Here is a 57,253-nt window from a genome sequence, read left to right as displayed (position 1 = left end):
GGTGCGGACCTGAACCCTTTTATCCAGCTCTCCGGCGCTGATTTCATCCATCGCCGCCGTCAAATTCCTCAATGGCTCATACATAGCCCTCGTGGCAAAATAGGCGGGAATCAGTGACATGCCCAGAAACAGAAATAAAAATGCCAGCAAAAAATATTTCAGCTGATTCAGGTCGCTCAATACGACACTCTTCTCCGCCGTAATAAAAAAACTGCAGCCCGTGAATGCCGTTTTATAGCTGATGCCTATGACCGCCGGGTTACTTTTATTATAAATGCCGTTCTGCTGGATATCGGGGAAATTGCTGTTCCTGTAAATTTTGCCCATGGATTCGGCATTCTTCGTAGAGACAATGACATTTTTCTTATTGAGGAGGACCGCGTCTGAAGATCTGCCGTCATTTAAAATATCCAGATACTTATAATAGACAGCCCTCTCTTCAACATTACACATGACAAATCCAAGGACACTTCCGTCGTCTTTTATGACGGGCTCAATAAAAGACAGCACTTTATTCTGTTTTCTCACCGGATCTTTGATAATAACCGGATGGTCTTCCAGAGAAACCTCTGCAATATGCTTTAATACAGAGTCCTCTACTTTCTTTACATAAACCGGATAATCTTCCGATGTAACAATGACTTTCTGTTCCGGAAGAACCAGACAGACTGATCCGATATCACTGTTTCGTTTCTTGAATCCTCCCAGCATACCGGACATCTTCTCCAGCTGTCCTGCATCCTCTGTTCTCAGATAGCTTTCTGCCTGCCGGGAAAGCCCTTCTGCGTTGGATGCCTGTACCGTAATGTAATAAATCTCTTTCATGGCATCATCGAAAGCATTCCCTACCTGCTCAATGCGGCCATAGAGATTTGTCCCGTAATTGTCCTCAATCATCTGAGTAGATTTCAAATAAAATATCAGGGTGATGGCCGAGGCAGTCAAAAATGTGATGCTGATGATGGCTAAGAAAACTTTACTCCGCATACTGCGTATCATATCAGACTTCACTCTCCCTTCCCTGATATCTTCTTCTCTTTCTAATTATACGTGACACCCAAAGAGTGTCAAGCTAACCGATTTTTAATATTCGATCTTTACAATGCCTCCCTTTTTCCAGGCTTTTGTAGTTGCAAAACCGATCTGTGTTGATTTTGTACCGTCATATACGGTGACATCCGGTTTCGCACCTTTCTGGACACAGTGAATGAATTCTGCCATTTCCAGCTGATAAGACTCTGCAAATCTCTCCGGAAAGCCGCTGACACATTCTTTCACAGCCCCATTTTTATCATAGATCATACACAGATTTTTTTCCGGTACCGGACTGATCCTTAGAGAACCCTCAGTGCCGACAATCTCTGTCTCAACGTGATATCCATGTGCCGCAGTACGTCCGACATGCACAAATCCAAGTGCACCGTTTTCGCATTTATACATTGCCGCACCGGTCTCGTCATCTCCTGCTTCCTTAAACTCCGGATGTTTGAATGTGGCTCCTGCCGCATATACTTCCACGGGATCGGATTCCAGAAACCAGCGCATCAGATCGATGTCATGGATGGCCATATCAATGAAGATCCCGCCGCTGGTCGCTGCAAATTTAATCGCTCCTTCTGCCAGGGCTTCCGGATCGATTCCTGCCGCTTTCACCATATATGGTGTACCAATGGCTCCTTCTTTGATCTTTTCCTTTGCATATGCATAAGACGGATCATAACGCCGCATAAATCCAAGGAAAAATGTAAGTTCCGGGTGGCGTTCCACAGCAGCCTCGGCTGTCCTGCATTCCTCTACCGTTATTCCCAGCGGCTTGTCGGAAAACACATGCTTTCCCGCATCCAAAGCAGCTTCGATCTGCCAGCAGTGCTCCCCGCTCGTCGTCACTATGGCAACTGCATCGATATCTGCTTTTTCCAGCATTTCACGGTAATCTGCATAGACATCTGCAACTCCCAGCTGTTCTTTTGCATATTCCAGCTCCGCCGGAACAATCGAACAGGCTGCCGTAAGTTCCGCATCCGGGATTTTAAATGCCAGGTTATTTGCATGCAGCTTTCCTAATCTCCCCAGCCCTGCAATACCAACTTTTACTTTTCCCATGATATATTCCCTCCTTTTTTGATATTTCGCCTTCCAATAGCTTCCTACTTTGATCTCTTATAATCTGTGCCTTTGGTTCTATTTTACCTTCCGGTATCCGAAGTCGTATCCATGGATTTTTTTAGATTTGATATTATATTTTTGTAACGCATTCCGGCTGTTATTTAATAGATGAAAGTAAAGGACCTTTGGTCTGCCAAAGGTCCTCAGATATATGTACTATTTTTATTTTTGTGGTTTTATTTTTAGATCTGCCTGAATGATTTTTTGTTCAGGCTGCTTTTTTCCTTCTTTTTGGTTTACGATATAGCGTACCGTCTCATAGCCGATTTCATAACCCGGCTGATAAGCCAAAGCCCCGATTTTCCCCTTCTTGACCGCATCCAGCGCATCCTCCTGGGCATCCACTGTGGCAATCAGCACCGGCCGGTCTCCAAGGTACTCCATGATTCCGAGTGCGGTCACGGCGCTCGTAGCAAAAATTCCGTTTAAATCCGGATGTTCTCTCATAAGCCTTGAAATCTCTTTCTCCGGCATCCGCAGATTGCTGTATCCGCTTTCGGTAAAGGCAATCTTTATGTCTGTATTTTTATCTATATAGTCCCGAAAGCCTTTCAGCCTTGAGGCATGGGAGCTCTGTTTCAGATTCCCTGATATAATGCCCACAAGCCCTTTCTTTTTCATCTGTGCCGCCATATATTGGGCCAGTTCTCTGCCTACTTTTTCATTGTCGATTCCAATATAAGGAACTCCCTTCTCGAGAATCTTTGTGTCATAGGATACAACCTGAATCCCTTTTTCTTCCGCCTTTTTTAAGTAGCCCTTTGCATTATGTGAGTTGATTGGGGATACCGCCAGGGCATCAATATCTTTTTTCAGAAGGCTGCCGATCATCTGCTGCTGAGTCTTCTCATCCGTCTCCGTATCCGGAGACATAATAATGACCTTTACCCCCAGGTCTGAAGCCGCTTTTTCCATGCCGGAACAGACTGACATCCAGTATTCACTGCTCCGTGATTTTGTCACGACACCGATCACATACTTAGGATTCTCTGCCTCGTCAGACTCATGCACTTGGCAGGCAGACAGGCTTCCACCGAGCAAAGCACACAAAAGAACCGCACACAGAAACTTTACCCTGCTATGTTTTTTACTCTTCTTCATTCATATCCACCTCTCAGGAATTCTGGGATTCAATTTTCTCTGCCAAATCGTTCAGGTAAACCCACCGCTCCATCTTTTCGTTGAGCTGCTCCTCGAGTTTCGACTTTTCTTCCGTCAGTTCTGCGAGCCTTGTATACTGGCTGGCGTTTTCCTCCATCTGCTGTCCGACAGATATGATTTTTTCTTCCAGCCGTTCAATGTCCTCATCTATAGTTTCATATTCTCTCTGTTCTTTATATGAAAACTTCAGCCTGGTATCTTTCTGTTTCCATGATTTCTTATCCGTTTTTTCCTTTGGCTTTGGCTCCTCCGCCGGTTTTCCTGCTCTCAGATAGTCTGTATACCCGCCCTCATACTGCTTTATCTCACCGCCGCCCTCAAATGCAAAAATCCGGCCGGCGATGCGGTCCAGAAAATAGCGGTCATGGGAGACAGCCAAAACGATCCCCTGAAAAGAATCCAGGTAATCCTCAAGGATTCTCAGAGTTGCTATGTCCAGATCGTTGGTTGGCTCATCAAGTACAAGCACGTTCGGCGCATCCATCAGAACTTTGAGCAGATAGAGCCTCCTCTTTTCTCCTCCCGAAAGTTTGGACAGAGGTGTGTACTGCATGGAAGGCGTGAATAAAAAACGTTCAAGCATCTGAGACGCACTGATCTTCCCGCCGGGTGTCTGAATATAATCAGCCACATCCCGGATATAGTCGATGACTCGGATGCCGTCCTCCATGTCTTCATTTTCCTGTGCAAAATATCCGATCTTTACTGTATCCCCGGTCACAACCTCTCCGGTGTCCGGGGCCAGACGTCCCGTTATGATCTTCATCAGAGTGGATTTGCCGCAGCCATTCGGCCCAATGATTCCCAGCCGGTCATCCCTTAACAAGATATAGGTAAAGTCTTTTATGAGCTCTTTCTCCCCGTATGCCTTGGAAATCCGATGGAGTTCAATCGTCTTCTTTCCGAGTCTCGTGCCCACAGAATCCATCTCAACGTTCTGGACTTCCCTGGGGCCTTCCATGTTTTTCAGCTGTTCATACCGGTCAAGCCTTGCTTTCTGTTTAGTCCCCCTGCCCTGAGGCCCTCTCTTCACCCATTCCAATTCGGTCCGCAGAAGACTCTGGCGTTTGCGCTCCGTGGCCAGTTCCATCTCTTCTCTCTGTGTCTTTAAAGCCAAAAATCCTGAGTAGTTGGAGTCATAGGTGTACAGCTTTCCCTCGTCTATCTCTGCGATTTTATTGGTTACGCGGTCCAGAAAATAGCGGTCATGGGTCACCATGATCAGGACTCCCTTAAACCGGTTCAGATAATCTTCCAGCCAGAGGGCCATGTCATTGTCTATATGGTTGGTTGGCTCGTCCAGGATCAGTACATCCGCCGGGTCCACAAGGGTCCGGGCCAGCGCGGCTCTTTTCTTCTGCCCGCCGGACAGATGATCCACAGATTCATCGAAATCACAGATTCCAAGTTTTGTAAGAATCGTCTTGGCCTCACTCACCGGCTCATTCCCATCCGGATCATGTTTCCCTTCCGTCACATAAGACAGCACCTTTGCCCCGTCCGGAAACTCCGGGTTCTGTGGGAGAAAAGCCGTGCGGATACCTCTGCCGAAGATCACCTCTCCCTCGTCAGCCGTTTCCTGTCCTGCAATGATCTTTAACAGAGTTGATTTTCCTGTCCCGTTGACGCCCAGCACTCCGATCTTATCTCCCTGATGTACTCCTAAAGAGACGTCATCGAATATGGTCTTATCTCCAAAAGTTTTACTGATATGTTCTATGTTTAATATATTCATGGATCCACCTTTTCTTCCTTGACTATCTGTTTTTTAGTTTAATTGCTGTCTTACATCTTGTCAAACGAAATCCCGGTGCAGACCCACAGAAAAACGGATGGCCGGTTTACGTTCCGTCCATCCGTCTTTATACAGTCATTTCCTGACCCCTAACGCGCTTTATCCACGGCTGCTTTTAACTCTTCCTTAGGCACAGCTCCTACAACTTTTGCTGCCACCTGGCCGTTCTTAAAGACCAGGAACGTAGGTACCGACATCACGCCGTACTGCCCTGCGATATCACTGTTCTCATCGATATCCAGCTTTCCGACTTTAACGCTTCCCTCGTACTCTTTTGCCAGTTCTTCCACAACAGGCCCCATCATTCTGCACGGTCCGCACCATGTTGCAAACATATCGACAAGTACCGGCTGCTCTGAGTCTAACACTTCTGCCTGGAAATTTTCATTCGTAAACGTATACTCCATAATCATTCTCCTTATCTTGACCGGCATAAACAATCTTTTGCCTCTTCCAGCGATGCCAGCAGGCGGCAGAACCATTTCCTGTGCTTTGGATGCTGGTAGAAAAATTGATTTACCTTTACTTGACACTTTTTCTGTTTCATAATTATCTTACCACTTTTTTATTATAGTATGCAATACGGATAAAAATATTAACGGCAGGCTGTAAGGCGGCAGATTGGACTGCCTTTTTCAGAAAATTTCTTCTCATATTCTGTCATAACATTGTCTTTTGCAAACTCACTGTGATGCAGATCAAATGTACAGTCAAGAAGTTTCCATCCGGCTTCCTCCGTCTGTTCCAGGGAAAAGTCAAACAGCCCGCGGTTGTCTGTTTTGAAAATAACCTGTCCGTCCTTCGCAAGGATGTGGTCATACCTCTCATAAAATCTCGTAGAAGTAAGCCTCCGCTTTGCGTGGCGTTCTTTCGGCCACGGATCGGAGAAATTCAGATAGATCCGGTCAATCTCTCCCTCGGCAAAAACATCCTGGAGATTCTCCGCGTCCATGCGGATCAGTCTTAAGTTATTCCCCTCGAACTCTTCCGTTTTTTCTACCGCTCTCACGAGAACACTGGAAAACTTTTCGATCCCAATATAGTTGATGTCAGGATTCTTTTCTGCCAATGTCAAAAGAAATTTTCCTTTCCCCATACCGATCTCTATATGAACCGGCCTGTCATTGCCAAACAATTCCCTCCACTTGCCTTTCCATTCTTCCGGTTGATTGACGGAAAATGGACTGGCCGCTATCATATCCGCCGCTCCCGGCACATTCCTTAAACGCATTGTATCTTCCTCGCCTTCTCTGTATTCATGTTTCTAAAACATTTTAAAAGCTTTCTGCTCAGTTGTCAATTTCCTTTGCATTCTGTCTCCGCTGCGTATATAATGAGGAAAAAGGAGGAACGCACTATGGAAATAGAACGCAAGTTTATTGTTACCGACCCGCCGAAAGACCTTGATTCCTATCCCCACTCCGAGATCGAGCAGGGATATCTGTGCATGGAACCGGTGATCCGGATCCGCAGACTCGACCATGATTACATCCTGACCTATAAGTCCAAAGGGCTGATGAAACGGGCCGAGCATGAATTTCCTCTGACAAAGCAGGCCTATGAGCACCTGAAGAGCAAGATCGACGGTATCCTCATCTATAAGACGCGCTACCAGATCCCTGCCTCAGGCTCTCTTACCATTGAACTGGATATCTTCCACGGAGACCACGAAGGACTAATGATGGCCGAAGTTGAATTTCCGTCTGAAGAAGCCGCTCTGGATTACGAAGGGCCTGAGTGGTTTGAAGATGAAGTAACATTGGATCCACGGTATCAGAATAACAATTTGGCTAACCGATGAACTCTTTTGATATGATGTCCCTTCCTGCACTCACCGCAGGAAGGGTTTTTATTATGTAATATTGCAGTGTCAGACTTCAGACATCGTATAAATCGTATATCCATCTTTTCCACGCTGTTTTGTGGCATATAGCGCACTGTCTGCCTTTTTATAAAGTACTTCAAATGTCATGTTTCTGCCCTCGGAGACAGCAATCCCTACACTGAAAGAAACATTCATGCCCGCGGAACGGAGCATTTCTTTTATTTTCTCTGCCTTTTCCTCTATCTCTTTTCTGTCTGAAATCTCATCGAAAAAAACAATAAACTCATCGCCGCCGAATCTCCCTGTAATATCAGCCGGACTAAACAATTTTTTCAGCTGCAGGGCAGTCTGGGCAATGACAGCATCTCCCTCCATATGTCCGTAGCTGTCGTTTATTGCTTTAAAATCATCGATATCTATCATAAAGAGCGCATATTTCTGGCCTTCACTCTGTTTTCCCAGGCGCTGCCTGATCATATGCTCTGATGTTTTCTTATTATAGAGCCCCGTAGATCCATCCAGCATAGCCGACGTCTTCAGCTTGATCTGCTGCTGTTTCAGCTCTGTGATGTCTCTTTCCATACAAAACAGCCTTGCCGAAGCCTTGTCCCCGGTAAACACCGGGACCAGAGTTGCAGAATACCAGCGTTCCTCTTCCTTTACGGCGGCCTCATACTCAAAACAGACAGAAGGGATGCTTTTCTTGATCGCGTCCCATATATACTCCAGGCTGAAAGTTTTTGTAAAGGCTTCCTGAAACTGAGGCGCACACTTCTTTGCCGAACATGATACAATTTCGCTGTACGGCAGATCTCTCTGCTCCCAGACACCCTCCACCCGGCAGGAATGAATCTTTAACCGATCCGCAGACAGATCCACTTCAAAAAACAGGTCACTGGACTTGCTGAGCGCCGTGTGATAGGCATTTTTCATGAGAACCAGCCGCTTTTTTTCTTTCTTTCGCTCCGTCACCACAACTGCCAGCAAAACGGACATGGTGCCTACCAGTTCAGCAGTGAGCAGTCTCCCCATTTTTTCAACGAGCTCCAGATGTGACTGTGCCGAATCCTCCCGGCCGCCTCTTAAATCAGACCGGATCTGCCAGTTAAAATTAAAAAGACTGCAGAGAATCACAACGGCTGCCACAACCGAAGCGGTCACTGCAGGCCCAAGCTTTTGATATAACCTCCTCATGTCTTTACAGCCCCTTTCCATAAAACAGGAAGAACATATTTCTGAACACGGCTCTCACAGCTGCCCGTCCAGAAATATGTTCTGTCTACATCCTTTTTGATAATTCTTCTCTGACCAGAGCTCTCCTCAAAGACATTTCAGCTCTGTGAAGGTCTGTATCGCTCTTGTGTTTCAGGCGTTCCTGGGCACGCCTTTTGGCACGCTCCACCCGCTCTAAGTCGATCTCACCCGGCCATTCCGCAACCTCTGCTAAGATATTGACAGCCTCCTTCGTGATCTCCACAAACCCCTTCATCAAAGCAGCCTGTTTCTTCGTTCCGTCTGACTCCGTGATGGTCAGGATACCAGGAGCTATGATCATTGTCATCGGAATATGTTTTGGGTAGATTCCCACATTCCCTTCTGTGGTCGTAAACTCAGCCATCCGGACCTCTCCCGCATAAAAAGAGCGGTCCGGAGTCGTTACTTCCAGTTTCATCAGATTTTCAGCCATAGGATCACCTGCCTACTTTGCTTTCGCACGTTCCACAACCTCATCAATACTTCCCGCATTCAGGAACATACCCTCCGGAATGTCGTCATGCTTTCCGTCTAATATTTCTTTGAAGCCCTGGATCGTATCATTTAAGGTTACATATTTTCCAACTGTACCCGTAAACTGTTCTGCCACGAAGAACGGCTGGGACAGGAACCGCTGAATCTTTCTGGCCCGGTCTACGATCAGCTTTTCTTCATCAGAAAGCTCATCCATACCGAGGATTGCAATAATATCCTGGAGTTCTTTATATCTCTGAAGAATCTCCTGCACCCCTCTGGCCACCTGGTAGTGTTCTTCCCCGACGATCTTCGGGTCCAGGATTCTCGATGTGGACTCCAGGGGATCCACTGCCGGATAAATTCCCTGTTCCACGATGGCACGGGAGAGTACGGTTGTGGCATCCAGATGGGCAAAGGTTGTCGCCGGTGCCGGGTCCGTCAAGTCATCGGCCGGCACATAGACTGCCTGCACGGATGTGATGGAACCGTCTTTGGTCGAAGTAATCCGCTCCTGGAGAGCACCCATCTCGGTCTGGAGAGTCGGCTGGTATCCAACCGCACTCGGCATACGTCCAAGGAGTGCTGACACCTCGGAGCCCGCCTGGGTGAAACGGAAGATGTTGTCGATAAACAACAGGACATCTTTTCCGCCCTCATCACGGAAGTTTTCTGCGATGGTCAGTCCGGTAAGGCCGACCCGCATACGTGCTCCCGGCGGTTCATTCATCTGACCGAATACCATAGCAGTCTTGTCGATAACTCCTGACTCACTCATTTCATGGTAAAGGTCATTTCCCTCTCTGGTTCGTTCTCCTACTCCGGTGAAAACGGAATATCCGCCGTGCTCTGTGGCAATGTTTCGGATCAGTTCCTGAATCAGGACCGTCTTTCCTACGCCGGCACCGCCGAACAGTCCAATCTTTCCGCCTTTCTGGTACGGGCATAAAAGGTCTACGACCTTGATGCCTGTCTCCAGCACCTCAGTCTCTGTGGACTGGTCCTTGAAAGCCGGAGCCTTTCTGTGGATCGGCTGGCGTTTTGCATTCTCAGGGGCCGGTTTATTGTCGATAGGATCTCCAAGAACGTTAAACATTCTTCCCAGGGTCTGCTCTCCTACCGGGACGGAGATCGGCCCGCCTGTGCAGACAGCCTCCATCCCCCTGACCAGACCGTCCGTCGGTCCCATCGCAATACATCTCACGGTGTCATCGCCCAGATGCTGGGAAACCTCTACAACCAGCTTCCCGCCCTGCTTTGTCATAATATCAATGGCGTCATTGATCTCCGGCAGATGCCCGTCACTGAACTTGATATCTAAAACCGCACCAATAATCTGGGTGATCTTCCCTGTATGATTATCTGCCATTTAATAATTCCTCCTACTTCTATTCCAGCGCCTCCGCTCCTGAAATGATTTCTGTCAATTCCTGCGTGATAGCGCCCTGTCTTGCCCGGTTATAGGCAAGGCTTAAGTTGTCAATTAATTCTTCGGCATTGGTCGTTGCCGAATCCATGGCCTGCATCCTGGCACCGTTTTCGCTGGCAACCGATGTGACAAGCGCACCGAAGATCAGACTGCAGACGTACTTGGGAATCAGCATGGATAAAGCTTCTTCCGGTTCCGGCTCATAGTTCATGAGTGTCTTGGAGTCTTCCCCGTCTTTTTCCTTTGAATCGATCTCCACAGGAAGCAGTTTGATCATGGTCGGCTCATGAACTACCGTATTTTTAAAATTGGTATATGCCAGATAGATCTCACCGATCTCCCCGTCCTCGAAGGCCTTTAAGACACGGTTTCCCAGATTGACGGCATCTTCGTACTCCGGTTCGTCGATCATCTCAGAGTCATCGGCGACAATATGATAACCCCTGTTTGCCAGACTGTCCATAGCCTTATGTCCGACTCCGTAGATCATTACATCTTCCCTTGCGAGTCCGCTGTCACGGATCATTTTTACAATATTGTTATTGTAACCGCCGGCCAGTCCCCGGTTGGAGGATACAGCGATCACTGCTTTCTTCTGCGAACCGTTAGACTTTAAATACGGATGGTCGATATTATCTGACTGGGCTAAGATTGAAGATACGGTCCGGTACATCTTGTCAAAATAAGTCCTGGATTCCTCGGCCCTCGCTCTTGCTCTCTGAAGCTTTACCGTTGAGACAAGCTTCATCGCCTTTGTAATCTGTCCGGTGCTCTCGATACTGGCTTTTCTTCTTTTTATATCAACTATTGATGCCATAAAAGCTCACCTCTTTACTTTGCCTCAAACTGCTGCCTGCACTCTTTGATCGCAGTGATCAGCATTTCTTCCGTCTCTTTTCCAAGCTCCTTCGTCTCCCGGATTGACCGGAACACATCCGGATATTTTGTGTCGATCAGCTCAAACAGCTCCTTCTGGAAGGCTAAGATGTCATCCACCTTGATCTCCAGGAGATATTTTCTGGTAGCCGCGTAAATGATCACCACCTGCTGTTCTACCGGAAGCGGCTGATACTGAGGCTGTTTGAGAACTTCCTTAATCCTCTCACCCTGTGCCAGACGCTCTTTCGTATCATCGTCCAGTTCTGAACCAAACTGGGCAAAAGCGGCGAGCTCCCTGTACTGGGCAAGGTCGGTACGGATCGGCCCGGCGATCTTTTTCATCGCTTTGATCTGTGCCGCACCGCCTACTCTGGATACGGAGAGACCCGCATTGATCGCAGGACGGAATCCCGCATTGAACATCTCGGTCTCCAGATAAATCTGTCCGTCCGTGATGGAAATAACATTGGTCGGAATATAGGCAGATACATCGCCTGCCTGGGTCTCGATGAGCGGAAGGGCTGTCAGAGAACCTCCTCCCAGTTCATCGGACAGCTTGGCTGCCCTTTCCAGAAGTCTTGAGTGAAGATAGAAGACGTCTCCCGGATAAGCCTCACGTCCCGGAGGTCTCCGAAGCAGAAGGGACAGGGTACGGTATGCGGTTGCATGTTTGCTCAAGTCGTCATAAATGACAAGAACATCCTCCCCGTTTTCCATCCACTCTTCCCCGATGGCACATCCCGCGTATGGGGCAATATACTGGAGCGGTGCCAGCTCACTGGCTGTGGATGCCACCACTGTGGTGTAATCCATGGCTCCGTACTCTTCAAATGTCTTTACGATGTTCGCAACCGTAGACGATTTCTGACCAATTGCCACATAAATACAATGGACGCCCTGGCCTTTCTGGTTGATGATCGTATCCACTGCAATCGCAGTTTTACCCGTCTGGCGGTCACCGATGATCAGTTCCCGCTGCCCGCGCCCGATCGGCACCATGGCATCGATCGCTTTAATTCCTGTCTGAAGCGGAGTATCTACGGATTTTCTTGAGATAACTCCTGATGCTACTCTTTCTATTGGACGGTACTTTTCTGTCTCGATCGGACCTTTTCCGTCGATCGGCTGTCCCAGAGAATTCACAACACGTCCGGTCATCGCGTCACCTACCGGCACTTCCACGACTCTTCCGGTGGTCTTTACGACATCTCCTTCACTGATGTTTTTCTGGTCTCCCAGCAGTACGGCTCCGACGTTGTCTTCCTCAAGGTTCAGCACCATTCCGTATACTTCCCCCGGGAATTCTAAAAGTTCTCCCTGCATGGCCTCATCAAGGCCATGGATTCTTGCAATTCCGTCGGCTACCTGAATCACGGTTCCAATATCAGAGGTTTCAAGCTTGGTAGAGTATTGTTTGATCTGCTCTTTAATGACAGAACTGATCTCTTCTGGCCTTAAATTCATTTTGCTTTTTTGCCTCCTTGCCTATAATCACAACTGTATTTTTGACAGACTTTTCCCCATGGTCTGAAGCTTCGTCCTTATGGAACTGTCGATGACCCTGTCGTCGAGCCGGAGCACCAGCCCTCCGATCAGCTGCTCATCGATCTCATAGTCCACTTCAAACTCCCTGTAATCTGTCAGTTCTTTCATACGATCCACAATGTCCTTTTTCTGCCCTTCTGACAGTTCAAAAGCGGAGGCAACCCAAAGGCTCCCTATCCCCTCTTTCTTCTTCATCCGGCCGATGATATAGTCGAGAACAGACATTATGTCACGGTATCGGTCTTTTTTCACAATGACCAACAAAAAGCCCATCATGTCCTCAGAAATCCTGCCTTTAAATGCTGTTTCCAGGATCCGCATTTTTTCTTCTTTTACGATCTTGGGGTGAGAAAGCATCTGATTGAGCTCCCCGCTCTCCGAAAACACCCGGCGCACACTGAGGACTTCTTCTTTGACAGAGTCAAGATTTCCTTTTTCCTCTGCCAGCGAAAGATAGGCATCTCCATATGTTTTGCTGACTAGCTTCGCCATGTCTGATCACCCATCTCCTTTAAGGTCTCTTCCACAAGGGCATCCTGCTTTGCCGGATCGATCTTATCCGTTATGATCTTGCCTGCCATAGCCACTGCCACCTGGATCATTTCCTGTTTCACCTGATCCCGGACCTTTTTCTTTTCCAGCGCAATCTCATTTTCCGCCCGCTCTGTGATCTTCAGCGCTTCCTGTCTGGCCTCCGAAATGATCTCGTCTTCCCTTTTCAGGGCTTTCTTTCTGGCCTGGCTTAAAATCTCATCGGCTTCTTTTTCTATATCCCTGATCTTTTCTTCATACTCAGCTTTCAGTCTGGCCGCCTCTTCTTTGTCGGCCGCCGCAGTATCCAGATCATCTGCGATTTTATTCTTGCGGTCATTTAAAAGTTTCCTGACCGGTTCAAATAATACATAAGATAAAAATGCAAACATGATGAAGACCGCGACTGCCTGGCATAAAACGTCAAATCCAAGCTGGATATCAAGTCCAAAGATTCTGTCCACGTCCTGTCCTCCTTTCCCTGAATTCTCTCCGGTTTGTCATATTCCGACGGCTTCTGCCGCCGTTTTATCTCCCGGATTATAATTTAGCGAATAACGGGTTAGCGTATAACAGAATCAGGCCGATAACCAATCCGTAAAGACCTGTGGTCTCTGCAACTGCCTGTCCGAGAAGCATCGTAGACATGATATCTCCCTTGGCGCCCGGATTGCGTCCTACGGCTGCCGCACCCTGTCCTGCTGCGTATCCCTGTCCTACACCAGGTCCGATACCTGCGATCAGCGCAAGTCCCGCTCCGATTGCTGAACAACCTAATACAAATGCTTCACTTGAAATATTCATAAGAAAATCCTCCTAAAAAATAAAATTGTTCTTTTTATTGCTCCTGATAGTTTCTTCCGGTTTATACATTCCTCTTGTCTGCGATAAATGTCATGGTCAGCATGGCAAATACAAAGGTCTGGATCGCACCGGAAAACAAGTCAAAATATACATGCAGAAATGCCGGAAGCCCCAGCTTCGCAAAGATCGGAAGCAGGCCGTACCACAGCGAAAGCATAATGGTCCCCGCCATGATGTTTCCGAACAGACGCAGCGACAGCGACACCGGAGTTGCAAATTCACCGATGACATTGACCGGAAACAGCACTGGAATCGGCTGAAACAGATCCGTAAACATACGAAACTTCCGTGTCTTAAATGCGCTGTACTGGATCATCACAAATGTGATCAGCGCAAGGCTTAAGGTAGTCCCATAATCGGCCGTCGGAGCCCGAAGCCCAAACAGTCCCGATGTATTGGCGATAAAGATAAAAAACATGATGCTTCCGATATAGTTGGCAAACGGCTTCCAATGTTTTCCCATGGTGCTCTTGACCAGCTTATCCAGCATTTCTACCACCAGCTCCACGGCATTGGCCAGCCCGCTCGGCTTTTCGTAATCTTTCATGATGCTCCGCCTTGCGATCAAAGCCAGCACCATTATAAAGAGCATGACAATCAGTGTTGTCACATGAGTGGTGGTGATCCATACCTTATGCCCGAAAAAATTCAATGGTATCAGCCCATGCACCATGAAGTCCACATCACTTCCCGATGCGGCAGCCAACATGGGGGCCTGAATCATTCCCATAGCATTCCCTCCTTTTTAATTCATTTTACTTTCTACTTCTTCGTTCCTGCCGGATCGTCTTTCCGATACACGGCGGTGGATCAGCGGCTGCAGATATGCGGCTATTTTAATCCCCAAAACTCCAAGTATGATCCCTGAAAATGTCAGCATATGGATCTTAATCCCAACAGCTGCCGCAAGGACAGTCAGAACCTTGCGGACCAGAGTCCGCCTTACCATATACTTATTTGCAGACTCGGGATCCAGATCCAGCGCAGTATCAATGGTCAGATACATATTCAGGATCAGACAGACTGCAAAAAACAGGCCCGCAAGAATCCCTGCCAGAAAGTACAGAGATCCCCCTGATGTGACCATGCCGGCTGCACCGGCCGCCGCACCGTAGATCCCCAATCCGGCCAGCAATTCCAAAAGAACGGGATTGATTTCTTTAAATTCTTCTGTCATCATCACCCTCCTGGTCTTCACTGACATTCCTTATGAGTTTCCAGGCACCGCTCAGTCCTCCGCCAATGCCCAGAATCAATAACGGGATAAAAAAATGGGTAGAAAACTTTCGGTCCAGCCAGAGGCCTAAAAACATGCACAGAAATGTCGATGTCAGAATCGTAATTCCCAGCTGTGTTATCAGAGATAACGAACGGACAATGTCCTTATTGATCTTCATAAAGACCTCCTTGAAAAAAGTTTCTACTCACACTTTGTAATTATATCATCCAAAGCATATTATGGCTAGGAAAAAAAGCTCTGTAACCGAGGGCATTCCTTTTACAGTAGCTATTATTTCCATATTTATCTGGTATTTATTCTTTTTCTTGTTTTCCGGACAAGTATTCCTTGAACACAAGAAGCTATCCAACGATATTTTTAGCACTATTGGAAGTGCGCATTTCAAAGCGTGACGGAAATAGTGGTTTAAAAAACTCTAAAAAAACTGTCGCACTAAAAAGGTGCGGCAGCTTTTTGCACGAAATACACGAAATATCTTCTGGAGAAGGCTAATGAATAAAGAAATCTTACATCTCTGAGACAGCAAGCCGGAAAACTGGTCAAAATGTTATACGGCACAGAAGCCGCGAGTGCTGTCCATGCCGTATAATATCTTCTTAAAATTTAGTCCTCGATCATATTGATCCTGCGGATATGCCTCTCATCGTTAGAAAATTTTGTCTCTAAAAATGTGTCCACGATATCAAGTGCCAGGCCTTCTCCGGTGACTCTTGCCCCCAGTGCCAGTATGTTGGCATTATTATGTTCTCTTGTTGCTCTTGCGCTGAATGTGTCTCCGCACAGTGCCGCCCGGATACCTTTGATCTTATTGGCAGTAATGGAAATACCGATTCCTGTTCCGCAGATCAGAATTCCCTGCTTCACTTCGTCCTTCAGTATGCCCTCAGCCACCGCTTTTGCATATACCGGGTAATCACAAGACTCCTCTGAGTAGCATCCGTAGTCTTTTACCGCGTGCCCTTTCTCCTCCAGGTGCTTAATAACCGCCTGTTTCAGCGCATACCCGCCGTGATCGCTTCCAATACCTATCATTTCATTTCCTCCTAACTTATGGTTCCAGATTTTATGGATTAGTTGTGTAATCTGTACAAAGCAATGTTCATAGTCTTCATCATCCATCCCGTAAGGGTCGATGACCGCCCCCTCATCATTGGCATACTCGTTGATGGTGGCCACTTCCTTATATCCATGATAGTCTTCCAGTACTTTTTCTTTCTGCTTATCATTCATGGTGAGAATCAGATCACTGGTCTCCACATCTTCCTGTGTGAGCTGGGACGCTTTGAAATCTATGATCTCAATCCCGCTCTTCCTGACCAGGTCTGCTGCTTTTGTGTGTACCGGCTCCGGAAATAATACGACGAGTCCTTTGGACTCCACCTGGATGTCTCTTCTGTGAGCGTCTTTTAAATATTTCCGCAGCACCGATTCCGCAATAAAACTGCGGCAGGTGTTGTTCGTACTTACAAATATAATTTTTTTCAAACTAATCTCCTTTTAAACACGGATCATCTGATGTCCCGCTGCTTTCACCAGACGGTTCATCACCGCTTCTTCATACTCTTCACCTTCAAATCCCTCTGAAAAGATCACATCCACGTCTCTGTGGTCAAATTCTCTCAGCACGTCATAGAGGTTTGCCGTCACTGTCTCCATATGGCTGCGGCTCCCCACAGAGATTACCTCATCTGCATCATAACCGCCCATTGTCTCTTCCGTGGCAATAACTCCGGTCTTCATGCCCTGTTCACGGCAGTCACGGACCCTTTTCGTGATCTCCTCTGCTACTTTCTCTCTGTCCTCTCCAAGGATAAGGACCAGCTGAGCTTTCGGCGCATAGTGCTTGTACTTCATTCCAGGTGCCCTGGGCACTGTATCCTCTTTCACTGACAGAGTACTCATCAGCACCTCTGTCGAAAGAGCCTTCTCAAGTTCATCTTTTGTAATCTTTCCCGGCCTTAAAATGACCGGTACTTCTCCGGTAAAATCAACGATCGTCGATTCGACGCCCACTTCTACTTTTCCCCCGTCCAATACCATCGGGATCTTGCCGTCCAGGTCTTCTACCACATGTTCCGCCTTTGTGGGGCTGGGCCTTCCCGAAGTGTTGGCGCTGGGCGCGGCCACAGGAACACCCGCCTCTCTCAGCAGGGCCAGCGCTGCAGGATGACTGGGCATCCGGACGGCTACGGAATCGAGTCCCCCGGTAACCCGGTATGGAACCTTGTCGCTTTTGGGCAGGATCACGGTCAGCGGACCCGGCCAGAAAGCATCCATCGCTTTTTTGGCAGGCCCCGGTACGCAAGATGCGATCTCATCGATCATCTCCATGCTCCCGATATGAAGGATGAGAGGATTGTCAGAGGGTCTCCCTTTTGCCTCGTAGATTCTGGATGCGGCCTCTTCCATCCAGCCGCTGCCTCCAAGTCCATAGACTGTCTCCGTGGGAAAAGCTACCAGTTTCCCCTCCCGAAGAAGCCCGGCAGCTTCCCGGATCGCTTCCTTATTGTCCTTGTTTTCAACGTTTCTCACTATTGTCTTCATAAAACCCATCCTTCTTCTGAGAAAAACCCATTAACAATCATTATAACAAACTTTTCCTAAAAAATAAAGCAGGGAGTTTTCCGCCATAAATCATAAACCTGCTGCCTGGCTGAATATAATACTTTAATTGCCGCAAAGAGGTTTGATATATGGTTCAAATATTTTCTCTGATCAGCCGTCTGAATGATGCATTCAATTCCTTTATCTGGGGAACTCCTATGCTGGCCTGTTTCTTAGGTGTCGGCCTGATGTTTACACTTAGGACAAAATGCTTCCAGTTAAGACATTTCAGATTGTGGATCTCTTCCACGCTCTTGTCCTCTTTGAAAAAATCTGAGGTAAGAAAAACAAAGGATTCGGCTTCCATCTCACAGTTTCAGTCCCTCTGCACCGCCCTGGCCGGGACCCTGGGAACCGGAAATATCGCCGGAGTCGCCACTGCCATCACTGCCGGAGGACCCGGGGCTATTTTCTGGATGTGGATTTCTTCGATCCTGGGAATGATGACACATTATGCGGAAGTCACACTCGGAATGAAATACCGTTATCGGGACAAAAACGGAAAATGGGCCGGAGGTGCCATGGTCTATATGGAACGGGGCCTCGGCGCAAAATGGCTGGCCTCTCTTTTTGCCGCATTCTGTATTCTCGCTTCTCTCGGGATCGGAAACATGGCACAGGCAAACTCTATGGCCTCCGCGCTCTCCTCCACCTTTTCAATTTCCCCGGTGATCACAGGTCTCGTCACCCTGTTCATGGTAGGTTTCGTCATAATGGGAGGCATCAAACGGATCGCCGGCGTGACAGAAAAGATCATCCCGGTCATGGCTGCCTTATTCACACTGGGCTGTATTGTGATTATTTTTGTCCACATGGACCGGATTCCATCCACAATCCATTCGATCCTCCACGGTGCCTTCTCACCAAAAGCTGCCGGAGGAGGTGTCCTTGGCTACGGGATCACCATTGCTATGAAAAAAGGAATCTCCCGCGGGGTCTTTTCCAATGAGGCAGGATTGGGAAGTTCCGTCACCGTACATACAAACTCCGACACAAAAGAACCCGTTGTCCAGGGCATGTGGGGTATCTTTGAAGTATTTACCGACACGGTTGTGATGTGTACCATCACAGCCCTTACGATCCTCACTTCCGGTGTCTATGACGAGGGAACCTATCTCAAGGCTATGGCTCTGGATGCGGCCCAGGGCACCACGATTCATTTTGATTCACTGCCCAACGGAGTCCCCCTGACCAGCGCTGCCTTCTCCACAGTCTTCGGCTCCTGGGGCTCCGCCTTCGTATCCATCGCCATCGTATTCTTTGCATTTGCCACCCTCATCGGCTGGTCCTTTTACGGTGAGACGGCAGCCGTCTATTTATTTGGCAGAAAAGCCGTCACCAATTATAAACTTGTTTTTCTCTATTTTATATTTTTAGGCTCCATTCTGCACTTATCCTTTGTCTGGAACCTTTCGGATACCTTTAACGGGTTGATGGCCATACCGAATCTGATCTCCATCACACTGCTGTCTGGCCAGGTCGTAAAAATGACCGGCGAATACCTGGGACGGCACGACATCAAAAGAAAATTTCCAAAATGACCAAATCACAGATCAGAACTTTTAACAAATCATACATTATGTCCATTTTCTGCATGATTGGAGCGAGGCATTCTAAGAGCCGAGCGGAAATCATGCGGAAAATGTCATTCATATATCAGGCCTTGTTCTGAATATAATATTACAAAAGTCCTGAGGTCTCCAAATGAAATATCGTAAACAACTTTTAGGGGGCGCGATCTTCTGTATCATCGTCCTGCTCTATATTTCCTCGATCACCCTTCCGATCTTTGTAAACCAGACGATCGGGAAACAGAATGTCATCATCATCGATCCCGGACACGGCGGCAATGATCCCGGAAAAGTCGGCAGCGGAGATGTGCTGGAAAAAGACATCAATCTGGCCATATCAAAAAAATTAAAAACGATCCTGGAGAAGAAAAAATTCAAGGTAAAAATGACCAGGGACGGCGACTACAATCTGGCCACCAGCACGACCAACGTGAAAGTTTCCGATCTTTCCAACAGGAAGCAGATTATCTTTGATGCCGAGCCGGTTCTTGTGGTGAGTGTTCATCAGAACAGCTATCCCAGCGGTGAAGTACACGGTGCACAGGTATTTTACTATCAGGGGTCTCAAAAAGGGAAACAGCTTGCTGACTGCCTGCAAAGTTCTCTGGTTGAAAATTTAGATCCAGACAACCACAGAGTGGCAAAAGCAAACAGCGATTACTTTCTTCTTCGGGATAATCCTTATGTAACTGTCATCGCAGAGTGCGGTTTTCTGAGCAATGAAGAAGAAAAGCAGAAACTTCAGGATAAAGCTTATCAGGAGAAAGCAGCACAGGCCATCTATAAGGGAATTCAATCCTATTTAAGCCAAGAGAAATAATCCCTTGGCTTAATTGAGATACTACTGGTATAGATGACGCATTGTTTAATGATTGGTTACTTTTTGATAATAGACGGCACAGATCTCCCCTTTCTCATCATCAATGAAGTCTTTCATGTAGGAATCATCTTCCTCAAGCATAAGATCCATTTGTTCCTGATTGCTGTTGTCTACGGGTATTCCATCGACCTGGACTGCCAATCCAAGTTCTAAATAATCCAATAAATCACTGCGATGTCCCATGATAATCTCCATTCTGAAATGTTTGTGAAATGAGCCAGAAAAGTGCTATGATATATAAATTTAAGACACTGCCGAAAAGGCAGCGAAGATGCGGCGCCTCAGCGAAGGAAAGAGCTCTTTTCCATATGCTGTAAGTTTATAATAGCAAATTCTGTAAATTATTTCAAGTATTTCTGTATATTTTTGTAAGTTATTCAGAAACACTTTACACATATGCATTCAGATACTATACTATAATATAAAGTAAGGGAGTGATGACTATGAAGATAGAACGAATTAGTGACAATCAAATCCGATGTACTTTGAATAAAGCTGACCTTGCTGGAAAAGAGACACTGCTCAACGAACTGGCATTTGGTTCCGATAAGGCCAAAGGACTGTTCCGCGAACTGATGAAGAAAGCTTCTCAGGAATTAGGTTTTGAGACCAATAACATTCCTCTTATGGTAGAAGCGATCCCGGTCTCCCAGGAATGTCTGATACTCGTCGTCACGAAAGTGGAAGACGCCGATCAGTTTAATGACCGTTACGAGAAATTAGTCAACTCAAAGATTTCATCCGGCAATATGAACCTGGAAGATTCCGACGGAGTTCTCAATTTCCTCGACGATGCTTCTGACAGCGATCTGTCCGAACTGGCTGATGCAATGCATCTGGCCATTATGGATTCCAACTGTGACGTATACTGCTTTTCTTCCCTGGAAGAAGTAGCTTATGCAGCAAAACTGGTGATAAGCTTTCCGCATGAAAGCCGCTTATATAAAGATACCGAAAATAACTGTTATTATCTCTGCCTGTCTGCCGAGGACAACAAGTATGACTTTACAAAAGTCCGCAGCAGACTTTCAGAGTACAGCAAACGTATCCCAAATACTTATGCGACTAAGGCTTTATTTGATGAACATTTTCAAACCATCCTTTCTGAGGATGCGATCCGGCAGATAGCCGAATTTTAACTTAACATAATAAAAAGGAAAGAACCTGTGTTTATTGATGCGGGTTCTTTTTTTGTTCCAAAAAAAAGACACAAAAAATAATTCACCCATAATTTTATATAAAAATACTACATAATCCAAAAAAAGTACTAGTTTTGGTAATATCTTTGTCCTGATATGATTAACTCATAAAGAAATCAGACCAGTTGAATATAAGAAAGGACGTTTTTATTATGGTAAATGTAGGTATTATTGGAGCAGGAAGAATCGGAAGAGTACATGTAGAAAGCATCTGTACACAAGTTAGCAACGCAAAGGTGAAAACACTTGCAGATCCTTTTATGGCAGAGGATACAGCGGCATGGGCAAAAGAAATGGGTGTTGAAAAAACAACCAGAGATTACAAAGATATCTTAAATGATCCTCAGATTGATGCTGTTTTAATATGTTCTTCCACAGATACACATTCTCCAATATCAGTGGAAGCCATCGAGGCAGGAAAACATGTCTTCTGTGAAAAGCCGATCGATCATGACGTAAAGAAAATCCAGGAAGTCGTAGACGCTCTGAAAAAAAGCAATGTAAAGTATCAGGTAGGATTTAACCGCCGGTTCGACCACAACTTTGAAGCAGTAAGAGATGCCGTGGCTGCCGGAAAGATCGGTGAGACACAGATCATCAAAGTGACATCCAGAGACCCTGAACCGCCAAGTGCTGATTATGTAAAAGTCTCCGGCGGAATGTTCCTTGACATGACGATCCATGACTTTGATATGGTACGCTTCCTGGCAGGATGTGATGCCGAAGAGGTATATGTGGAAGCAGCCGTCTTAGTAGATCCGGCCATCGGTGAGGCAGGGGATGTGGACACTGCAGTCATTACTTTAAAAATGAAAAATGGCGCGCTCGCAGTCATCGACAACTCAAGAAAAGCTGTTTACGGATACGATCAGAGAGCCGAAGTATTCGGATCAAAAGGAATGGTTGCTACCGCAAATGATTCCGTATCCTCAGCCGTGATCAGCAATGCAGACGGTGTAACCGGAGAAAAACCTCTTTACTTCTTCCTGGAGCGCTATATGGCCGCTTACGCAAAAGAAATTAAATGCTTTATCGACGCCATTGAAAAAGACACAGACACACCTCTGGGAGTTATGGACGGACTTGAGCCGGTACTCATGGGGCTTGCAGCTAAGAAATCACTGGAAGAACACCGCCCTGTAAAAATTTCTGAAATCACGGTATAAAGAAACACCAGCCTGCCGGTTTTCCCGGCGGGCAGGCTGTCATGCCATATGAAATTAAGGAGAAGAAAAATGGATAAAAACTATGTCAAAGGCCACAAACTCACCTGGGGAACCCGGGTCTCCTACGCAGGCGGGGACGTGGCATGTAATGTAATCTTCGGAATGATCGGTACATTGCTTACGCTTTTTTATACTGATTATGTTGGAATCAATCCGGCAACTGTCGGATTGGTCATGCTGCTTTCCCGGCTGTTTGACGGAGTGTCTGACTTAATCATGGGTGTCATCGTTGAGCACACCAACTCAAAATGGGGAAAATCAAGGCCGTGGATCTTATGGATGAGCATCCCTTATGCTCTTTCAGCCGTACTGCTTTTCACTGTGCCTCATACAACCGGAATCGTTCAGGGAATCTACCTGTTTGTTACATATAATTTTTGTACCACAGTCTGTTATACAGCTATTAATCTTCCATATGGAAGCCTTTCTGCCATGATGACACGCGTCTCTTCTGAGAGAGATATGCTGAGTGTCGTTAGAATGGGATTGTCACCGATCGGACGTATCGTAGCCGTTACCTTTACTCTTCCGTTAGTAAAGATCTTCGGGGATAATCAGGCTGCATGGGTTAAGACAATGTCTATCTGGGCGGTTCTTGCATTGATCCTGCTCATCAACTGTTTCCTCAAATGCAAAGAGACCGTTGTCATTGCGGCCAAAGATAAAGTAAAAAGTATCCCTCTGAAAAAGGGCCTGAAAGCCCTTGTCACAAATCAATACTTCTGGGCAGTTCTCGTATTATGGATGCTTCAGAGTGTATCCTTTGGTATCTCAGGGACCATCCTTCCATACTATTGTAAATACATTTTCCACAACGATACCTGGATGTACAGTACATTGTATCTGACGGAAACTCTTACTTTGGTAGCCTGCATCTTTGCCTGTGCGCCTCTGATCGGAAAATTCGGAAAAAGAAACGTTGCATTTGCCGGAGCATTTATCGCACTGGCCGGGCAGCTTCTGTTCTTCCTGAATCCTTACAGCTTTCCGTGGATGGTCATGAGCTGTGTGACTCGTGCTGTCGGACTCGCTCCATTAAATGCAGTTGTCTTCGGAATGATCGGCGATGTGGTGGAATTTGGTCAGTGGAAGACACATATCCGTCAGGAAAGCCTGATCTTTGCAGGAGGCTCCATCGGCACAAAAGTCGGCGCAGGTGTGGCATCTGCCGCCATGACAGGACTCCTCTCTCTGTCAGGATATATCAGTTCTGCCGCCGGTGCTGTGACACAGCCAGGATCTGCACTGAACATGATCATCAACATTTATAAAGTAGGGCCGGTCATTGTTGCGGCATTAGCGGTCATCACGCTTTCGTTCTACAAACTGGATAAACAGTACGATTCGATTATGAAAGAATTGATCGACCGTGAAGCCAGAGGTGAATTGTAGCGACTTCTTATAAAATAAAAAACAGGCTATAAAAATGGCGGGGTTTTTATCACAACACTCCGCCAGAAGCCTAAGCGATTTGTACATAATATACTTGATTAGTTCTGTCCTTTATTTTATGTATTCATACACTGAGATGTTCTTTTGAAAATTGAAGAATCCTTCAGAATCAATGCATCTCCATGAATTAGCAAAGCTTCTACTAAATGAGCTTTTAATGCAACCTCTATTTTAGATATCATTGAGAATATCAGGTCAGAGAGCTTTTGATCGAGACGATATAATGTCAGAATATCTTCAAATTTGGTTCCCAAAATATATTTTTTGGTAGAGTTATTATATAATTGAAACGAATATCCCCTCAGCCGATAATAACCAATTATTTTTAATGCTTTTTCTGCATCCTCTTGAGAGACAATCTCCATATCTGAATCAATGTACGATTGTATTTGCTGCGTTATCGTTAATATTTGTTTTGGATACTAATACATGAAACACTCTATAAATGAAAAAAGTCCCACCGGGTTGCGCATAGAAATCAGAGGCGTGGTGGGCTCTGTTAATATCATTATACAATTTCAATCATATTTACAAATATTTGTTTATTAAATTGTTTAATTTACATTATAAATAAGAGAGCCAAAATTTATTATAAAATAGAAATTTTGGCTCTCTTATTGTAATTTTATGCTAGTTATTTTGTACTCTTCTCAAACGCCTTCATAATAAGCACCGCCACATATGCCCCCGGATCTTCAAGACTTCTGGAAGCCTCTCCCCTGGTTGCGGCGCGTCCGTGAACCGCAAGCATGGTGGTCGTATTCTTGAAACCGTCCTCTGCTGCCTTTACTGCACCGGCTGCCATCTCTTCCAGAGGAGCACCCGATGCCGCAGCGGCATTCAGACTTTCCACCGCCGGGTGGATACCGTCAATAAACGTCTTTTCTCCCACTTTGGCTTTTCCGCGGTTTGCAACACCTGCTTCATAGGCCTCAAAAAGCTTTGCCACATCCGCATTCTCAAGCATTTCCGTACCCTTCAGGACTTTGCCCGCCTGCATAAGTCCCGAAGCCATCAGTGTGCCCATCGTAGACGGCACCGCAGATGCCATGGCCTTTCCGGCCTGGTATAAAAGCTTTCCGGCATCCGTAACGGAACCGTCTGCGACTTTCTCATAGGCGGCCTTAAATCCATCCCCCATGGTCAGTCCCAGGTCACCGTCTCCCACGATGCTGTCCATCTCGATCAGATGATCCCTGTTTTCTGCCATGATATCACTGATCTCTTTCAAAAGCCTGATTAAATAACTATTGTCCATCCTTAATTCTGCCTCCTCACTTACTGGCGGAAGAACGGTGTCTTCGCATCACTGTCCAGCATCTCTTTGAGCTCGTCATCCAGCTTCAGCAGAGAGATTGAAAATCCTGCCATCTCCAGTGCAGTGGCATACTCTCCCACATAATATCTGTGAACACTGATTCCTTTTTCTGAGAGCACCTCGTCAATGTGACGGGTCACAATATACTGTTCATCTAAAGTGGTGGCTCCAAGGCCGTTGACGAGGACAGCCACTTCATCGCCGCTCTCATACGGAAGATCCGCAACGATCTGACCTAACATCTCATCTACGATCTGGTCTGCCGGCTCAATTTTTCCGCGTCTGATACCGGTCTCCCCGTGGATGCCCATACCGATCTCCATCTCATCTTCCCCGATGGAGAATCCGGCTTTTCCGACTCTCGGCACGACACAAGGGGTAAGGGCGACTCCCATAGTCCGCACATTGGCATTTGCCTTGTCGGCGATTCTTTTCACGTTATCCAGATCCATCATCTTGTCTGCGGCAGCCCCTGCGCATTTAAATACAAAGAAAATACCTGCCACTCCCCGGCGGGTGCTCTTCTCACCCGGTGCGGAAGGACCGGCAGAAGCCACATCATCGGCCCCGAGAACGGTCTCCACGCGGATATCCTCTTCCATGTCCGCCATCTCGGCCGCCATATCAAAGTTAAAGATGTCTCCGTTGTAATTTCCATAGATATAGAGCACGCCTGCCCCGCTGTCGATCTCTTTTGTTACGGCAAGCATCTGTTCTGCACTCGGTGACTGGAATACATCACCTACGCAGCAGCCATCCAGCATGCCCTCTCCAACATAGCCAAGGAACAGAGGAAGGTGTCCGGAACCGCCTCCTGTGGCGATGCCTACTTTTCCTTCTTTCTTGTATTTAGACACAAGGCACTGAAGATCATCATCCGTGCAGGTCACCATGTCTTTGTGTGCGATATAGATGCCGCTTAGCATCTCTTTTAGATAATTGTCCGGCTCATTGATAATTTTCTTCATCTCTCACACTCCTTATTTATTTGGGAATTTAATCTGTGAAGGATATGCCCAGCTCTGTAATTCTTCCGGTGGGAAGTAATCCGGCTCCTGTCCTCCATTGGCAGCAAGACAGTTAAAGTATAACTGAGCCAGTTCTTCGATGTAGGAAGCTTTCAGGTAAGCATCGTAAATTTCTCTGCCGTCTACAGCAACAGCGCCGTGTCCCTGCAGAAGGAAACAGTCTGCTTCCTGAACCGGTTCAATGACACTGTCAGACAGGTCCGTGGAACCCGGGCGTCCGTATGGAGCTACCGGAATTCTTGACTTGCTCACTCCTAAGTTTGCAACTTCGTATACAACAGCCGGAATCGGTTTTTTCAGCACTGCAAATGTGGTGGCGTACATTGAGTGTGTATGTGCTATCGCATTGACATCCGGTCTTGTCTTATAGATCTGTAAGTGCATCAGGGACTCACTGGTAGGACGCAGTCCGGAAAGATTCTCAACGACATTGGCATCCAAGTCTAAGACAACCATGTCTCTTGCCGTTAAAAGCTCTCTGTCCACCTGAGTCGGTGTAATGACTACATAGCCTGTTTCTTTATCCCTGGCACTGAAGTTTCCGGACAAATGTTTGCATAATCCGTCCTTCTGTGCTCTTTTTGCAATCTGGACTACATCCTTTTTTAATGATTCTAACATAATGATTTCTCCTTTTCTTTTTGAACAATGGTAAGGATCTCTTCCGGCTGTTTTGCCTGCTTCAGCTTCTTCAATGCAGAAGGGTCCTCCAGGATCTCATTCAGCTGAAATAATACCCCTAAATGATTGGTGGCATCCGGAGTCCCAAGAACTATGACAATGTCCGCGTTTAAATACCCGTTGATGTCAATTCTTTCCGGAAGCTTTAACAATGAAATACAAATCCGTCCGGCTCCGTCCTCCACTCCCGCATGGGCGATGATGACTCCGTCAGCGATCATAATATATGGCTTGTCTTCCCGGATGATCTGGACCATCCTCTCTACATAGCGCTGTTCTATATCTCCCTGTGCAAGCAGCGGAGCCGACGCCGTCCTCACGGCATCTTCCCATTCCATGGGCTCCTCTGATATTTGGACCGTTTCCTTTGTAAGTACATCTGCCAGCATAGGCTGTTCTTTCATCTCCGCCGTTCTTTCTGCAGTTCCCTGAACATTTACAGGGTTTAAAACTCTGTTGATCTCTCTGACCAGCGCGTCCCGGTCCTCAATGACTGCGTGCTGTTCCACAGCCCTTACAATTTCTGTCACATCGACTTCGTGAGGCATAATACCGTTAATCTCACTCAATACCTTTTCCCTGAATTTATGCTTGGAAGCTTCATCGAGAAATGGTTTTACAAGAAACTGAAGTTTATCCGTCTCCAGACGGACCATAGTAAAGACTAATTCAAATTCTTCTTTGTATTCGGTAAAATCTCTCATAGAAAGGCATGTGAGGAACTCGATCTCCGGAAACAGCTCCCGCAGTGTAAAAAATAAGAAGTTGGAAACCGACACCCCATTGGCACAGACAATTACAGCTCTTTTTTTCTGATTTTCTATGTCCAGGATTCCTTCTCTCTGAAGCCATGCCCCGAAGAGTGCTGTAATATAGACCAGCTCTTCATCGGGAAATTCACTTCCAGCCAGTTCCTCCAGAGGTTTCATGGACCGCTTTACCATGGCGTGCAGGGAACTGTATCTGGGAAGTACCATGTCTACAATACTCTGTTCGATATGATAGTGGTATTTGACCCTGTAAAACGCCGGCTTCACATGCTGAAACAGAGCTTCCAGAAGGATATCCCGCTCCTTGATGTTGACGCATATAATCTTTTCAAAATTGTCGATGACCTGCCTGGCCGCCTCCATGATCTCCACTTCACTTCTCAGATTATCCGACTGGAACCTGTGATAGTTGGAAATCTGAATCTGCGCGGCAAAAAAGATCTTTTCCGTCTGCCATGCCACATCGTGCTCTTTTGCAAATTCCACCATGACAGAATACTCTTTTGTCCCGGCAATATGCTGAAAGGATTCAGGAAGATCTTCCAGGATTCTCCCTTTCTTGATGCGGATCAGCACCAGACAGAGAATATAAGGAAGTTCCCTCAGCCTTTCATCGGTAAAACGGATCTTTAACTTATTCTCAATCTCACTGATCTGCCCCCGCACCTGCTCCATGAGTTCCGGATCGACCTGGGAAATCTCCAGAATGGCTTCCTGCCCGTTCGGCATATTTAGGATCTGCCGCACAATCGGGATCATGGCCTCCCGTTTGCAGAATTCACTTCCGGCCAGATGGTATCCGTCCTGTCTGCTGTAATGGATTCCAAGGCCGTACGGCGCCAGCCTTTCCTCCAGTTTCTTAACGTCGATCAAAAATGTATTCTTGCTGATATCCAGCTTTGATGTAAAATGGTAAATTGATAATTCTTCCCTTGCGCACAGAAGGATCAGGAAGATCAGCGCTCCCCGTTCTTTGTCGGAGTACACATAGGTACTGTCTTTGATCCCAATATCCTCGGTCTGGTACTGTTCCAGCACAGGAACCGGTATCACAAATTTTCCGGTGCGCAGTCTTTCTATCTTGGGCAGTCCGTTATCCGCCAGGTACTGGTTGATCTTATCCATCGTATAGCTGACCTGCTTCCTGGACAAATCTAATGACTGCTCCACTTCCTTTCCAGTTATAGACGGATTATTTACAATTGTTTTTAATACTAAATAGCCTCTTTCGTCTAAATACACTAGAATCCCTCTTTCATCGTTCCGCTGCTATTTTGTAACCTCAATGCCTGGTGATTTTGCCTCGTAATCCAGCAGTTCCTTTAATTCATCGTCCAGGCGCATGACAGTCAGCGCAGCTCCGTTCATGTCAAGGGAAGTCACATAGTCCCCAATCAAAGTCTTATAAACGGAAATTCCCTTTTCTCTCAAGTATCTTTCAATTTCATCGTACAGTACATACAGTTCCATGACCGGTGTCGCCCCGAGACCGGAAAGCAGCACCGCCGCCTCTTCCCCTTCTCCGAGTTCCAAGTCGTTTACTACTGTCTCAGCCATGTTCTGTGCAATCTTTGCGGCAGGCTCCAGGTCCTGCACATTGATGCCCGGCTCCCCGTGGTGTCCGATCCCCACCTCCATGCTTCCTTCTTCAATATGGAAATTAGGATGACCAACTGCGGGTATGGCACATGGACTTAATCCTACACAGATACTTCTTGTATTGTCCACTGCTTTTTGGGCAGATGCAATGACCTCATCCAGGTCTCCGCCTTTTGCTGCCCTGGCTCCCCCGATCTTCCACATAAAAACGCCGCCTGCGATCCCATGGCGTTTTTCCTTCGTTTCTTTCGGAGATGAAGCCACATCATCGTTTGCGGTTACATACTTTACAGTGACACCGGCTTTTTTCGCTTTTCGGACAGCCATTTTTACATTCATGTTATCTCCGGCATAGTTGCCGAACAGGCAGGCGACACCTTTCCCTGCATCTGCTTCCATAAATGCATCGTAGAATGCCTGGGCTGACGGCGAAGAAAAAACTTCGCCGACTGCCACAGCATCCACCATATTCTTTCCGACATAGCCAAGAAAAGCAGGTTCATGTCCGCTTCCGCCGCCTGTCACCAGACCGACTTTCCCTTCTACCGGTGCATTTATGTATTTTACGACACGGTCGTTGGCCTCAGACTTGACGATAAGATCCCCGTGAGCCTTTAAAAACCCCTTCAGCATATCTTCTACAACGTAATCCGGATCATTCACAAACCTCTGCATATTTCTATCTCCTCTTCTATGTCCTTCAAATTAGTTGTTGGCTTCCTGTTTTGCCTCTTTAGTTAGACTTCTGTAGTAGAATACGAAACATACCACCCAGACGATCAGGATCACCAGCGGAATGAATTCTCCGTCCAGAATTTTAAATACGTGTGAGAAAGCATAGGTCTGAATCGGTCCGTCAATACAACTGTTGGAGATCATTTCTCCTGCCTTCAATGATACGGCTCCTGTTGTCCGTGCCAAGTCTGTCATAAACGGTGCAAACGCAGTACCAACCCATAAGAAGACCGGTGCAAAAATAGTACACAGAATGATCATACGGATCAGATTTCCTCCTGTTACAAGGAAGGCCGGTACAGCAAGCGCGATGTTAATGATTCCGGCAAATGGAAGAAGTTCATTGCCCGGAAGGAACATTGAGAATAACAGTGTGATCGGCACAGAATAAATAACTGCCAGCCAGATCTCATTGGATCCTCCAAGGAATGGCCAGTCAAGCCCTACTACCAAAGTTCTTCCTGAGAATTTCTTGTTCATGAAGTCACTGACTGCCTCTGAAATCGGAGCCAGAGCCTGCATAAAGTATTTTGTAATAACCGGGAATAAGGTCAGGGCTGTTGCTGCCTTGATCGCCAGTGTCAATGTATTTGCAACGCTGTATCTGGCAAGAACTCCGAAAACGATACCAAGGATGAATCCAAGGATATGGTTTTCTGCAAAAATTCCCACCTTGTCTTTTAATGCTGCAGCATCAAACTGTTTATTTAAGGCTGGTAATTTCTTTAAAATACAGTCAATTGGATACATTACAGCTGCCAGGAACGTCATTTTATGGGTACAGGTAACACCCGGAATTCCGGAAAGTTTTTCAATTCTGTGCTGATGCATATCTGCAGCCTTTAATTCAAAAACGATCTGGATCGCTGCTACAACAAATGCACAGGCAATAGAACCTGCCGCTCCGAAATGTGGTTTTGTAATGGCTACAACAGCAACCGCCGTAAAGATCTTTCCCCATACGTTCCAAAGATCGGCGTTGAATGTATTTGTCTTATTAATCACCAGCATAATGACATTGATGATGATCAGCAGCGGGAACATTAAGAATGCGTACGGCCAGGACCATGAAATCGTTGACATGGTCGTCCACCCTCCATCGACAATCGGCAGTGCAATACCGGTTGATTTAAGCATCGCTTCTGCCGCCGGACTTATAGTTTCTGTCATGAAGGAAATGAGCATCGTCATTCCGGTAAACGCCACACCCAGTGTGATACCTGCGGAAACCGCATCTTTTACTTTCATCCGAACGATCAGTCCGGCGATGATAATAATGATCGGTACGAAAATCGCAGCCCCCAAACCTAATAGATAATTGACAACTGAACTCAATACTTGCATACAATCTCTCCTTTCATCCTCTTATGATGTGTCTTTTGTAGTTTTTCTCCTCTTATTTACATGCCTCGATCAGCTTTTTCAGTTCTGCATCCTGGCCTACTCCGGTTAAGAATGCGATTCCGTTGATCACCGGGATCGGATACTCCTTGTCAATCTTTGTGATCGCGATATATGCCACGCTGGAATCCATATAGCGGTCTACGGATTTTAAATCTACCGCTTCCACCTGAGCGTCTACCTTATTTTCTTTTAATAAACGGTTCACCTTGCTTGCTACTGTCTGAGATGTTGCTACTCCGCTTCCGCATGCTACAATGATCTTTTTCATAATTTTTATTTCCTTTCTTGAGATAAACCCTTAATTTCATTTACTTTCATTCAGTGTTTAGAGTCCTTTCATGGAAAGAATTGCTTCCATATACTCTTCTTCGGTTTTTGCATCCATAAGGCGTTTCATCAGGGACTCATCCTGGAAGTTTGCCACAAGGATCTGAAGCAGTTCCACATGCTCATCAGAACGCTTAAAACCAAGCATAAAGACAAACTTCACATCATGTTCCACATCGTTTGCCGCCATTTCACACCACTTGACCGGTTCTTTTAATCTGACCGGCGCAATGAATGGCTTTAAGATGTGTTCCGGATCTGCATGAGGGATCGCTACCGGATACGGCTCTACTGCCAATGCCGTCGGGAAGTTTTTCTCCCTTGTCTTGATCGCATCCACGAATGAGCTCTTTACAAAACCAAGTTCTTCAAGTTTTGCGGCCATCTTGTCAAAAAAGTCATCGGTGTCTGCCGCTTCCATATCCAGCTGGATCAGGTCTTTGTAAATCATGTCGCGTTTCAAACATTATCACTCCTTTTCTTTTTATTTTCATTTCGTTCTTAGTACTCTTAAATTGTAACCCTGTAATACCCACTAAAACAATCTGAATTGGGTCCCAAAGTTGCTCATTGAATTGCTCATCACAAGCATGCGCAATCCGATTGCGCAACGCACTGAACAATATAAATCCGTGCAAAAAAAGAAGACAATCCCCAGAATCTCATCTGAGGGTTGTCCTCTAAATCTTACGGTGACAGGGTGTCAGGCCTGTTTTGTCTCCATATATTCATTCAGTCTGCCGAGAAGTTCATTTACATTCATTCCGTGCACAAAAGCAGCTTCTTCCAGTGTCTCTCCCTGTGAAGACGGGCAGCCCACGCAGTGCATGCCGGATGCCATTAAAATAGCCGCGAAGTTTTCATCGATGGCAAGCAGATCACCGATCACCATGTCCTTTGTGATTGTATTCATTTATAATACCTCCATTCTTAACAGTCGCCGTTCTTCTCCATAAATCCCTGAAGAAGAATCTTATTTAGTATAATACATTATAATTAAAAATACAATAATTCACCGGAATTCCCTTGATATTGTATATTAAGTATATTAAAATGAAAAGTACCTGGAAGGCGGGTCACCCGCCATTTCATACACAACTTTTTAAAGGAGGAATATAGATATGGCATATGTAATTTCAGACGCTTGTATCTCTTGCGGAGCTTGCGAAGGTACTTGCCCGGCAGGAGCTATCAGCGAAGGGGACGGACAGTACGTAATCGATGCAGATACATGCTTAGACTGCGGAGCTTGCGCAGACGGATGTCCAACCGGCGCTATCAGCCAGGAATAATCGATACATAAAAAGAGATGCCGTTCGGCATCTCTTTTTTGTTTAAGAAAATTTATTAATCGCGGTTTCTTTTTTTCTTCTTAAAAAAGAATCCTCTCTCTTTTGTAGCTGCAATCTCTTCTCTGCTCTGCTGCTGCAGACGGATCAGCTCGTCCAGCTTCTGGAATCTCTTTTCTTCCGATTCCTCCTTCTGACGGAACTGATAATCCATTTCCTTTGCCACCTGTCTGGTAACCTGATCGCCGATTTCCCGGCTCAGCTGATTTTTCTGTTCGTTTAAGGCCCGTCCCATAATCTTAACCATAACATTTTGGAACTGTTCCATTTTATCCTGCGGACCCACACTGCTCCCGCCTGCGGGAAAGGGAATGACATTCTTTGGCAGAGCCTCCTTGATTTCATCCATGCTCATGCCCTCATCCCTCATATCACGGATCTTCATAAATGTATGTAATTCTTTTTCCCCATAGTAACGGTAGCCCTTGTCATTCCGCGGAATGTTAAGCTTCAGCTCTTCCTCCCAGGCCCTTAAAGTATAGGTTTCTAACCCCAATTCTTTGGCTGCTTCAGAAATCATTCGTCTTTTTTCCTTCATAAGTCCCTTCCTTTCTTCTTATTTATTATAAGGTGGGGGCTCTTTGCGGGACAAGAAAAACCGCCCTCTAAAAGACGACGGTTTCTATCATAATCTGCAGGCTACATCCTGACTCTCTCTTTATTTCCAAACTTCGTATACTGTCCTAACCAGACGAGTTCCACACTTCCTGTGGAACCATTTCTCTGTTTTGCCACGATGATCTCCGCAAGACCCTTCTTCTCAGAGTCTTCGTTGTAATAGTCATCCCTGTAGATGAACATAACGACATCGGCATCCTGCTCGATGGAACCGGATTCCCTTAAGTCGGAAAGGACAGGCTTCGGCGGTTTCCTCTGCTCCACCATACGGCTCAGCTGCGAAAGGGCGATGACCGGCGCATCCATCTCCCTGGCCAGCGCCTTTAGGGAACGGGAGATCTCGGAGATCTCCTGCTGTCTTGACTCAGACTTTTTCCCTCCGGACATCAGCTGCAAATAGTCGATGATGATCAGGCCCAGCCCGTAAGTCTGCTTATAACGGCGGCATTTGGACCTTAATTCCGCCACAGTAATACCCGGGGTATCGTCGATGATCAGAGGAGAACGCCCAATGGTCCCGGCACTCTCCATGATCTTCTCCCACTCGGTCTCCTGAAGCTCTCCGGTACGGATCGCCTGGGAGTCCACCATGGCCTCCATGGAGATCATACGGGTCACCAGCTGTTCCTTGGACATTTCCAGGCTGAAGATCGCTGTGGGAACCTGTTTCCTAACCGCAGCATGCTGGGCGATGTTTAAGACAAATGCAGTCTTACCCATGGCAGGTCTTGCAGCCACCATGATAAGCTCCGACGGGTGAAGGCCGGTCAGCTTAAAGTCAAGGTCATCAAACCCTGTGGCAACCCCGGTGATCCTTCCGTCGGATGCCGCTGCCTCCTCTATGCTCTCCAGCGTATTTAACACAACCTGGTCAATAGAGACAAAATCCTCACGGCCGCTGGCTTCCTGCAAAAGTCCGAACACGTCTTTTTCCGTCTTTTCCAGGATCTGCGGAACCTCTTCCTTTCCGAGATAACAGTCCTTCGTGATCTCCTCCGTCACCCTGATCAGCTTCCGCAGGGTGGACTTCTCCTTCACGATCTGGGCATACTGCTTGGCGTTGGCAGACGTGGGAACCGCCTCCAGAAGATCCCTTATAAACTCCAGGCTTTTCATGGATTCCGGCACATCTTTTTCTTTCAGCTTATTCTGGAGAGTTACCAGATCTACGGGTTTTCCCTCCTTGTACAGCTCTGTCATCGATTCAAACAAAATCCCGTTCTGCTTCTGATAAAAATCCTCTTTGGTGACAATATCGGAAACATCAGCGATCGCATCCCTGTCCATGATCATGGCACCTATGACAGACTGCTCCGCCTCCATGCTGTTGGGTTGTATTTTCTTGATAAATGCCTCATCCATTGTCTTTATTTATCCTCTTGTACTTTTACCTTTAATGTGGCAGTCACTTTCGGGTGCACTTTCACCTCGATATTGTGTACCCCGAGTGTTTTGATCGGCTCTGTGTGCATCTTCTTTTTATCCAGATCATAGCCCAGCTGTTTTTTGGCGGCCTCAGCAATCTCCTTCGTGGATACGGCACCAAAAGTTCTGCCGCCCTCTCCCACTTTCATCTTCAGGATGACTTCCTTCTCCCTGAGCTCTTCTGCAAACTTCTTCGCCTCTAAAAGCTTCTCTTTTGCCACTCTGTCTTCATTGGCCTTTTTAAGCTTCAGATCATTGACCGCTTTTTTGCTCGCTTCCACACCGAGTCCCTTGCGCAGGAGCACATTTCTTGCGTATCCGTCGTTAGCTTCCACAATATCGTCTTTCTTTCCTACATTTTTTACATCCTGCAATAAAATCACTTTCATTTTATATGTCTCCTTCCTCTTTCATAAACTGCAGAGTCCCCTTGATGATCTGTTTTGCGTCATACAGGGACACATCCACCATCTGGGCACCGGCCACGGTCAGATGGCCTCCTCCTCCGAACTGCTCCATAATCTTCTGTACATTCACCTCGTCAATGGATCTGGCACTGACATAGACCCGCTCTTCCACGCCGGTCAGCACAAAGGATGCCTTGATCCCGTCAATATCTAAAAGTTCATTGGCCACCTGGGCCCCGACCACCGTCGGACTGTCGATGCCAATCCCCACCAGAGTGGCAATGGCAAAGGAACCATACATAATCTCAGCATCACTCACCGCCTTCGCTCGGATTCTGTAAGAATCCATACTGGTCCTGGACATCTTCCGCACTTTATTTAAATCTGCCCCGCTCCGCTTCAGAAATGCCGCCGCCTCGAATGTCCGTACCCCTGTCTTATTGACAAAGTTATCGGTATCGATCAGCATGCCGAAGTACATGGCATTGGCTTCCACCGGGAGAAGTTTTGGTTTCGTAGTGATATACTGAAGCACCTCCGCCACCAGCTCACAGGTGGAAGAAGCGTAAGGCTCAATATAAGAGAGAACCGGATACTTGATCGTCTCTTTTCCCTTTCTGTGGTGGTCCAGGATGACGATCGTATTGGTCTGTTCCAGCAGATCTTCACACTCGGTGTAGCTTGCGTGATTTACGTCCACAACGATCAGCAGGGTGTTGTCATCCGTGATCTCCCTGGCCGTATCGCTGGAGATAAACATGTCCTCGTCGTATTCCTCACACGACAGCAGTTCTTCCATGATCGGTCGCACGGAAATTGTCACCTCGTTCATGACGATGTGGGCCTTTCTGCCCAGTGAAAGCCCCAGGCGGTATAATCCCACCGCAGCCCCCATGGCATCCGGGTCGGGTATTTTATGGCTCATAATAACTACATTTTCTTTCGACTCCAGAAGTTCCCTCAATGCGTGGGCCTTGACTCTGGCTTTGACTCTCGTATTCTTCTCAACTACGGCGGCGTTCTCCCCGTAATAGGAAATATCCTCGCCGTCTTTGATCACCGCCTGGTCGCCGCCCCGTCCAAGAGCCAGGTCCATAGCCGTGCATGCGGCCTCATAGTTTTCCTGGTAGCTCTGACCGTTGATCCCAAGGCTGATGCTCAGCGTCATATTACCGCTGCTTCCAAGATTTATACTCTTAACTTCCTCCAAAATGTGAAACTTCCCTGCCTTGACTTTCTCCAGATACTTTTGCTGAAATATAATCAAATACTTATCTTTCTCCGTCTTTTTCACAATGCCGGAAATATTCTGAATAAATTTATTGATCTTCTGGTCTGTCAGCGCCAGAAGCATGGACTGTTTTACTTCATCCACGTTGTCCAGAAGTTCCTCATAATTATCAATATAGATCAGTCCGACCACCATCCGCTGATTTTCGTTCTGCTCCATATACATCTTGAGCATGGTCTGGTCAAAGATATAGGCGGCAATCATCGACTGGTCTCTGAGCCACTGTTTTGACTTGCTCTCTGTCTCCTCATCAATGAGACTGTCCATCTGGATCCTCACGAATTCGATTTTGTAAAAGCAGGTCTTATCCTGATCCTTTTCCCGGCTCTCTCTCTTCACATGGGAGACTGCGTGATTCATCTCCGACGGAAGCAGGTTCTTGTCCAGTTCGGGGAACATCTGCTGAAGCTTGGAAATGTTCTTCCCGTCCAAAATCTTTTCAAATGCCTGATTATACCACATGATATCCCCGTCCCCGCCGATCAGCACATAGGGAAGAGGCAGCTCTTTGATCAAATGGTTCTGGACCCGGCTCTGCTCAAATAGAAAGTCCATCGTCTCCTGTGTCATCTTCTTATAATACGGATAATAGATCACGGAAAACAAAAAGAAGATCAGTACAAAACAGGCCAGGATGATCCCGGACTTCACGTCAATGGAAAACACCAGAATGTCTGCCATCAAAAACAACAGTCCGGCCAGAACGGGCCAGACAATATCTTTGCTGACGCTTATACTTGTATTCTTATTTTTCATGATACGGCTCCTTAAACCTCGGATTCAAATATTGTATTTTTCATTATAGCATGACTGGCAGGCAAGGTCAAAAAAACCGCCATATCCATAGGGATACGGCGGCTTGTCTTTTATTAGTCCTGTGTGTAAGGCATTAAAGCGAGATGTCTTGCTCTTTTGATCGCGCTTGTGACAGCTCTCTGATGCTTTGCACATGTTCCTGTGATACGTCTCGGCAGGATCTTGCCTCTCTCAGAAACATATTTCTTTAATGTCGCTACGTCTTTGTAATCGATAACGGCATCGGCTTCTGTACAGAATGCACATACTTTTCTTCTTCTGCGTCCGCCTCTTCTCCTGTTCGGAGAATCACCTCTATTATAAGCCATGATTAAACCTCCTAATTTAACTAAATGGCAGTTCCTCTTCCAATCCGTCCGGAATGTTCATAAAACCGTCTCCTGCGGCCTGGCTCGGCTGCGGCGGTTTCGAAGGATTTGCTGTCTGCATTCCTCCTCCGTTGTACTGGTCCGTTGCCGCTTTGCTCTCGCAGAAATCCTGTTCTTCTACAATAACATCGGTGGTATAGACCTTGATTCCGTCCTTGTTGGTGTAACTGCCTGTCTGGATTCTTCCTGAGATGACAATCTTGATTCCCTGGCGGAAATACTTCTCAGCAAATTCGCCGGCACGTCCAAATGCGACACAGTTGATAAAGTCTGCATCCGGTTCGCCATCCCTCTTGAATCTCCTGTTTACAGCTAAAGTATATCTTGCAACTGCCGTCGCTCTCTCACCCTGTGAGTATCTCACGTCCGGGTCTCTGGTAAGACGGCCCATCAAAATCACTTTATTCATATTGGATTCCTCCTGCCTACCAAAGTGTTAGGCATCCTGTTTTACGACTAAATAACGTAATACATTTTCTGTAATTCGAAGTTTTTCTTCTAAAACAGCCGGAACTTCTGTCTCTGCGTCGAACTGGATGAAGTAGTAGTATCCTTCTTTCATCTTCTGGATCTCGTAAGCTAAACGCTTCTTTCCCCATTCATCGACATTCGTGATTTCAGCTCCTGCTTCTGTAATCATAGCTTTTGCTTTTTCCACTACTTCCGCTCTTGCTTCGTCTTCGATCTTAGCATTCACGACTAATGCGAGTTCATATTTACTCATGTTATCTGCACCTCCTTCTGGTCTTTTCGGCTCTTGATCTTCTGCCAAGAGCAAGGATAAATTTATATATCACAAGTTGATATGTTACCATAAATTCCTTTTAACCGCAAGCTTTTTTCACAAATCCCCTGAAATTCTTCTCCACGAGCTTCCTGGACACCATCACCTGACGTCCGCAGCCCATACATTTCAGCCGAAAATCCATGCCGACCCTCAATATCTCCCACTCGCTGCTCCCGCACGGATGAGGTTTTTTCATCTTGATTACATCACCGATCTGAAATTCCATACACTGCCTCCTTTTCTCAAATCTTTACGAAAAAGGCAGCCGGATCATGGGCTGCCTTTCACAAAGAGCTGTATTACTTTTTCTTCTCTGTCGTTGCTTTCTGCTTTGCTGTGGTTGTGGCTTCTGTGGTCGTCTTTTCGGTAGCTGTGGTCGTTGCCTTATACTTAAATGTGATCTTTTTCCACAGTTCCTGATCGATGCTCTTGTCATCGTCCCACTTCTTGTCTGCATCCTTCGTCCACTTTTTATATACCTTCTGGTATGCTTCCTGCTGTTTTTCCTGCAGAAGCGTACTCTTGGATGTGGCAAGCTCACTCTTTACATTCGGGTTGAGCATCTTGATGATGACATACGCATCGTCTGTCTCGACTACGCCGCTGACCTGATTCTTCTTTAATTTGGAAGCCGCATCTTCAAACTTGGTTCCGAGAACTGCTTTTCCCTTTGTGTAGCTTTCTTCGTTGTCTGTATCGACTTTATACTTTTTGGCTACTGCCTTGACGCTCTGGCCTTTCTTGATCGCCTTTAATGCTTCTTTGGCTTTCTTTAACTGAGCTGCCTTTTCTTTTGCAGTCATATTTACTTCTTTGCCGGTCTTGCTGTCTGTTTTCTTCGTTGTAAAAACAAGCTTGTATACTTTTACGGTCTTCGCTTCGTCGTCTGTCACTTTCACATCTGCCTTTTCGATGATCGCATTCATAACCTTCTGGGCAATCAGGTTTTCCTGCTGGATCTCTTTGATGTAATCTTTATCTGCCCCGGTCACCTTCATCACACGTTTTCCAAGTTCATTTTTAGTAAAAGATTTGACGGATTCGTCCAGCTGTTTCTTCTCATCGGAAGTTAGCTTTACCTTGTAGTCATCTGCGTGGTCAGCCAGTACTTTTACAGTCTTGATCTGGTTGATGACATTGTCTTTAATAGAATCCTGCATTGTGATCTTTTTGCCCTTTTTGTCGGTGCCGACCTGGGTAGACCACAGTTTATCTCCCAGATAAGATGCGTACTGCTGCTCTGCGCTGTACTGCATGATTCTGGCATATACATGGGCTTCCTTATAGGTCACCTCATTTCCTGCATATTCAAACAGCGTCTTGTCATCCTGCTTCTTACAGCCCGCTAATAAGGCCGCGCACAAAGCCATAACCGCCGCAAGACATACGATCTTCTTCGCTACACGTTTCATTCTTCGTTTCCTCCGTTTAATTTATTTCCATTTTGGATTATACTACATTACGATCTGATAATCAACGCATCCAATGAGTTCACACAATGTTCAATCTTTGATAGCCATGCGCTTTTCTTCGCGGATGAAAGATCCAGTACGAATACGGGATGCTCCCCGGCACTGACGGAGAGTTCCTTCGGAAATTCGCTCAGCACATCCGGGATCTTCTCTACCTGCACGTTTGCCTCCGGATTCATCTCAAAGGATACTTTCTCTCCCTTTTGTTTTACATCGGTCATATAGGCATGGTGAGCCATCGACTTCAGCAGGGCGATATGGAGCAGATTGACTACCGCTGCCGGCAGATCCCCGAAACGGTCCAGGAGCTCATCCTGCATATCTTCCAGCTCATCCTTCGTCTCGATGGCAGATATCCGCTTGTAAAGCTCCAGCTTCTCCACTTCGTTTCTGATATAGGCAGATGGAAGAAAGGCATCGATGTTCAGATCCAGTGTCGTGTCAAAATCAGTATCCTCTGAAAGTTCTCCTTTCAGCCTCAGCACCGCGTCGTTGAGCATCTTACAGTACAGATCATATCCCACCGCTTCCATATGGCCGGACTGCTCTTCTCCTAAAAGATTTCCTGCTCCCCGGATCTCCAGATCCCGCATGGCGATCTTGTATCCCGATCCCAGGTCCGTAAATTCCCGGATCGCCTGGAGTCTTTTCTCGGCTGTCTCTTTTAATAAAGTGTCCCTTTTGTACATTAAAAATGCAAATGCGTTCCTGTTGGAGCGTCCGACACGCCCCCTGAGCTGATATAGCTGGGAAAGTCCCAGCTGGTTGGCATCATGGATGATCATCGTGTTCACGTTCGGTATATCCAGCCCGGTCTCAATGATTGTCGTGGAGACGAGTACGTCGATCTCCTTTTCCATGAACTGCATCATAATATTTTCAAGCTCTCTTTCCCGCATCTGTCCGTGGGCAAAGGCCACTTTTGCATTTGGCAGGAGTTTCTGTAGCTCACTCGTGATCTCCGCAATGTTGTTGACCCGGTTATATACATAGTATACCTGACCGCCTCTCGTCATTTCCCGGTGGACTGCCTCTTTTACAAGCTCCTCATTATACTCCATCACATAAGTCTGGATCGCTCTCCGGTCGTGGGGAGGTTCCTCCAAAATGCTCATATCCCTGATCCCGATCAGACTCATATGCAGCGTCCTGGGAATCGGTGTTGCGGAGAGAGAAAGCACGTCCACATCTTTCTTCATTGTCTTGATCTTCTCTTTATGTCCCACGCCGAAACGCTGTTCTTCATCGATGATCAAAAGTCCCAGGTCTTTGTACTTCACATCTTTGGAAAGAAGCCGGTGTGTCCCGATGACCACATCCACGATTCCTTTTTTCAGGCCTTCCATCGTCTCTTTCTGTTCCCTGGGAGTACAGAATCTGGACATCACCCTGACAGTCATCGGATAATTCTGAAAGCGCTCACAGAATGTATTGTAGTGCTGCTGGGCAAGGATCGTAGTGGGCACCAGATATGCCACCTGTTTTCCGTTGGTTACAGCCTTGAAAGCCGCCCGGATGGCAACTTCCGTCTTTCCGTATCCCACATCCCCGCAGATGAGCCGGTCCATGATTTTGGTGCTCTCCATGTCCCGCTTCACATCCTCTATGGCATTGAGCTGGTCCTGCGTTTCCTCATAAGGAAACATTTCCTCAAACTCTCTCTGCCAAACTGTATCTTTATCATAGACATACCCTTCTTTGGCCTGGCGGACCGCATACAGCTCCACCAGCTCTTTGGCGGTTTCCCGCACCTGGCCTTTGACCCGCTTGGTAGTCTTCTTCCACTCATTGCCTCCCAGCTTGTTAAGCCGGGGCTTCTTTGCATTGGCGCTGGCATATTTTGCGATCTGGTCCAGAGCAGAGGCAAGGATGAACAGATTGTCCCCGCCTTTATACTCGATGCTGATATAATCCTTCTCGACGTTGTTTACGGTGATTTTTTCAATACCCCGGTAGATTCCAACGCCGTGCTTTTCATGAACAACATAGTCGCCGATGGAAATATCCGCGAAGTTCTTTATCTTCTCGCCTTTTCCCTTAAAGGCGGCTTTCTTCCTGCGTTTTTCTTTCCTTCCGCTGAAGATATCGCTCTCGGAGATCAGCACCCATTTCGTCTCCGGATATTCGATGCCGCTCTTTAATTTGCCCGGCGTGATAACGATCTGTCCGGGAACCATATCTTCTGAAGGTTTCTTATCGTATGTGACAGTCAGCCCGCTGTCTCTCATATCCTCGGCCAGGCGCTTTGCCCTGGTTACCGAAGGGGAGACAACAAGAATCCGATATTCTTTTTTCTGATATCTTTTCAGATCCTTGATCAGCTGTTCAAAGCTGTTGTTATAGGACTGTACCGACTTTGTCTCTATGAAAAACGTGTCTGTCACCTTCGCTGCCTTCACTTCAGATGCCAGTGAAGATAAAAAGGCCACCGGCTGTTTCAGCAGACGGTTCAGTGCCTCCTCAAAACAAGCTACCGTGTCCATCTGTCCAGGCAGCAGATATCCGGCCTCCAGACGGCTTTTCATGCTCTCCGTAAACTCCAGGAAGAAGCCCCGTCCTCTCTCTTCCACATGCTGCGGCTCATCCACATAGACCGCGGTATCTTTCGGGAAATAGTCGAGAAAACACACCAGCCGGTCATAAAAATACGGCAGATATCCTTCCACTCCGATGAGCATGGAAAGTTCCGAGAGTTCTTCTCTGATCCTCTGGTATTCCTTCGTGAGTCTGACCTCTTTGTCCGTCTCAAAGGCTTTATGAAACGTCTCTTTCAAATCCTGATATTCGGCCTCGATCTTTTTCAGTCCCTGTGAGATCCGTTCTTCGCTTAAAACAATCTCCGTGGCAGGATAGACAGTCAGACTCTTTACTTCTTCAATGGACCGCTGACTCTGGGCATCAAAACTGCGGATCGAATCGACCTCTTCCCCCCAGAGTTCAATTCTGTACGGACAGTCCGAAGTAAACGGATAAATGTCGACGATCCCGCCTCTGACCGCAAATTCTCCGGCCGCCTCTACAAACGGAGTCCTCTCATACCCCATAGCGGTAAATTTTTTCGTAATATCCTGTTCGGAAACCTCTGTCTCCAGACTGATCATCACCCGGTTTTTCTTGATCTCCGCAAGAGGTACAACCCGGTCCATCAGGGCGTCGACAGACAGGACAAAGACGCCTCCCTGTCCCTTGATAATACTCTCGATCCCCCTGAGCCGCTCTTTTGCGATGGCATTTCCGTGGACGTCAGCGCTGTAAAACAGCGGATCTTTGGCAGGAAAGTAGACGGCGTCTTCTCCGAAGAACCGATAGTTTTCCACCCACTCCTTGGCCTTATTCTCATCTGCTGTCACGATCACTTTATAGCTGCCGCGCTTCTTTTTTCCTCTCAGTGCACTGACCAGATGGGCTTTTGCCCCGTCCGTGCATCCGGACACTAAAACAGGGCCCTGATTGTTCTCAAGGCCTGTTTTTATCTGTTCAAACACTGCATCATTCTCAAAAATATGATCTAACACGTCTCATTCCTTACTTTCTGCTGCGGTTACTTCCTCGCTTTTTTATTATATTGGTTCATTGCCCCGGATATGTCATCCATCACCATAAGTTTTACCGCATCGTCCACATCCGGAAACACATCATCATAAATTTCTATCTCACCTTTGGAGAAATGGCCCAGCACATAATCTGCCAAATCGTATCCCTTGGGCTTTTCTCCCACGCCTATTTTTATCCGCGGGAAATCCATGCTTCCCAGATGGCTGATAATGCTCTTGATCCCGTTATGGCCTCCGGCGCTTCCCTTTCTCCTGATCCTGAGCTGCCCCACATCCAGAGAAATATCATCGAATATTACGATAAAGTCTGAAGGCTCCAGCTTGTAAAAGTCCATGACTCCCCGGAGGCTCTCCCCGCTTAAGTTCATAAAGGTCTGCGGCTTTACAAGCAGTACTTTCTGCCCTCCTAAGTATCCGCTTCCGATGAGTGCCTTATGCTTTTTTGAAGAAATTTCTATCTGGTTTTTCCCGGCAATATAATCAATGGCTGCAAAGCCGATATTATGTCTGGTCCGTTCATACTGCCTTCCGGGATTGCCCAGTCCGACGATTACTTTCATTTTGCTGCTCCTTTGTCCTGATTCCTTTTCTTTTCAAATAAGTCTGGAACCAGTATAACAAAAGATTATAAATTTTGAAAGAAGTCTCTTGTTTTCGTCACCTTCTGCATCATATGGTCAAATTCTTCCGGTGTCAGTGACTGCGGTCCGTCGCAGAGCGCTTTCGCCGGATTATTGTGTACCTCTACCATCAGGCCGTCAGCACCCGCTGCGATGGCGGCAAGAGCCATAGGCTCTACCATGAAACGGATGCCTGTGGCGTGAGAAGGATCTACGATGACCGGCAGATGAGATTTCTTCTTAATCATCGGAATAGCAGACAGATCCAGTGTGTTTCTCACCGCAGTCTCGTAAGTTCTGATCCCCCGCTCACACAAAATCACATTCTCGTTTCCCCCTGCCATGATATACTCGGCACTCATGAGCCATTCGTCTATGGTGCAGGCCATCCCTCTCTTTAAAAGAACCGGTTTGTCAATCTTACCAAGTTCTTTCAGCAGTTCAAAGTTCTGCATATTTCTTGTTCCCACCTGGATCAGGTCCACGTCCTCGAACAGTGAAAGGTGGCTGGCATCCATGATCTCTGTCACCACAGGAAGACCCGTGGCTTTTTTAGCCTCCAGCAAAAGCTTGAGCCCCTCATCGTGGAGTCCCTGGAAAGCGTAAGGTGACGTCCTCGGCTTAAATGCTCCTCCGCGCAGAAGACCTGCTCCTGCTTCCTTTACCTTCTGTGCCACTTCTGTCATCTGCTCTTTCGTTTCAATAGAGCACGGCCCGGCAATCACCTGAAACTCTCCCCCGCCTATCTTTACTCCTCCAATATCTACAGCCGTGTCATTCGGGTGAAACTTCCTGTTTGCCTTCTTGTATGGTTCCTGAATCCGCTGCACGGTCTCCACAATGTCATTTGCCATCACGTGGTCCACATCGACCTTGGAGGTATCCCCGATCAGCCCTAAAAGCTGTGTATTGATTCCTGCGGATTCATGAATGGCAAAACCCTGGGATACCATCTCCTCCTTTAATGCCTCTATCTGCTGCTTCCTGGCGTCACTCTTTAAAATAATGATCATTGAATTTTTCCTCCTTGAAAATAAAATGGATATTTGCCTTGACTGCTGCAATGCGGTAAATAAAAAGGACCTGTATCCCACTACAAGAATACAGGTCCTAAAAATGAACTTTACCGACGATGTTTCTACCGGGTTTCAGGAGATGATTCATTGTAGCGCAAAAAGCCGGGATTAAAATAATAACCCCAGAAATAAAATGAAAAACCATATGTATTTGTCATTTTACCTTTTGCTGACATGAGAATCTCCTGATATTGATGCTTTCGTTCTGAATTAATAACTTTTGTCTATCAAACCAATAGCTTATGTCTATTAATTTACACGATTGTCTCATCCTTGTCAAGTTAAATCGTCCTGTACTGCCACTTGCCTCTTATGTACCGGATAAAGAAAAGCACGGCCCGTACAGCCCAGTCCAGTGTCATTGCCACCCAGACTCCAAACACTCCCCATCCGAGCCATTTGCCGAGGACAAAGCTGAAAAAGATCCGGAAGATCCACATGGAAATAATCGCGGTGACCATCGTGTACTTTACATCATTGGACGCCCTGAGAGTATTGGGCAAAGTGAAGGAAACCGGCCAGACCGTCACACAGCACAGCGTGTGGTACAGCAGGATCTTCCTCGTAATGGCCGCGGTCTCCGGCGACAGATGATATGCCCGGATGATCACGGGAAGCATGGCAACAATGAACAGGTTAAACACAATCAGGGAAGCGTATGCGATCTTTAACAGTTTTTTTGTATAATACCGGGCCGCCTCATAATCGCTGGCACCTACACATCTGGATACAACCGTCAGCACTGCAAGCCCTACGGCCATTCCCGGGATGATCTCAAACATAGCCACCATGTTGCTGACCGCATTGGCCGTGATGGATGCGGTCCCAAACCCGGCCACCAGACTTAAAACAAGGATCTTTCCAAGCTGAAACATACTGTTTTCCACTCCGTTGGGGACGCCGATCTTCAAGATTCTGCTGACCAAAAAGCCTTTGAATTTGAAATGAAAATTTCTGCTGATATGGACTGCCTGATTCCTGTTTTTCAAAAGCACAAGAATCACTGCCGCAGCGATTACCCGGGATACCAGCGTAGGAATTGCCGCTCCTTCCACACCCATTCCCACACCGTAGATCAGGGCAGCGTTGCCTATGATATTAATGGCATTCATAAAGAGTGACATCTGCATGGCTGTCTTTGAGTTCCCCATAGTCCTGAACAAGGCCGCACATCCGTTGTAAACTGCCAGAAATGGAATCGACGCTGTCACGATCAGAAGATAAACTTCCGCACTGTGCATAACGGCCGGTTCAATAGCCCCAAAAACTCCGTGAAGGATAAAGCCTCTCATAGCATAAATACCCGCCATGATCACCACAGCCAAAGCTGAGATAAATAAGATCAGCTGATCTGCGGTCTTGCAGGCCATCACATGCTTTTTCTGTCCCAGATACTGGCCTGCCACCACGGCTCCCCCGGTGGCCAGTGCCGAAAACATGTTGATGAGAAGAATCATGATGCTGTCCACCAGAGATACCCCTGAGACCGCCGCCTCTCCCACACTGGAGATCATAATGGAGTCGGCAAGACCCACGGTCACCGTCAGAAGCTGTTCGATGATCAGCGGAATGATCAGTTTTTTCAAATCCTTGTTGGTAAAAAGTACCTCTCTTTTTTCCATCCCCTATTTCTTTTCTCCGTTTTTTCTGTCGATGCTGTCGACCATATAAGCGATTGCCTGATCTCCCGTTATATTGCAGGCCGTCCCAAAGCTGTCCTGGGAAAAGTGAAGAGAAATGATCAGCTGGCTCATCGGATCTGTAAAATGAAGCATAGATTTGATGAGGCCCAGAGCCGCCATGACTCCGCCTCCGGGAACTCCCGGAGCTGCCACCATAGTAATACCCAGCATAAAAATGAACGGCAGGAACATGGACAATGTCGGTGTCAGTCCGTTGGCGAGCATTATGCCCATGGAACCGATCACCAGACAGATCGTATCTCCGGAGAGATGGATCGTTGCACATAACGGGATGACAAAGTCTGCAATATCTTCTGAAACACCGCTGTCCTTACTGCTTTCAAGGTTTACCGGGATCGTGGATGCAGAAGACTGTGTACCCAGTGCCGTAAAATACGCCGGCGCGATGCCTTTTAAATTCTTAAACTTATTCTCCTTCGTAAACAGTGTGGATATCAAAAACTGAAATGCAATGTAAAGCCACTGAAAGATCAGGATCATCACATACAGTTTAACAAACATCTTTATGGTCGGAAGCAGCTTCCCTTCGGCTGCTATTTTACTGAACAGCCCTGCCACGTAAAATGGGATCATTGGTATGATGATCTTGTTTAATGTCTTGGTGATGATCTCCTGAAGATCTTTTAAACAGAGCAGCAGCGTATCATTTTTACTGTTTGCGATTCCAAGTCCCAAAAGGAATGCCAGGATCAGAGCCGTCATAACTCCGAACACCGGGTCAGCCTGGATCGCAAAGATGGCTTCAAAAGATCTGGTCTGAATCTCACTGCCAGTGATCCGGTGAATCAGTGAAGGAAGAAGTGCCTTTCCCACAAAAAAAGCACTGATCCCTGCGATCACCGTAGATGCGTATGCGAGCAGAAGAGTTACCCCAAACAGCTTGTTGGCCTTCTTACCCAGGTCGGCCAGTCCTACGGCCACAAAAGAAAGGATCAGCAGCGGAATAATAAAATTTAAAAATGTACTGAATAATGTAGTAAAAGTAACAAAAAGACGGATTACGCCTTTAAAGATAAACGTATCCCCGACGCCAAATATATCTCCGGCAGAGCCGATCAGCATACCCGCTGTGATTCCGATCAGCAGCCGGGTCAGCAGGCCTAATTTTTTCTTCTTCATATAAAATAATTCTCCCTATTTTTCTTTGTTCTGAACGGCAGAAAACAGTCTGCCCCGCAAAATACTATTATACGACGTGAAAAAAAAGATAACAAGGGGCACCAGGATTTTCAAAAAACAAAGTGGGAAAGGCTCAGAACTTTTCTTTGAAAATGAAAAAGCACCAGACCTTCGTCTGATGCTTTCAGCAGTCGGGGCAACAGGATTTGAACCTGCGACCTCGTAGTCCCGAACCACGCGCTCTACCAAGCTGAGCCATGCCCCGCTTTTGCTATTATATTACGTCTGGCCCCAAAATGGAAGAGGAAATTTCATTTTTTTTTAAAATTATTGTATATTTTTCAGTACTTTATTTTTCCGTATTCAATAATGCCTGAAAATCAGAACCCGGCATTGGTTTTGCAAAATAATAGCCTTGGATTTCATCGCACTTCATCTTCCTCAAAAACTCATACTGCTCCTCTGTCTCGACTCCCTCTGCCGTGAGACGGATGCCCAGGCCCCTCGACAGATCGATAATGCTTCTTATGATCTTCTCTCCTTTGCTGTCCCCGATATCGTCCACAAAGCTTTTATCAAGCTTCAGCACATCAATCGGCATGGAGCCAAGCATTGTCATGGAAGAGTAGCCCGTTCCAAAGTCATCCATAAGCACAGAAAAACCAATACTGTGAAGTTCATCTATAATATTTCTCAGCAGCACCTCGTCCTCTGACATGACACTTTCCGTAATCTCCAGCGGGACCAGCTTCGGAGAGATCTCATACTCTCTGAGAATATCCTGATATTTGTTAATAAACGAACTATAAAAAATATTATACCGGGACAGATTGACCGATACCGGCACGGCCCTTCGTCCCTGGTCGATCCACTCCCTCTGCTGCCGGCAGACTTCCCGGAACATAAATTCATCCAGTCCCACAATCAGTCCATTTTCCTCAAACACAGGAATAAAATCCGTCGGCGGAATAATCCTGCCGTCCCCGGTGTTCCACCGCACCAGTGCCTCCGCTCCTGCCAGTTCTTTTGTCTCTGTATCATACTTGGGCTGGAAATAAGCACAGAATTCATGATGGGCAAGAGCAGTCTCCATCCTGTCTTCCATCTCTTTGTTGTGAATGATCCTGCTTTTCAGTTCTTCATTATAGAAAGCGTAGTAGCTGTGGATCTGATTTTTTACCGTAGCCTGAGCAATAAGCGCCATATCTGACATGGAATCCACGGACATGCTCCGGTCAGACACAAGATAAATACCGATGCTCGGCTTTATTTTGTAGTTCATATTCTTTATCTTCCGGATCTGGCTGCAGAACTTATCCAGTCTCTTGAGCAGTTCTCCTTCGGAGTGATAATGCATGAGTGCCACAAACCGGTCTGCTTCCCTGTGTGCAGCCAGCTCACCTTCGCAGAGCATATCGCCCCATAATTTCCATATGAGACGTATGATCTCATCTCCCATTTTAAATCCGAACAGGTCGTTGACCAGCTTAAACCGGTCAATATCCATGCAAAGAAGCGCCATTTTTGCCGTATCCTTTTCAAGTGCGTTCTCTGCTTTCAGACAGAAGGCCTTATAATTATCTCCACCTGTTATGACATCCGTGTAGGCGATTTCCATGAGTCTTGTCTGTTTCTTCTTTTCAGATCTGACAATATAAATCAAAAGAAGAAGGAAGACCGCAACAACGATTCCTGACTGCACATAGTTCAGCTTCATGATGTTCATAGTTTTTGTGTTGGCAACTTCCATAGGCACAACTGTCAGGAGATACCAGTCATTAATCCCGGTCGGGGTATAATACATATATTTTTTTTCTTTGTTTATAAACTCAATATAACCTTCTTTTTGCTTTTTTAATGCGTACTTTAACTTATGAGAAGCTTGTATATTTTGGTCTGAAGCGGACTGAAGGGCTTTGAAAATATTGGTCATTCTCTGAAAACTATTCTTGTTGTCTGAGTCGACCACTACATCTCCGTCCCTTTTTACAACGTATGTATATCCTTCCCCGTAGTAGGTGGAAATCGACAGAGCTTTCTTAAAGTCATCCGTACGGTAAGCCGCATACAGTACGGCCAGTACTTTCTTGTTCCGGATGATCGGGGTACTGTAAACGTTGATTTTGGGCCTTTGGGGGTCCAGACGGTCGGTCAGCGTCCCGGAAATCGAAGAAATCCCCTTTAACCCTGACTGAAAATATTCTCTGTCTGCAAGATTTCCTTCTTTCCGGTCACTTGTGTAAACCTTTCCGTTCGTAAGAATGATGCCCATCCGCTTAAACTGATACTTCTCTGTAACTTTCTGAAAGCTTTGGGCGAGTTTCTTCGGATCTCTCAGCCTCTTTTCACTGATCTCATTGGAAATTCCATCCAAAAGATTGATCTCACTGAGAATCTCTTTTCTTAAAATCTTGACGCTCTGACCCGAGACCTCATGGAGAGAACTTATCACTTCATTTTCCAGATTCCGATGCAGTGCACGGGAATACACATAGAGAGAAGAAAACAGACCAAGAGACAGCACAATTATTAAAAGCAGGATTCTTTTCATCACAGAACTGTCTTTCATGTATATGCCCTCCTCTCCTCTGGCAGATTATTGTTATATGATTATAAATCATATAGTATGCCCAGCACAATCTTTATTTTCATATGCCAAGCTCTGCAAGCTTTTTCTCCGTTTGTTCCCTGCTTTTAAATACAATCCCTTCATATCCATATAGTTTTGCTGCGGTAACATTTTCCTCCATATCATCAATAAAGACAGATTCTTTAGGATGGATGCCGTACTTATCTTCCAGAGCCTGAAATATTTTTCTCTCCGGCTTTACTGATGCTGCTTCAAAGGATATCACTTTTCCGTCAGCCTCCGAAAGAAACGAAAATGGCTTCTCCCGATTCTCAAAAGCTGTCTTCCCGTAATTGCTCAGAATATACACGGAATAACCCGCCGCTTTCAGCTCCCTGATCCAGCTTGATGCATAAGAATATTCTTCGGTCATCTCATGAATGTGCTCATAGAGCAGGTTAATCTGATCTTTATATTCCGGCGCCAGCGAATAGAATCCTTCTATAATTTCCCGGTCCGGCATGCGGCTCCGGTCAAACTCTACCCAGTACGGCCCTCTCACGGTCGCATCAGCCATACGCTCAAATACTTCTCCTTCAAAACCCAGCCTCAAAAATAATCTCTCCCACCCAAAATCTGCAAGAACATTTCCTATATCAAATATCACATTTTTAATCATCCGTTCCTCCCGTTATGTATTCAGAAAAAAATCTCAGGCTCAGCCCTTGTTGTATACTGTTCTTCCAATTCCGTCTTATGGTACAGATATCCTTCATCCTCATAATATTTTGCATGTTTCGGGCATTTCTTGATACAGGCCCCGCATTTGATGCAGATTCCGTCCACTGTGCGAATATCTTCACGCCGTATAGAACCCATAGGACAGACTTCTGCACAGATCCCGCAGCCGTCACAGTCTCCTGAGGTTAAGGGCTTCACTTTTCTGATATCAATAAAATTTCCTTTTCTGTCCCTGGGCTGGTAATATCCTCTGTATGGCTTTCGGTTCCCTTTTACATATACCGGACGGCTGTAATCTTCTTTTTCAGTCCTCTTCAAGCGTTCGCAAAGCCCGAATGCAAACTCCCTTATAAGGCTCACATCCCTGTCATCCGGCCTCCCTCTGCCCAGTGTATCCGAAAAAGAGTGTTCGCCCACGAAGGCTGCCGCTGCCACAGTATGAAACCTGTTCTGTTCTAAGACATCCCGAAGCTCGATCAGGGCATCGTCATAGTTTCTGTTGCCGTAAACCGTGACGGGCACCGCGCAGGCATGGTTTCCCTTGTTATACTCTTTCAGAAAGTCAAGCAGAACATTGGGCACTCTCCCCGCATATACCGGCGTCCCAAAGATCACAAGATCACGCGGTCCAAAAACAAGAAGATCCTTTCTTGAAGCAGGCAGCGTAAAGTCATATTCACAGTACTCTGCACGCAGTGTCCGGGCTGCCTCCCCGGCTAAAACCGTCACAATTTTTTTTGTTGTATCTGTGGCGCTGAAATAAACTGCCCAGACTCTATCAATTTCCATCGGCCAATCCTCCTTTCATCTATTATATCAACTGCACGCAGTGTTTGCCATTGAAAGAAAAAAATACTTGAACCAGATTGACTGACTGAAATAATCGTGGGATACTTATGATGACATTTTGACCAGTTCTGCGGCTTGCTGTCTCAGGAAGATAAGATTTTCTAACTTTCAACAAAGTCTCTCCGGAGGCCCATTCGGAACTCGCTGACGCTCAGACAGCCTCACTGCGCTTCGCGCACCTCCTGCGAGCCTTCGTTGAAAGAAGAAAAACTAATCTTCCTTCGAATGCAAGGCCTCCGAACTGGTCAAAATGGACGTAATATCTACTGGATAAGTATCCATCAAACAAATAGCTTTATCCAACGATAGTTTTTTAACACTATTGGAGGAACGCATTTTAAAGCGTGACAGGAATAATGATAAAAAACTCATGCATTGAAAGGTGATAGAACGTATGAAGACTTCAGATGATTTAAGATCGCTGTTAGAGCGCATCGACCATAAAGGCTATCCTGCCTATAAAGACACCAGGGGGAGCTACCGGTTCGGCGGATATACTCTGCATATTGACCATGTACAGGGAGATCCCTTTGCCTCTCCCTCCAAAGTGAGCATCAGCATTCCCGGCAGAAACGCCGGATTTCCTGCCCGGCTGTATGATCTGCCCCATAAGCGGATCGCACTGCAGGACTATCTGACCCGCGTTTTCGGAAGGAAACTGGAATCCTATAATTTTAAGGCAAAGGGTTCTGGAAAAAGCGGACTCATTTCCGTCAGCAGATGCGGACAGGAGATTTTAGAGCGGACCGCCCTGTCCATCCATCCCGAGTCCGGTGATATCTCTGTCCATTTTGAGATCGGCTTTCCCGCCAGAGGCCGGACCATCGCCGCTTTTGAGCTGATCAAAATCCTGTTTGATTTTCTCCCCGAATGCGTTTTGTCTTCCTTCTATTATAAGAAGCTTAACGCAGGCGCCCTCGAAGATGTGTTAAGCCTTGCCGAAGATCAAAAATATATCCGGGACCAGCTTCCCAAGCTGAATCTATGTGCTTTTGTGGCCGACGGTTCTGTCCTCCCAAGGGAGAGCGGTGTATCCTCCCGTCCGATGAGGCAGGCTGTGGCCTTCCACTCGCCGGACTCCCTGAAAGTCACATTAAATCTTCCTTATCACGGTCCCCTCTCCGGCATGGGGATACCAAAAGGTATTACCCTGATCGTAGGCGGAGGTTATCACGGGAAATCAACCCTGCTGAAAGCATTGGAATTAGGCGTCTACAACCATAGAAGAAATGACGGCCGTGAATATGTCATCACCGATGACACAGCGGTAAAACTCCGCGCAGAAGACGGACGCAGCATCAAAAATACAGACATATCTCTGTTTATCAACAATCTTCCCAATGGAAAAGATACGGTTTCTTTCTCCACGGAAGATGCCAGCGGCAGCACCTCCCAGGCGGCCAATGTGATCGAGAGTATGGAGGCCGGAACTTCTCTCTTCCTCATCGATGAAGACACGAGCGCCACGAACTTTATGATCCGTGATGAACTGATGCAGAGAGTGGTCCACAGGGATCATGAGCCTATCACACCGTTTATCGAGCGGGTCCGGGGCCTGTATGAAGACCACGGTATTTCTTCCGTCATCGTGGCGGGAAGCTCCGGGGCCTATTTCCAGGTTGCCGACCACATTTTACAGATGGACCGTTATATGCCAAAGGAAATTACAGACTTTGCAAAAGAGGAGTCCAAAGCCTTTCCGCCGGTAACACTTCCGAATGAAAAGCCGGACAGCCCTTCTTTTCACCGTGTCGTAAAACCCAGCCGTACATCCCCAAAAAACGGCCGGAATAAAATAAAAACTCTCGGAAAAGATGCCTTCCAGATCAACAAAGAGACCGTGGACCTGCGGTATGCAGAACAGATCTGTGACTCTGAACAGACAACAGCTCTCGCCTATGCTCTGCTTTATGCCCAGCTGCATCTGATCGACGGCAAAAGAGACCTGTGCCAGATCGCAGAGGAACTTTTAGCTCTCATCAATGACAAAGGGCTTGCGGCGATCCTTGACAGCGGATATGTAAAGTCCAATCTGGCAATGCCGAGACGCCAGGAGATTCATGCGGCATTCAACCGCTTCCGAAAGCTTTAGATCATAAAAACATCCGGGATGCCTGCAGATTGGCTGTTCCCGGATGTTTTGTTTTTTACATTTTCTTCTCAAACACTTTATAAGAGATTACATAAGTGAGCAGAAAAATCCACATGACAATTCCTATGACCCTGATCAGTATCGGATACCACAGACCTCCGATCAGACAGATAAGATAAAGTGCTGTGATCAGTCCGGTGGAAGCAAATCTGTATGCCTTCTTTCCGATCTCCTGATTTCTCTCGTCCGTATTGCTGAGGCGCATTTCTTTCAGTTTTTTCGGATTTTTCAATATGAGCTGAAACCGTATCCAAAGGACCACGGCTGCTGTCATGATTCCTGACCCCACCCCCGCATATGTTGATATCATATGTTCATTGATCTTGACCTCCCAATAACTTCCCGCCAAAAGTGAAACAGCCAGTGCCGCTGCTCCCGCTAAGAACAGTAAAATGAGATATCTCTGCTTTCTCCTGACTGCCCTGCTGTATTCCTCATCGTTTCTTGCATTTCCTGCACAAAATAATCCTATCATAAGTTTTCCTCCTCCTGATCAAATATAAAAATATCCTCGATCGTTACTCCAAAAAACTGCGCAATCTTATGAGCCAGCACAAGCGAGGCTTTGTATCTGCCGTTTTCCAGAGAGATAATGGTCTGCCGGGTCACTCCTACGGATTCGGCCAGCTCCATCTGCGTCACCTTTTGATCCTTTCTCAATTCCTGAATTCTTGTTTTCATATGCACACCCTTTTTTGTATAGTTTGCTTTACAATTTTAGTATAGCTCGCTTTACATCTAATGTCAAGTGCATTTTACATTTCTCTGTTTACATGTTTTCTGTCCTGTGTTAGAATCTTTACTATCACTGAAATTAACTATGAGAATGGAGTCTTATATTATGGATACTTATAAAAAATTCATCAAATATTACGGTCCTTACAAGACTGTTTTCTTTTTGACCTGCTCTGCGCCGCCTTCATCAGCATCGTAGATCTGGCATACCCGCAGATACTCCGAACCCTTACAAATACACTGTTTTTAAAGGAATCTTCCGTGATCCTTAAAAACATCTTTATCATTGGAGGAATTCTGCTGGTCTTTTATATCCTCCAGGCATTATGCAAGTATTATGTAAGCTGTCAGGGGCATATCATGGGCGCCCAGATGGAACGGGATATGCGAAGGGAACTGTTTGAACACTATGAGAATCTCTCATTTTCCTATTACGACCAGAACAACACAGGACAGATGATGAGCCGGTTAGTGTCCGACTTATTTGATATTTCTGAGTTTGCGCACCACGGTCCGGAAAATTTATTTATTTCCGTAGTAAAGATCACCGGATCATTTGTCTTTCTGTTCATCATCCAGTGGAAGCTGGCTCTGATCCTGTCAGCCGTAGTCCTTCTGATGATCCTCTTTTCCGCCCGCCAGAATAAACGGATGCAGGCCACCTTCCTGGATAACCGGAAGAAAATCGGGAATATCAATGCAACCCTTCAGGATTCTCTGGCCGGCATCAGGATCGTACAGTCCTTTGCCAACGAAGATATTGAACGGGAAAAGTTCCATCAGGGAAATGAAGGCTTTCTCACGTCCAAGCGGGATAACTACAAAGCCATGGGAACCTTCCAGGGCGGCAATACCTTCTTTCAGGGTATCATGTATCTGGTGACTCTCGTAGCGGGAGGCTGCTTCATCGCCGCCGGGCAGATGACGCCCGGAGACCTGGCGATGTATGCCCTGTACATCGGTATCTTTATCAGCCCGATCCAGATCCTCGTGGAACTCACGGAAATGATGCAGAAAGGCCTGTCCGGTTTCCGCAGGTTCCTGGATATTATTGAGACAGAACCTGAGATCGTGGATCTGCCGGGTGCAGAACCGATCACCGATCCGGACGGCAGCATTTCTTATCAGGATGTAAGTTTTTCCTACGAAGACAATGAGGTAGTGCTGGACCACGTTTCATTTGAAATTGAAGCAGGAAAATCTGTGGCTTTGGTCGGACCGTCCGGAGGAGGAAAAACCACGATCTGTTCCCTGCTCCCAAGATTTTATGATGTGAGCGGCGGCACCGTTTCAATCGGAGGCCAGGATATTCGCAGGATGACTCTTCAGAGCCTGAGAAATTCCATCGGCATCGTTCAGCAGGACGTTTACCTGTTCGGCGGGACTGTCCGGGATAATATCGCATACGGAAAACCGGAGGCCTCCATGGAAGAGATCATTGAGGCTGCCAAAAAAGCAAACATCCACGATTTTATCACAGAACTTCCCGACGGTTATGACACTTTTGTGGGAGAGCGGGGCACCCGGCTTTCCGGCGGGCAGAAACAGCGGATCTCGATTGCCCGTGTATTTTTAAAGAATCCTCCGATCCTGATTCTCGATGAGGCAACCAGTGCATTGGATAATGAAAGTGAACGCCACATTC

Annotated in this window: 58 protein-coding genes, 1 tRNA gene and 1 pseudogene (2 of these 60 cut by a window edge); 9 read left to right on the top strand and 51 right to left on the bottom strand. The window is 46.6% G+C overall.

Going from position 1 to position 57,253, the window contains the following annotated elements; genetic code table 11:
* From ANCC_RS02495 to trmB, 7 genes are all read right to left on the bottom strand, one after another.
* Positions 1–999, bottom strand: partial view of a cache domain-containing sensor histidine kinase gene (locus ANCC_RS02495; protein ID WP_039946762.1) — the 5' portion only. 735 nt of this gene lie to the left of the window's left edge; the window shows 999 of its 1,734 coding nt (coding positions 1–999); its start codon is at positions 997–999; its stop codon lies off the left edge, out of view.
* A gap of 84 nt (positions 1,000–1,083) precedes the next feature.
* Positions 1,084–2,103: a Gfo/Idh/MocA family protein gene (locus ANCC_RS02490; protein ID WP_006567591.1), complete on the bottom strand. Its 1,020-nt coding sequence runs from the start codon at positions 2,101–2,103 to the stop codon at positions 1,084–1,086.
* Between the two features lie 225 nt (positions 2,104–2,328).
* A complete protein-coding gene (locus ANCC_RS02485; RefSeq protein ID WP_006567592.1) occupies positions 2,329–3,267 on the bottom strand; it encodes a substrate-binding domain-containing protein in 939 nt (312 codons plus the stop codon).
* A 13-nt stretch (positions 3,268–3,280) separates the two neighbouring features.
* Positions 3,281–5,062 (bottom strand): ABC-F family ATP-binding cassette domain-containing protein, encoded by a 1,782-nt coding sequence (locus ANCC_RS02480; RefSeq protein WP_006567593.1) that lies wholly within the window; start codon positions 5,060–5,062, stop codon positions 3,281–3,283.
* Positions 5,063–5,211: 149 nt separating this feature from the next.
* Entirely contained in the window at positions 5,212–5,529 is a 318-nt protein-coding gene (gene trxA / locus ANCC_RS02475; RefSeq protein WP_022261269.1) for a thioredoxin, read from the bottom strand.
* A gap of 11 nt (positions 5,530–5,540) precedes the next feature.
* Positions 5,541–5,669 carry a hypothetical protein gene (locus ANCC_RS17775; RefSeq protein ID WP_259818972.1) on the bottom strand — a complete coding sequence of 43 codons (129 nt, stop codon included), beginning with the start codon at positions 5,667–5,669 and terminating at the stop codon, positions 5,541–5,543.
* 48 nt (positions 5,670–5,717) lie between these two features.
* Positions 5,718–6,353, bottom strand: coding sequence for a tRNA (guanosine(46)-N7)-methyltransferase TrmB (gene trmB / locus ANCC_RS02470; protein ID WP_006567595.1), 636 nt, complete (start codon positions 6,351–6,353; stop codon positions 5,718–5,720).
* A gap of 126 nt (positions 6,354–6,479) precedes the next feature.
* On the opposite strand from trmB, the gene ANCC_RS02465 reads away from it, so the two are divergent.
* A complete protein-coding gene (locus ANCC_RS02465) occupies positions 6,480–6,923 on the top strand; it encodes a CYTH domain-containing protein (RefSeq protein ID WP_009289349.1) in 444 nt (147 codons plus the stop codon).
* A gap of 69 nt (positions 6,924–6,992) precedes the next feature.
* Here ANCC_RS02465 and ANCC_RS02460 read toward each other — a convergent pair whose 3' ends face one another.
* The 13 genes from ANCC_RS02460 to ANCC_RS02400 form a co-directional block, all read right to left on the bottom strand.
* A complete protein-coding gene (locus ANCC_RS02460) occupies positions 6,993–8,141 on the bottom strand; it encodes a GGDEF domain-containing protein (protein WP_050754293.1) in 1,149 nt (382 codons plus the stop codon).
* 85 nt (positions 8,142–8,226) lie between these two features.
* On the bottom strand, positions 8,227–8,634 hold the full coding sequence (gene atpC / locus ANCC_RS02455) for an ATP synthase F1 subunit epsilon (RefSeq protein ID WP_006567598.1): 408 nt from the start codon (positions 8,632–8,634) through the stop codon (positions 8,227–8,229).
* A gap of 12 nt (positions 8,635–8,646) precedes the next feature.
* Positions 8,647–10,044, bottom strand: a complete 1,398-nt coding sequence (gene atpD / locus ANCC_RS02450) for a F0F1 ATP synthase subunit beta (protein ID WP_006567599.1) — start codon at positions 10,042–10,044, stop codon at positions 8,647–8,649.
* A 19-nt stretch (positions 10,045–10,063) separates the two neighbouring features.
* Positions 10,064–10,921, bottom strand: a complete 858-nt coding sequence (gene atpG, locus ANCC_RS02445) for an ATP synthase F1 subunit gamma (protein WP_006567600.1) — start codon at positions 10,919–10,921, stop codon at positions 10,064–10,066.
* Between the two features lie 14 nt (positions 10,922–10,935).
* Positions 10,936–12,447 (bottom strand): F0F1 ATP synthase subunit alpha, encoded by a 1,512-nt coding sequence (gene atpA / locus ANCC_RS02440; protein WP_006567601.1) that lies wholly within the window; start codon positions 12,445–12,447, stop codon positions 10,936–10,938.
* A gap of 27 nt (positions 12,448–12,474) precedes the next feature.
* The gene (gene atpH, locus ANCC_RS02435; RefSeq protein ID WP_006567602.1) at positions 12,475–13,020 is read right to left on the bottom strand and encodes an ATP synthase F1 subunit delta; all 546 of its coding nucleotides are present in this window, start codon (positions 13,018–13,020) and stop codon (positions 12,475–12,477) included.
* Positions 13,008–13,523 (bottom strand): F0F1 ATP synthase subunit B, encoded by a 516-nt coding sequence (gene atpF, locus ANCC_RS02430; protein ID WP_006567603.1) that lies wholly within the window; start codon positions 13,521–13,523, stop codon positions 13,008–13,010. Before atpF ends, atpH begins: the two co-directional genes overlap by 13 nt.
* Before the next feature lie 76 nt (positions 13,524–13,599).
* On the bottom strand, positions 13,600–13,863 hold the full coding sequence (gene atpE / locus ANCC_RS02425) for an ATP synthase F0 subunit C (protein ID WP_006567604.1): 264 nt from the start codon (positions 13,861–13,863) through the stop codon (positions 13,600–13,602).
* A 61-nt stretch (positions 13,864–13,924) separates the two neighbouring features.
* A complete protein-coding gene (gene atpB, locus ANCC_RS02420; protein WP_006567605.1) occupies positions 13,925–14,653 on the bottom strand; it encodes a F0F1 ATP synthase subunit A in 729 nt (242 codons plus the stop codon).
* 15 nt (positions 14,654–14,668) lie between these two features.
* A complete protein-coding gene (locus ANCC_RS02415) occupies positions 14,669–15,100 on the bottom strand; it encodes a hypothetical protein (protein WP_009289356.1) in 432 nt (143 codons plus the stop codon).
* On the bottom strand, positions 15,084–15,320 hold the full coding sequence (locus ANCC_RS02410; RefSeq protein ID WP_006567607.1) for an AtpZ/AtpI family protein: 237 nt from the start codon (positions 15,318–15,320) through the stop codon (positions 15,084–15,086). The genes ANCC_RS02415 and ANCC_RS02410 overlap by 17 nt, the downstream gene beginning before the upstream one ends.
* 446 nt (positions 15,321–15,766) lie before the next feature.
* Entirely contained in the window at positions 15,767–16,648 is an 882-nt protein-coding gene (gene rpiB, locus ANCC_RS02405) for a ribose 5-phosphate isomerase B (RefSeq protein WP_156340650.1), read from the bottom strand.
* Between the two features lie 12 nt (positions 16,649–16,660).
* A complete protein-coding gene (locus ANCC_RS02400) occupies positions 16,661–17,716 on the bottom strand; it encodes an L-threonylcarbamoyladenylate synthase (protein WP_006567610.1) in 1,056 nt (351 codons plus the stop codon).
* A gap of 140 nt (positions 17,717–17,856) precedes the next feature.
* On the opposite strand from ANCC_RS02400, the gene ANCC_RS02395 reads away from it, so the two are divergent.
* Both ANCC_RS02395 and ANCC_RS02390 read left to right on the top strand, forming a co-directional pair.
* The gene (locus ANCC_RS02395) at positions 17,857–19,308 is read left to right on the top strand and encodes an alanine/glycine:cation symporter family protein (RefSeq protein WP_006567611.1); all 1,452 of its coding nucleotides are present in this window, start codon (positions 17,857–17,859) and stop codon (positions 19,306–19,308) included.
* Positions 19,309–19,471: 163 nt separating this feature from the next.
* Positions 19,472–20,158, top strand: coding sequence for an N-acetylmuramoyl-L-alanine amidase (locus tag ANCC_RS02390; RefSeq protein ID WP_006567613.1), 687 nt, complete (start codon positions 19,472–19,474; stop codon positions 20,156–20,158).
* A gap of 45 nt (positions 20,159–20,203) precedes the next feature.
* On the opposite strand, the gene ANCC_RS02385 is transcribed toward ANCC_RS02390, so the two are convergent.
* Entirely contained in the window at positions 20,204–20,401 is a 198-nt protein-coding gene (locus ANCC_RS02385) for a hypothetical protein (protein WP_022261266.1), read from the bottom strand.
* A gap of 260 nt (positions 20,402–20,661) precedes the next feature.
* Between ANCC_RS02385 and ANCC_RS02380 the strand changes: the two genes are divergently transcribed.
* The 3 genes from ANCC_RS02380 to ANCC_RS02370 all read left to right on the top strand — a co-directional run bounded on the left by ANCC_RS02380 (position 20,662) and on the right by ANCC_RS02370 (position 24,035).
* A complete protein-coding gene (locus tag ANCC_RS02380; RefSeq protein ID WP_022261265.1) occupies positions 20,662–21,357 on the top strand; it encodes an adaptor protein MecA in 696 nt (231 codons plus the stop codon).
* A gap of 212 nt (positions 21,358–21,569) precedes the next feature.
* Positions 21,570–22,583 (top strand): inositol 2-dehydrogenase, encoded by a 1,014-nt coding sequence (gene iolG, locus ANCC_RS02375; protein ID WP_006567616.1) that lies wholly within the window; start codon positions 21,570–21,572, stop codon positions 22,581–22,583.
* Between the two features lie 48 nt (positions 22,584–22,631).
* Positions 22,632–24,035, top strand: a complete 1,404-nt coding sequence (locus tag ANCC_RS02370; protein WP_006567617.1) for an MFS transporter — start codon at positions 22,632–22,634, stop codon at positions 24,033–24,035.
* Positions 24,036–24,151: 116 nt separating this feature from the next.
* On the opposite strand, the gene ANCC_RS17965 is transcribed toward ANCC_RS02370, so the two are convergent.
* The 10 genes from ANCC_RS17965 to ANCC_RS02320 form a co-directional block, all read right to left on the bottom strand.
* A complete protein-coding gene (locus ANCC_RS17965; protein WP_006567618.1) occupies positions 24,152–24,460 on the bottom strand; it encodes an Abi family protein in 309 nt (102 codons plus the stop codon).
* A 269-nt stretch (positions 24,461–24,729) separates the two neighbouring features.
* A complete protein-coding gene (locus ANCC_RS02360) occupies positions 24,730–25,353 on the bottom strand; it encodes a dihydroxyacetone kinase family protein (RefSeq protein WP_006567619.1) in 624 nt (207 codons plus the stop codon).
* 20 nt (positions 25,354–25,373) lie between these two features.
* Positions 25,374–26,381, bottom strand: coding sequence for a dihydroxyacetone kinase subunit DhaK (locus ANCC_RS02355; RefSeq protein ID WP_006567620.1), 1,008 nt, complete (start codon positions 26,379–26,381; stop codon positions 25,374–25,376).
* Positions 26,382–26,393: 12 nt separating this feature from the next.
* Positions 26,394–27,062: a class II aldolase/adducin family protein gene (locus tag ANCC_RS02350; RefSeq protein ID WP_006567621.1), complete on the bottom strand. Its 669-nt coding sequence runs from the start codon at positions 27,060–27,062 to the stop codon at positions 26,394–26,396.
* The gene (locus ANCC_RS02345) at positions 27,056–29,134 is read right to left on the bottom strand and encodes a BglG family transcription antiterminator (protein WP_006567622.1); all 2,079 of its coding nucleotides are present in this window, start codon (positions 29,132–29,134) and stop codon (positions 27,056–27,058) included. Before ANCC_RS02345 ends, ANCC_RS02350 begins: the two co-directional genes overlap by 7 nt.
* A gap of 27 nt (positions 29,135–29,161) precedes the next feature.
* Positions 29,162–30,166 (bottom strand): dihydroxyacetone kinase subunit DhaK, encoded by a 1,005-nt coding sequence (locus ANCC_RS02340; RefSeq protein ID WP_006567623.1) that lies wholly within the window; start codon positions 30,164–30,166, stop codon positions 29,162–29,164.
* A gap of 30 nt (positions 30,167–30,196) precedes the next feature.
* On the bottom strand, positions 30,197–31,570 hold the full coding sequence (locus ANCC_RS02335; RefSeq protein WP_006567624.1) for a PTS galactitol transporter subunit IIC: 1,374 nt from the start codon (positions 31,568–31,570) through the stop codon (positions 30,197–30,199).
* 52 nt (positions 31,571–31,622) lie between these two features.
* A complete protein-coding gene (locus ANCC_RS02330) occupies positions 31,623–31,898 on the bottom strand; it encodes a PTS sugar transporter subunit IIB (RefSeq protein WP_006567625.1) in 276 nt (91 codons plus the stop codon).
* Between the two features lie 57 nt (positions 31,899–31,955).
* On the bottom strand, positions 31,956–32,420 hold the full coding sequence (locus ANCC_RS02325; RefSeq protein WP_009289369.1) for a PTS sugar transporter subunit IIA: 465 nt from the start codon (positions 32,418–32,420) through the stop codon (positions 31,956–31,958).
* 240 nt (positions 32,421–32,660) lie between these two features.
* Positions 32,661–32,870, bottom strand: a complete 210-nt coding sequence (locus ANCC_RS02320) for a DUF1858 domain-containing protein (protein WP_006567627.1) — start codon at positions 32,868–32,870, stop codon at positions 32,661–32,663.
* A gap of 208 nt (positions 32,871–33,078) precedes the next feature.
* On the opposite strand from ANCC_RS02320, the gene ANCC_RS02315 reads away from it, so the two are divergent.
* Entirely contained in the window at positions 33,079–33,249 is a 171-nt protein-coding gene (locus ANCC_RS02315; protein WP_006567628.1) for a DUF362 domain-containing protein, read from the top strand.
* A gap of 55 nt (positions 33,250–33,304) precedes the next feature.
* Here ANCC_RS02315 and ANCC_RS02310 read toward each other — a convergent pair whose 3' ends face one another.
* The 18 genes from ANCC_RS02310 to ANCC_RS02225 all read right to left on the bottom strand — a co-directional run bounded on the left by ANCC_RS02310 (position 33,305) and on the right by ANCC_RS02225 (position 52,661).
* Positions 33,305–33,844, bottom strand: a complete 540-nt coding sequence (locus ANCC_RS02310) for a MerR family transcriptional regulator (RefSeq protein WP_006567629.1) — start codon at positions 33,842–33,844, stop codon at positions 33,305–33,307.
* Positions 33,845–33,945: 101 nt separating this feature from the next.
* Entirely contained in the window at positions 33,946–35,286 is a 1,341-nt protein-coding gene (dnaB, locus tag ANCC_RS02305) for a replicative DNA helicase (RefSeq protein ID WP_006567630.1), read from the bottom strand.
* A gap of 5 nt (positions 35,287–35,291) precedes the next feature.
* Positions 35,292–35,738, bottom strand: a complete 447-nt coding sequence (rplI, locus tag ANCC_RS02300) for a 50S ribosomal protein L9 (RefSeq protein WP_006567631.1) — start codon at positions 35,736–35,738, stop codon at positions 35,292–35,294.
* Position 35,739: 1 nt separating this feature from the next.
* Complete coding sequence (locus ANCC_RS02295; RefSeq protein ID WP_006567632.1) at positions 35,740–37,803, bottom strand: DHH family phosphoesterase; 2,064 nt, start codon at positions 37,801–37,803, stop codon at positions 35,740–35,742.
* A 113-nt stretch (positions 37,804–37,916) separates the two neighbouring features.
* Entirely contained in the window at positions 37,917–38,171 is a 255-nt protein-coding gene (gene rpsR / locus ANCC_RS02290; RefSeq protein ID WP_006567633.1) for a 30S ribosomal protein S18, read from the bottom strand.
* A 16-nt stretch (positions 38,172–38,187) separates the two neighbouring features.
* Positions 38,188–38,640 carry a single-stranded DNA-binding protein gene (locus ANCC_RS02285; protein ID WP_006567634.1) on the bottom strand — a complete coding sequence of 151 codons (453 nt, stop codon included), beginning with the start codon at positions 38,638–38,640 and terminating at the stop codon, positions 38,188–38,190.
* Between the two features lie 27 nt (positions 38,641–38,667).
* Positions 38,668–38,955: a 30S ribosomal protein S6 gene (gene rpsF / locus ANCC_RS02280; RefSeq protein WP_022261262.1), complete on the bottom strand. Its 288-nt coding sequence runs from the start codon at positions 38,953–38,955 to the stop codon at positions 38,668–38,670.
* Positions 38,956–39,055: 100 nt separating this feature from the next.
* Positions 39,056–39,244, bottom strand: a complete 189-nt coding sequence (locus ANCC_RS02275; protein WP_006567636.1) for a DUF951 domain-containing protein — start codon at positions 39,242–39,244, stop codon at positions 39,056–39,058.
* Positions 39,245–39,317: 73 nt separating this feature from the next.
* Positions 39,318–40,430, bottom strand: a complete 1,113-nt coding sequence (locus ANCC_RS02270) for a peptidylprolyl isomerase (protein ID WP_006567637.1) — start codon at positions 40,428–40,430, stop codon at positions 39,318–39,320.
* Positions 40,431–40,477: 47 nt separating this feature from the next.
* A complete protein-coding gene (gene mfd, locus ANCC_RS02265; protein ID WP_006567638.1) occupies positions 40,478–44,005 on the bottom strand; it encodes a transcription-repair coupling factor in 3,528 nt (1,175 codons plus the stop codon).
* Positions 44,006–44,031: 26 nt separating this feature from the next.
* On the bottom strand, positions 44,032–44,604 hold the full coding sequence (pth, locus tag ANCC_RS02260) for an aminoacyl-tRNA hydrolase (protein ID WP_006567639.1): 573 nt from the start codon (positions 44,602–44,604) through the stop codon (positions 44,032–44,034).
* A gap of 65 nt (positions 44,605–44,669) precedes the next feature.
* Positions 44,670–45,677, bottom strand: coding sequence for a 3-deoxy-7-phosphoheptulonate synthase (gene aroF, locus ANCC_RS02255; protein WP_006567640.1), 1,008 nt, complete (start codon positions 45,675–45,677; stop codon positions 44,670–44,672).
* A 344-nt stretch (positions 45,678–46,021) separates the two neighbouring features.
* Positions 46,022–47,362 carry an MATE family efflux transporter gene (locus ANCC_RS02250; protein ID WP_006567642.1) on the bottom strand — a complete coding sequence of 447 codons (1,341 nt, stop codon included), beginning with the start codon at positions 47,360–47,362 and terminating at the stop codon, positions 46,022–46,024.
* A gap of 3 nt (positions 47,363–47,365) precedes the next feature.
* Positions 47,366–48,562: a dicarboxylate/amino acid:cation symporter gene (locus ANCC_RS02245; protein ID WP_006567643.1), complete on the bottom strand. Its 1,197-nt coding sequence runs from the start codon at positions 48,560–48,562 to the stop codon at positions 47,366–47,368.
* 191 nt (positions 48,563–48,753) lie between these two features.
* Positions 48,754–48,827: transfer RNA gene (locus ANCC_RS02240), tRNA-Pro, on the bottom strand.
* 84 nt (positions 48,828–48,911) lie between these two features.
* Positions 48,912–51,131 (bottom strand): bifunctional diguanylate cyclase/phosphodiesterase, encoded by a 2,220-nt coding sequence (locus ANCC_RS02235; RefSeq protein ID WP_156340649.1) that lies wholly within the window; start codon positions 51,129–51,131, stop codon positions 48,912–48,914.
* 79 nt (positions 51,132–51,210) lie between these two features.
* A complete protein-coding gene (locus ANCC_RS02230) occupies positions 51,211–51,810 on the bottom strand; it encodes an HAD family hydrolase (protein WP_006567647.1) in 600 nt (199 codons plus the stop codon).
* Between the two features lie 20 nt (positions 51,811–51,830).
* Positions 51,831–52,661 carry a 4Fe-4S binding protein gene (locus tag ANCC_RS02225; protein WP_006567648.1) on the bottom strand — a complete coding sequence of 277 codons (831 nt, stop codon included), beginning with the start codon at positions 52,659–52,661 and terminating at the stop codon, positions 51,831–51,833.
* 454 nt (positions 52,662–53,115) lie between these two features.
* On the opposite strand from ANCC_RS02225, the gene ANCC_RS02220 reads away from it, so the two are divergent.
* Positions 53,116–54,813 (top strand): ABC-ATPase domain-containing protein, encoded by a 1,698-nt coding sequence (locus tag ANCC_RS02220; protein ID WP_006567649.1) that lies wholly within the window; start codon positions 53,116–53,118, stop codon positions 54,811–54,813.
* Positions 54,814–54,868: 55 nt separating this feature from the next.
* Here ANCC_RS02220 and ANCC_RS02215 read toward each other — a convergent pair whose 3' ends face one another.
* Together ANCC_RS02215 and ANCC_RS02210 are read right to left on the bottom strand one after the other, a co-directional pair.
* A complete protein-coding gene (locus ANCC_RS02215) occupies positions 54,869–55,348 on the bottom strand; it encodes a hypothetical protein (RefSeq protein WP_006567650.1) in 480 nt (159 codons plus the stop codon).
* Positions 55,345–55,554 (bottom strand): helix-turn-helix transcriptional regulator, encoded by a 210-nt coding sequence (locus tag ANCC_RS02210; protein ID WP_006567651.1) that lies wholly within the window; start codon positions 55,552–55,554, stop codon positions 55,345–55,347. The genes ANCC_RS02215 and ANCC_RS02210 overlap by 4 nt, the downstream gene beginning before the upstream one ends.
* 160 nt (positions 55,555–55,714) lie before the next feature.
* Between ANCC_RS02210 and ANCC_RS02205 the strand changes: the two are divergent.
* Positions 55,715–57,253 (top strand): annotated as a pseudogene (locus ANCC_RS02205) (ABC transporter ATP-binding protein) (it continues 209 nt past the right edge of the window).

This window comes from Anaerostipes caccae L1-92 (assembly GCF_014467075.1).
Lineage (GTDB): Bacteria > Bacillota > Clostridia > Lachnospirales > Lachnospiraceae > Anaerostipes > Anaerostipes caccae.
This window is presented reverse-complemented; position numbering and strand designations above follow the sequence as displayed.

Excerpts from the sequence above, each read along its gene's own strand:
- ANCC_RS02490 (WP_006567591.1), bottom strand. The coding sequence starts at position 2,103 with ATGGGAAAAGTAAAAGTTGGTATTGCAGGGCTGGGGAGATTAGGAAAG.
- ANCC_RS02485 (WP_006567592.1), bottom strand. The coding sequence starts at position 3,267 with ATGAAGAAGAGTAAAAAACATAGCAGGGTAAAGTTTCTGTGTGCGGTT.
- ANCC_RS02480 (WP_006567593.1), bottom strand. The coding sequence starts at position 5,062 with ATGAATATATTAAACATAGAACATATCAGTAAAACTTTTGGAGATAAG.
- trxA (WP_022261269.1), bottom strand. The coding sequence starts at position 5,529 with ATGGAGTATACGTTTACGAATGAAAATTTCCAGGCAGAAGTGTTAGAC.
- ANCC_RS17775 (WP_259818972.1), bottom strand. The coding sequence starts at position 5,669 with ATGAAACAGAAAAAGTGTCAAGTAAAGGTAAATCAATTTTTCTACCAG.
- trmB (WP_006567595.1), bottom strand. The coding sequence starts at position 6,353 with ATGCGTTTAAGGAATGTGCCGGGAGCGGCGGATATGATAGCGGCCAGT.
- ANCC_RS02465 (WP_009289349.1), top strand. The coding sequence starts at position 6,480 with ATGGAAATAGAACGCAAGTTTATTGTTACCGACCCGCCGAAAGACCTT.
- ANCC_RS02460 (WP_050754293.1), bottom strand. The coding sequence starts at position 8,141 with ATGAGGAGGTTATATCAAAAGCTTGGGCCTGCAGTGACCGCTTCGGTT.
- atpC (WP_006567598.1), bottom strand. The coding sequence starts at position 8,634 with ATGGCTGAAAATCTGATGAAACTGGAAGTAACGACTCCGGACCGCTCT.
- atpD (WP_006567599.1), bottom strand. The coding sequence starts at position 10,044 with ATGGCAGATAATCATACAGGGAAGATCACCCAGATTATTGGTGCGGTT.
- atpG (WP_006567600.1), bottom strand. The coding sequence starts at position 10,921 with ATGGCATCAATAGTTGATATAAAAAGAAGAAAAGCCAGTATCGAGAGC.
- atpA (WP_006567601.1), bottom strand. The coding sequence starts at position 12,447 with ATGAATTTAAGGCCAGAAGAGATCAGTTCTGTCATTAAAGAGCAGATC.
- atpH (WP_006567602.1), bottom strand. The coding sequence starts at position 13,020 with ATGGCGAAGCTAGTCAGCAAAACATATGGAGATGCCTATCTTTCGCTG.
- atpE (WP_006567604.1), bottom strand. The coding sequence starts at position 13,863 with ATGAATATTTCAAGTGAAGCATTTGTATTAGGTTGTTCAGCAATCGGA.
- atpB (WP_006567605.1), bottom strand. The coding sequence starts at position 14,653 with ATGGGAATGATTCAGGCCCCCATGTTGGCTGCCGCATCGGGAAGTGAT.
- ANCC_RS02415 (WP_009289356.1), bottom strand. The coding sequence starts at position 15,100 with ATGACAGAAGAATTTAAAGAAATCAATCCCGTTCTTTTGGAATTGCTG.
- ANCC_RS02410 (WP_006567607.1), bottom strand. The coding sequence starts at position 15,320 with ATGAAGATCAATAAGGACATTGTCCGTTCGTTATCTCTGATAACACAG.
- ANCC_RS02400 (WP_006567610.1), bottom strand. The coding sequence starts at position 17,716 with ATGGGTTTTATGAAGACAATAGTGAGAAACGTTGAAAACAAGGACAAT.
- ANCC_RS02395 (WP_006567611.1), top strand. The coding sequence starts at position 17,857 with ATGGTTCAAATATTTTCTCTGATCAGCCGTCTGAATGATGCATTCAAT.
- ANCC_RS02390 (WP_006567613.1), top strand. The coding sequence starts at position 19,472 with ATGAAATATCGTAAACAACTTTTAGGGGGCGCGATCTTCTGTATCATC.
- ANCC_RS02385 (WP_022261266.1), bottom strand. The coding sequence starts at position 20,401 with ATGGGACATCGCAGTGATTTATTGGATTATTTAGAACTTGGATTGGCA.
- ANCC_RS02380 (WP_022261265.1), top strand. The coding sequence starts at position 20,662 with ATGAAGATAGAACGAATTAGTGACAATCAAATCCGATGTACTTTGAAT.
- iolG (WP_006567616.1), top strand. The coding sequence starts at position 21,570 with ATGGTAAATGTAGGTATTATTGGAGCAGGAAGAATCGGAAGAGTACAT.
- ANCC_RS02370 (WP_006567617.1), top strand. The coding sequence starts at position 22,632 with ATGAAATTAAGGAGAAGAAAAATGGATAAAAACTATGTCAAAGGCCAC.
- ANCC_RS17965 (WP_006567618.1), bottom strand. The coding sequence starts at position 24,460 with ATGGAGATTGTCTCTCAAGAGGATGCAGAAAAAGCATTAAAAATAATT.
- ANCC_RS02360 (WP_006567619.1), bottom strand. The coding sequence starts at position 25,353 with ATGGACAATAGTTATTTAATCAGGCTTTTGAAAGAGATCAGTGATATC.
- ANCC_RS02355 (WP_006567620.1), bottom strand. The coding sequence starts at position 26,381 with ATGAAGAAAATTATCAATGAGCCGGACAATTATCTAAAAGAGATGCTA.
- ANCC_RS02350 (WP_006567621.1), bottom strand. The coding sequence starts at position 27,062 with ATGTTAGAATCATTAAAAAAGGATGTAGTCCAGATTGCAAAAAGAGCA.
- ANCC_RS02340 (WP_006567623.1), bottom strand. The coding sequence starts at position 30,166 with ATGCAGAGGTTTGTGAATGATCCGGATTACGTTGTAGAAGATATGCTG.
- ANCC_RS02335 (WP_006567624.1), bottom strand. The coding sequence starts at position 31,570 with ATGCAAGTATTGAGTTCAGTTGTCAATTATCTATTAGGTTTGGGGGCT.
- ANCC_RS02330 (WP_006567625.1), bottom strand. The coding sequence starts at position 31,898 with ATGAAAAAGATCATTGTAGCATGCGGAAGCGGAGTAGCAACATCTCAG.
- ANCC_RS02320 (WP_006567627.1), bottom strand. The coding sequence starts at position 32,870 with ATGAATACAATCACAAAGGACATGGTGATCGGTGATCTGCTTGCCATC.
- ANCC_RS02315 (WP_006567628.1), top strand. The coding sequence starts at position 33,079 with ATGGCATATGTAATTTCAGACGCTTGTATCTCTTGCGGAGCTTGCGAA.
- ANCC_RS02310 (WP_006567629.1), bottom strand. The coding sequence starts at position 33,844 with ATGAAGGAAAAAAGACGAATGATTTCTGAAGCAGCCAAAGAATTGGGG.
- dnaB (WP_006567630.1), bottom strand. The coding sequence starts at position 35,286 with ATGGATGAGGCATTTATCAAGAAAATACAACCCAACAGCATGGAGGCG.
- rplI (WP_006567631.1), bottom strand. The coding sequence starts at position 35,738 with ATGAAAGTGATTTTATTGCAGGATGTAAAAAATGTAGGAAAGAAAGAC.
- ANCC_RS02295 (WP_006567632.1), bottom strand. The coding sequence starts at position 37,803 with ATGAAAAATAAGAATACAAGTATAAGCGTCAGCAAAGATATTGTCTGG.
- rpsR (WP_006567633.1), bottom strand. The coding sequence starts at position 38,171 with ATGGCTTATAATAGAGGTGATTCTCCGAACAGGAGAAGAGGCGGACGC.
- ANCC_RS02285 (WP_006567634.1), bottom strand. The coding sequence starts at position 38,640 with ATGAATAAAGTGATTTTGATGGGCCGTCTTACCAGAGACCCGGACGTG.
- rpsF (WP_022261262.1), bottom strand. The coding sequence starts at position 38,955 with ATGAGTAAATATGAACTCGCATTAGTCGTGAATGCTAAGATCGAAGAC.
- ANCC_RS02275 (WP_006567636.1), bottom strand. The coding sequence starts at position 39,244 with ATGGAATTTCAGATCGGTGATGTAATCAAGATGAAAAAACCTCATCCG.
- ANCC_RS02270 (WP_006567637.1), bottom strand. The coding sequence starts at position 40,430 with ATGAAACGTGTAGCGAAGAAGATCGTATGTCTTGCGGCGGTTATGGCT.
- pth (WP_006567639.1), bottom strand. The coding sequence starts at position 44,604 with ATGAAAGTAATCGTCGGACTGGGCAATCCCGGAAGGCAGTATGAACGG.
- aroF (WP_006567640.1), bottom strand. The coding sequence starts at position 45,677 with ATGATCATTATTTTAAAGAGTGACGCCAGGAAGCAGCAGATAGAGGCA.
- ANCC_RS02250 (WP_006567642.1), bottom strand. The coding sequence starts at position 47,362 with ATGGAAAAAAGAGAGGTACTTTTTACCAACAAGGATTTGAAAAAACTG.
- ANCC_RS02245 (WP_006567643.1), bottom strand. The coding sequence starts at position 48,562 with ATGAAGAAGAAAAAATTAGGCCTGCTGACCCGGCTGCTGATCGGAATC.
- ANCC_RS02235 (WP_156340649.1), bottom strand. The coding sequence starts at position 51,131 with ATGAAAGACAGTTCTGTGATGAAAAGAATCCTGCTTTTAATAATTGTG.
- ANCC_RS02230 (WP_006567647.1), bottom strand. The coding sequence starts at position 51,810 with ATGATTAAAAATGTGATATTTGATATAGGAAATGTTCTTGCAGATTTT.
- ANCC_RS02225 (WP_006567648.1), bottom strand. The coding sequence starts at position 52,661 with ATGGAAATTGATAGAGTCTGGGCAGTTTATTTCAGCGCCACAGATACA.
- ANCC_RS02220 (WP_006567649.1), top strand. The coding sequence starts at position 53,116 with ATGAAGACTTCAGATGATTTAAGATCGCTGTTAGAGCGCATCGACCAT.
- ANCC_RS02215 (WP_006567650.1), bottom strand. The coding sequence starts at position 55,348 with ATGATAGGATTATTTTGTGCAGGAAATGCAAGAAACGATGAGGAATAC.
- ANCC_RS02210 (WP_006567651.1), bottom strand. The coding sequence starts at position 55,554 with ATGAAAACAAGAATTCAGGAATTGAGAAAGGATCAAAAGGTGACGCAG.